Annotated in this window: 50 protein-coding genes and 1 pseudogene (2 of these 51 only partly in view); 21 read left to right on the top strand and 30 right to left on the bottom strand. The window is 67.2% G+C overall.

The window, feature by feature from the left end:
- Window positions 1-193, top strand: the 3' end of a protein-coding gene (locus U5N23_RS25675) for an enoyl-CoA hydratase (protein ID WP_322595514.1). The gene continues 584 nt to the left of window position 1, outside the view; 193 of the gene's 777 nt are visible here — the last part of the coding sequence; the start codon falls outside the window, past its left edge; its stop codon occupies window positions 191-193.
- A gap of 797 nt (window positions 194-990) precedes the next feature.
- Here the strand turns inward: U5N23_RS25675 and U5N23_RS25670 are convergent.
- From U5N23_RS25670 to U5N23_RS25660, 3 genes are all read right to left on the bottom strand, one after another.
- On the bottom strand, window positions 991-3,156 hold the full coding sequence (locus U5N23_RS25670) for a 3-hydroxyacyl-CoA dehydrogenase NAD-binding domain-containing protein (protein WP_322595576.1): 2,166 nt from the start codon (window positions 3,154-3,156) through the stop codon (window positions 991-993).
- 23 nt (window positions 3,157-3,179) lie between these two features.
- Window positions 3,180-4,385, bottom strand: coding sequence for an acetyl-CoA C-acetyltransferase (locus U5N23_RS25665; RefSeq protein WP_322595513.1), 1,206 nt, complete (start codon window positions 4,383-4,385; stop codon window positions 3,180-3,182).
- Window positions 4,386-4,532: 147 nt separating this feature from the next.
- The gene (locus U5N23_RS25660) at window positions 4,533-5,162 is read right to left on the bottom strand and encodes an outer membrane beta-barrel protein (RefSeq protein WP_322595512.1); all 630 of its coding nucleotides are present in this window, start codon (window positions 5,160-5,162) and stop codon (window positions 4,533-4,535) included.
- A gap of 246 nt (window positions 5,163-5,408) precedes the next feature.
- Here U5N23_RS25660 and U5N23_RS25655 point away from each other — a divergent pair, with 246 nt between their 5' ends.
- Entirely contained in the window at window positions 5,409-5,714 is a 306-nt protein-coding gene (locus tag U5N23_RS25655; protein WP_322595511.1) for a hypothetical protein, read from the top strand.
- A gap of 25 nt (window positions 5,715-5,739) precedes the next feature.
- Here U5N23_RS25655 and U5N23_RS25650 read toward each other — a convergent pair whose 3' ends face one another.
- From U5N23_RS25650 to U5N23_RS25620, 7 genes are all read right to left on the bottom strand, one after another.
- Entirely contained in the window at window positions 5,740-6,903 is a 1,164-nt protein-coding gene (locus U5N23_RS25650; protein WP_322595510.1) for an acyl-CoA dehydrogenase family protein, read from the bottom strand.
- 118 nt (window positions 6,904-7,021) lie between these two features.
- Window positions 7,022-8,185 (bottom strand): ABC transporter substrate-binding protein, encoded by a 1,164-nt coding sequence (locus U5N23_RS25645; RefSeq protein WP_322595509.1) that lies wholly within the window; start codon window positions 8,183-8,185, stop codon window positions 7,022-7,024.
- A gap of 96 nt (window positions 8,186-8,281) precedes the next feature.
- Window positions 8,282-10,138, bottom strand: coding sequence for a long-chain fatty acid--CoA ligase (locus U5N23_RS25640; protein ID WP_322595508.1), 1,857 nt, complete (start codon window positions 10,136-10,138; stop codon window positions 8,282-8,284).
- A 5-nt stretch (window positions 10,139-10,143) separates the two neighbouring features.
- Window positions 10,144-10,962, bottom strand: coding sequence for an ABC transporter ATP-binding protein (locus U5N23_RS25635; protein ID WP_322595507.1), 819 nt, complete (start codon window positions 10,960-10,962; stop codon window positions 10,144-10,146).
- A complete protein-coding gene (locus U5N23_RS25630) occupies window positions 10,959-11,798 on the bottom strand; it encodes an ABC transporter ATP-binding protein (protein ID WP_322595506.1) in 840 nt (279 codons plus the stop codon). The genes U5N23_RS25635 and U5N23_RS25630 overlap by 4 nt, the downstream gene beginning before the upstream one ends.
- 17 nt (window positions 11,799-11,815) lie before the next feature.
- Window positions 11,816-12,892, bottom strand: a complete 1,077-nt coding sequence (locus U5N23_RS25625) for a branched-chain amino acid ABC transporter permease (protein ID WP_322595505.1) — start codon at window positions 12,890-12,892, stop codon at window positions 11,816-11,818.
- Between the two features lie 4 nt (window positions 12,893-12,896).
- Entirely contained in the window at window positions 12,897-13,772 is an 876-nt protein-coding gene (locus U5N23_RS25620) for a branched-chain amino acid ABC transporter permease (protein ID WP_322595504.1), read from the bottom strand.
- 175 nt (window positions 13,773-13,947) lie between these two features.
- On the opposite strand from U5N23_RS25620, the gene U5N23_RS25615 reads away from it, so the two are divergent.
- From U5N23_RS25615 to U5N23_RS25605, 3 genes are all read left to right on the top strand, one after another.
- The gene (locus tag U5N23_RS25615) at window positions 13,948-14,745 is read left to right on the top strand and encodes a crotonase/enoyl-CoA hydratase family protein (RefSeq protein WP_322595503.1); all 798 of its coding nucleotides are present in this window, start codon (window positions 13,948-13,950) and stop codon (window positions 14,743-14,745) included.
- A gap of 82 nt (window positions 14,746-14,827) precedes the next feature.
- Window positions 14,828-15,313 carry a thioesterase family protein gene (locus U5N23_RS25610; protein ID WP_322595502.1) on the top strand — a complete coding sequence of 162 codons (486 nt, stop codon included), beginning with the start codon at window positions 14,828-14,830 and terminating at the stop codon, window positions 15,311-15,313.
- A gap of 157 nt (window positions 15,314-15,470) precedes the next feature.
- Window positions 15,471-16,055, top strand: a complete 585-nt coding sequence (locus tag U5N23_RS25605; RefSeq protein WP_322595501.1) for a polymer-forming cytoskeletal protein — start codon at window positions 15,471-15,473, stop codon at window positions 16,053-16,055.
- 32 nt (window positions 16,056-16,087) lie between these two features.
- Here the strand turns inward: U5N23_RS25605 and U5N23_RS25600 are convergent, their stop codons facing one another.
- On the bottom strand, window positions 16,088-16,513 hold the full coding sequence (locus U5N23_RS25600; protein ID WP_322595500.1) for an acyl-CoA thioesterase: 426 nt from the start codon (window positions 16,511-16,513) through the stop codon (window positions 16,088-16,090).
- 127 nt (window positions 16,514-16,640) lie between these two features.
- Here U5N23_RS25600 and U5N23_RS25595 point away from each other — a divergent pair, with 127 nt between their 5' ends.
- Both U5N23_RS25595 and U5N23_RS25590 read left to right on the top strand, forming a co-directional pair.
- On the top strand, window positions 16,641-18,482 hold the full coding sequence (locus tag U5N23_RS25595; protein ID WP_322595499.1) for an ABC transporter ATP-binding protein/permease: 1,842 nt from the start codon (window positions 16,641-16,643) through the stop codon (window positions 18,480-18,482).
- A gap of 53 nt (window positions 18,483-18,535) precedes the next feature.
- A complete protein-coding gene (locus tag U5N23_RS25590; protein WP_322595498.1) occupies window positions 18,536-19,468 on the top strand; it encodes a 2-hydroxyacid dehydrogenase in 933 nt (310 codons plus the stop codon).
- Between the two features lie 21 nt (window positions 19,469-19,489).
- Here the strand turns inward: U5N23_RS25590 and U5N23_RS25585 are convergent, their stop codons facing one another.
- The 6 genes from U5N23_RS25585 to U5N23_RS25560 form a co-directional block, all read right to left on the bottom strand.
- A complete protein-coding gene (locus U5N23_RS25585) occupies window positions 19,490-20,974 on the bottom strand; it encodes a TolC family protein (RefSeq protein ID WP_322595575.1) in 1,485 nt (494 codons plus the stop codon).
- Between the two features lie 47 nt (window positions 20,975-21,021).
- Window positions 21,022-24,195 carry an efflux RND transporter permease subunit gene (locus tag U5N23_RS25580; RefSeq protein ID WP_322595497.1) on the bottom strand — a complete coding sequence of 1,058 codons (3,174 nt, stop codon included), beginning with the start codon at window positions 24,193-24,195 and terminating at the stop codon, window positions 21,022-21,024.
- Window positions 24,196-24,255: 60 nt separating this feature from the next.
- On the bottom strand, window positions 24,256-25,554 hold the full coding sequence (locus U5N23_RS25575; protein ID WP_322595496.1) for an efflux RND transporter periplasmic adaptor subunit: 1,299 nt from the start codon (window positions 25,552-25,554) through the stop codon (window positions 24,256-24,258).
- Between the two features lie 241 nt (window positions 25,555-25,795).
- Entirely contained in the window at window positions 25,796-26,833 is a 1,038-nt protein-coding gene (locus tag U5N23_RS25570; protein ID WP_322595495.1) for a DctP family TRAP transporter solute-binding subunit, read from the bottom strand.
- A 66-nt stretch (window positions 26,834-26,899) separates the two neighbouring features.
- Window positions 26,900-28,198 carry a TRAP transporter large permease gene (locus U5N23_RS25565; protein ID WP_322595494.1) on the bottom strand — a complete coding sequence of 433 codons (1,299 nt, stop codon included), beginning with the start codon at window positions 28,196-28,198 and terminating at the stop codon, window positions 26,900-26,902.
- The gene (locus U5N23_RS25560; protein ID WP_322595493.1) at window positions 28,195-28,761 is read right to left on the bottom strand and encodes a TRAP transporter small permease; all 567 of its coding nucleotides are present in this window, start codon (window positions 28,759-28,761) and stop codon (window positions 28,195-28,197) included. Before U5N23_RS25560 ends, U5N23_RS25565 begins: the two co-directional genes overlap by 4 nt.
- 230 nt (window positions 28,762-28,991) lie before the next feature.
- On the opposite strand from U5N23_RS25560, the gene U5N23_RS25555 reads away from it, so the two are divergent.
- The 6 genes from U5N23_RS25555 to U5N23_RS25530 all read left to right on the top strand — a co-directional run bounded on the left by U5N23_RS25555 (window position 28,992) and on the right by U5N23_RS25530 (window position 34,335).
- A complete protein-coding gene (locus tag U5N23_RS25555; protein ID WP_322595492.1) occupies window positions 28,992-29,918 on the top strand; it encodes a LysR family transcriptional regulator in 927 nt (308 codons plus the stop codon).
- Between the two features lie 205 nt (window positions 29,919-30,123).
- The gene (locus U5N23_RS25550; RefSeq protein WP_322595491.1) at window positions 30,124-31,017 is read left to right on the top strand and encodes an amino acid ABC transporter substrate-binding protein; all 894 of its coding nucleotides are present in this window, start codon (window positions 30,124-30,126) and stop codon (window positions 31,015-31,017) included.
- A 113-nt stretch (window positions 31,018-31,130) separates the two neighbouring features.
- Window positions 31,131-32,030, top strand: a complete 900-nt coding sequence (locus U5N23_RS25545) for an amino acid ABC transporter substrate-binding protein (RefSeq protein WP_322595490.1) — start codon at window positions 31,131-31,133, stop codon at window positions 32,028-32,030.
- A gap of 109 nt (window positions 32,031-32,139) precedes the next feature.
- Window positions 32,140-32,898, top strand: coding sequence for an amino acid ABC transporter permease (locus U5N23_RS25540; RefSeq protein WP_322595489.1), 759 nt, complete (start codon window positions 32,140-32,142; stop codon window positions 32,896-32,898).
- A 3-nt stretch (window positions 32,899-32,901) separates the two neighbouring features.
- Window positions 32,902-33,567, top strand: a complete 666-nt coding sequence (locus U5N23_RS25535) for an amino acid ABC transporter permease (RefSeq protein WP_179682100.1) — start codon at window positions 32,902-32,904, stop codon at window positions 33,565-33,567.
- 30 nt (window positions 33,568-33,597) lie between these two features.
- Window positions 33,598-34,335, top strand: a complete 738-nt coding sequence (locus tag U5N23_RS25530) for an amino acid ABC transporter ATP-binding protein (protein ID WP_179682099.1) — start codon at window positions 33,598-33,600, stop codon at window positions 34,333-34,335.
- Window positions 34,336-34,442: 107 nt separating this feature from the next.
- Here U5N23_RS25530 and U5N23_RS25525 read toward each other — a convergent pair whose 3' ends face one another.
- On the bottom strand, window positions 34,443-35,363 hold the full coding sequence (locus U5N23_RS25525) for a MurR/RpiR family transcriptional regulator (protein WP_322595488.1): 921 nt from the start codon (window positions 35,361-35,363) through the stop codon (window positions 34,443-34,445).
- A 101-nt stretch (window positions 35,364-35,464) separates the two neighbouring features.
- Here U5N23_RS25525 and U5N23_RS25520 point away from each other — a divergent pair, with 101 nt between their 5' ends.
- The 5 genes from U5N23_RS25520 to htpX all read left to right on the top strand — a co-directional run bounded on the left by U5N23_RS25520 (window position 35,465) and on the right by htpX (window position 40,541).
- Window positions 35,465-36,634, top strand: coding sequence for a M20 family metallopeptidase (locus U5N23_RS25520; protein ID WP_322595487.1), 1,170 nt, complete (start codon window positions 35,465-35,467; stop codon window positions 36,632-36,634).
- 34 nt (window positions 36,635-36,668) lie between these two features.
- Window positions 36,669-37,670 carry a tripartite tricarboxylate transporter substrate binding protein gene (locus tag U5N23_RS25515; RefSeq protein WP_322595486.1) on the top strand — a complete coding sequence of 334 codons (1,002 nt, stop codon included), beginning with the start codon at window positions 36,669-36,671 and terminating at the stop codon, window positions 37,668-37,670.
- 46 nt (window positions 37,671-37,716) lie between these two features.
- Window positions 37,717-38,763, top strand: a complete 1,047-nt coding sequence (pyrC, locus tag U5N23_RS25510; protein WP_322595485.1) for a dihydroorotase — start codon at window positions 37,717-37,719, stop codon at window positions 38,761-38,763.
- Window positions 38,764-38,819: 56 nt separating this feature from the next.
- Window positions 38,820-39,509 carry a DUF3025 domain-containing protein gene (locus tag U5N23_RS25505; protein WP_322595574.1) on the top strand — a complete coding sequence of 230 codons (690 nt, stop codon included), beginning with the start codon at window positions 38,820-38,822 and terminating at the stop codon, window positions 39,507-39,509.
- Window positions 39,510-39,668: 159 nt separating this feature from the next.
- A complete protein-coding gene (htpX, locus tag U5N23_RS25500; RefSeq protein WP_322595484.1) occupies window positions 39,669-40,541 on the top strand; it encodes a protease HtpX in 873 nt (290 codons plus the stop codon).
- An 84-nt stretch (window positions 40,542-40,625) separates the two neighbouring features.
- On the opposite strand, the gene U5N23_RS25495 is transcribed toward htpX, so the two are convergent.
- Together U5N23_RS25495 and U5N23_RS25490 are read right to left on the bottom strand one after the other, a co-directional pair.
- A complete protein-coding gene (locus U5N23_RS25495; protein WP_322595483.1) occupies window positions 40,626-41,321 on the bottom strand; it encodes an SDR family oxidoreductase in 696 nt (231 codons plus the stop codon).
- Window positions 41,322-41,379: 58 nt separating this feature from the next.
- Window positions 41,380-42,513 carry a thiolase family protein gene (locus U5N23_RS25490; RefSeq protein WP_322595482.1) on the bottom strand — a complete coding sequence of 378 codons (1,134 nt, stop codon included), beginning with the start codon at window positions 42,511-42,513 and terminating at the stop codon, window positions 41,380-41,382.
- A gap of 91 nt (window positions 42,514-42,604) precedes the next feature.
- Between U5N23_RS25490 and U5N23_RS25485 the strand changes: the two genes are divergently transcribed.
- Both U5N23_RS25485 and U5N23_RS25480 read left to right on the top strand, forming a co-directional pair.
- Entirely contained in the window at window positions 42,605-43,186 is a 582-nt protein-coding gene (locus U5N23_RS25485) for a TetR/AcrR family transcriptional regulator (protein ID WP_322595481.1), read from the top strand.
- A gap of 73 nt (window positions 43,187-43,259) precedes the next feature.
- A pseudogene (locus tag U5N23_RS25480) lies at window positions 43,260-44,151 on the top strand (methyl-accepting chemotaxis protein); the annotation flags it as partial.
- Window positions 44,152-44,157: 6 nt separating this feature from the next.
- On the opposite strand, the gene U5N23_RS25475 reads toward U5N23_RS25480, so the two are convergent.
- Window positions 44,158-45,195 (bottom strand): GlxA family transcriptional regulator, encoded by a 1,038-nt coding sequence (locus U5N23_RS25475; RefSeq protein ID WP_322595480.1) that lies wholly within the window; start codon window positions 45,193-45,195, stop codon window positions 44,158-44,160.
- Between the two features lie 107 nt (window positions 45,196-45,302).
- Between U5N23_RS25475 and U5N23_RS25470 the strand changes: the two genes are divergently transcribed.
- Complete coding sequence (locus U5N23_RS25470; RefSeq protein WP_322595479.1) at window positions 45,303-46,646, top strand: amidohydrolase; 1,344 nt, start codon at window positions 45,303-45,305, stop codon at window positions 46,644-46,646.
- Window positions 46,647-46,655: 9 nt separating this feature from the next.
- On the opposite strand, the gene U5N23_RS25465 is transcribed toward U5N23_RS25470, so the two are convergent.
- The 9 genes from U5N23_RS25465 to U5N23_RS25425 all read right to left on the bottom strand — a co-directional run.
- A complete protein-coding gene (locus tag U5N23_RS25465; protein ID WP_322595478.1) occupies window positions 46,656-47,192 on the bottom strand; it encodes a VUT family protein in 537 nt (178 codons plus the stop codon).
- An 11-nt stretch (window positions 47,193-47,203) separates the two neighbouring features.
- Window positions 47,204-48,934 (bottom strand): NAD(P)/FAD-dependent oxidoreductase, encoded by a 1,731-nt coding sequence (locus U5N23_RS25460; protein WP_322595477.1) that lies wholly within the window; start codon window positions 48,932-48,934, stop codon window positions 47,204-47,206.
- 89 nt (window positions 48,935-49,023) lie between these two features.
- A complete protein-coding gene (locus U5N23_RS25455; RefSeq protein ID WP_322595476.1) occupies window positions 49,024-50,100 on the bottom strand; it encodes a J domain-containing protein in 1,077 nt (358 codons plus the stop codon).
- A gap of 57 nt (window positions 50,101-50,157) precedes the next feature.
- A complete protein-coding gene (locus U5N23_RS25450; RefSeq protein WP_322595475.1) occupies window positions 50,158-51,192 on the bottom strand; it encodes a YbhN family protein in 1,035 nt (344 codons plus the stop codon).
- Window positions 51,193-51,202: 10 nt separating this feature from the next.
- Window positions 51,203-52,432 (bottom strand): cardiolipin synthase ClsB, encoded by a 1,230-nt coding sequence (gene clsB, locus U5N23_RS25445; RefSeq protein ID WP_322595474.1) that lies wholly within the window; start codon window positions 52,430-52,432, stop codon window positions 51,203-51,205.
- Window positions 52,429-53,196 carry an endonuclease/exonuclease/phosphatase family protein gene (locus U5N23_RS25440; RefSeq protein WP_322595473.1) on the bottom strand — a complete coding sequence of 256 codons (768 nt, stop codon included), beginning with the start codon at window positions 53,194-53,196 and terminating at the stop codon, window positions 52,429-52,431. Before U5N23_RS25440 ends, clsB begins: the two co-directional genes overlap by 4 nt.
- Window positions 53,197-53,367: 171 nt before the next feature.
- On the bottom strand, window positions 53,368-54,285 hold the full coding sequence (cysK, locus tag U5N23_RS25435) for a cysteine synthase A (protein ID WP_322595472.1): 918 nt from the start codon (window positions 54,283-54,285) through the stop codon (window positions 53,368-53,370).
- A gap of 88 nt (window positions 54,286-54,373) precedes the next feature.
- Window positions 54,374-55,426 (bottom strand): RNA 3'-terminal phosphate cyclase, encoded by a 1,053-nt coding sequence (gene rtcA, locus U5N23_RS25430; protein ID WP_322595471.1) that lies wholly within the window; start codon window positions 55,424-55,426, stop codon window positions 54,374-54,376.
- Window positions 55,420-55,785: the 3' end of a nucleotidyltransferase domain-containing protein gene (locus U5N23_RS25425; protein WP_322595470.1), read on the bottom strand. 492 nt of this gene lie beyond the right edge of the window; only the last 366 of its 858 coding nucleotides appear in the window; its start codon lies beyond the right edge, outside the window — the gene reads right to left on this strand; it ends in the stop codon at window positions 55,420-55,422. The genes rtcA and U5N23_RS25425 overlap by 7 nt, the downstream gene beginning before the upstream one ends.

The raw sequence follows: 55,785 nt of genomic DNA, 5'->3' as shown, positions 1-55,785 counted from the left end.
GAAGCTGGCTGCCAAGCCTTTGTCTGCGTTGATCGAGACCAAGCGGTTGATGAAGAAGGGGCAGATTCAGCCGGTGCTGGAGCGCATGGCGGAAGAGGGCGCGAGCTTTGGGCGCATGCTGCGCGAGCCTGCTGCGCGGGAGGCGTTTTCGGCGTTCATGGAGAAGCGCAAGCCTGACTTCAGCAAGGTTTGATTTTTTTGATGGTAGGTGCTTCTGTGCTTTTCTGAGGGCGGAGGCCGGGTCTCGGCCCGGCGGCCGAGGTACCTTTCTTTGAGTCGCCAAAGAAAGGTACCCCAAAGAAAGGCGACCCCGCTGCCCGTGTCCCCCTCGCCCGGTGGGCGAGGGGGCAGCCTGCGATGCTCGGACCTGGGGTGACGCCGAAGAACTCCCTGAGCTGCCTCTGTGAGGCAGCTCCGGTCAAACAGCTTCGGCGAGCCAGATGACGAGGCGCGTGTCCTTCGGCACGCGCTCACCCCAGGCCCTGCGCTTCTCGGCACGGTCAGAAGGGGGTGGAAACGGGCTCCACTCGGGCCATTGCTTCGCTCGGCCCCAACTGCCTCGCTGCGCTTGGCCTGGGCAGGGCGGTCGCGCTCAGGCCGTCGGCAGCGCGCACCGCGCGCGTCCCCGACCCCAGGCGCAGCTGCGAAAGCAGCAGCCGTCCTTGACCCCGCTCCCACCCCTTCTGGCTGCGCCGAGAAGCGCAGGAGCTGGGGTGGGCGTGTGTGCCGAAGGACACACACGCTTCGTGATCTGACTTGCCGCAGCTGTTTGAGCGGAGTTCGAAGAACGCAGCGAGTTCTGCGGCACCACCCCAGATCCGAGCATCGCAGGTTGCCCGCAGCGAAGCGAAGGGACGCAGACTGCGGGGCGCTGTTTCTTTGCCTACTTTCTTTTTGCGCAAAAAGAAAGTAGGTGCGCCGCCGGGCGCACATCCCGGCCTCCGCCCTTTAGCCAGGCAAATCGTTCAGTAAAGCCTCCGGCATCAACACTCAGTACCGAGGCTGAAACCGCTCAATGGCCGAGCGCGCCGCCGCATCCAGCGCAAACCCAGTCCCGAACCGCTGCGCCAACTCATCCGCCCGCGCCAGGAACGCTTCCACCCCCGTTCCATAGATGAACTGCATCGCCCCCCCAGTCCACGCCGGAAACCCGATCCCGAAGATCGACCCGATGTTCGCATCGTGCACGCTGGTAAGCACCCCCTCCGCCAGGCACCGCGCTGTCTCCACCGCCTGCCGGTACAGCAACCGATCCTGGATCTCCTGCACGCCCAGAACCTCGGAACCTGCAGCAGGCGTCTTCTCGAACAGCGAACGCAGCTGAGGCCACAACTGCTTGCGACCGCCCGCAGGGTAGTCATAGAACCCGCCCCCACCCGCACGGCCAGGGCGTTTGAGCTCCTTGACCATGCGCTCCACCAGCAACTCCCCGGCCGTGGCCTGGTAGCTGCGGCCCTCTGCCGCGTAGTCCGCACGGGTCTGGTCCAGCACATGCACACTCAAGGTCAGCGCCGTCTCGTCCAGCACGGCCAACGGCCCCACGGGCATACCGGCCTGCATCGCCGCGTTCTCGATCAGCGCCGCGGGCACGCCCTCGCCGAGCAGGGCGGCGCCTTCCATCACATAGGTGCCGAAGGTGCGGCTGGTATAGAAGCCGCGCGAGTCGTTGACCACGATGGGCACCTTGCCCAGGGCCTGCACGTAGTCGAACGCACGCGCCACGGTCTCGTCGTCGGTTTGCTTGCCGCGGATGATCTCCACCAGCTTCATCTTGTCCACGGGGCTGAAGAAGTGGATGCCCACGAACTTTTCGGGCCGGCGGCTGGCCTGGGCCAGGCCGGTGATGGGCAGGGTCGAGGTGTTGCTGGCGAAGAAACCGCCTTCGGCGAGCTGGGGCTCCGCCTCGCGCGTCACGTTCGCCTTGAGTTCACGGCTCTCGAACACCGCCTCGATCACCAGGTCGCAGCCGGCCAGATCGGCAGCATCGGCGGTGGCCTTGATCTTGCCCAGCAGCGCCTGCTGGGCCGTGGCCTCCATGCGGCCCTTGTCCACGCGCGCCTGCGAGAGCTTGGCGCTGTAGGCCTTCCCCGCCTCGGCCTTCTCCAGCGTGACATCCTTGAGCACGGTGGCAATACCCCGGCTGGCCTGGGCCCAGGCGATGCCCGCGCCCATCATGCCGGCACCCAGGATGCCGACCTTCTGCGGCTTGTAGCGCGGGGAGGTGCCGGGGCGCGACTGGCCGCTCTTGATCGCGTTCATGTCGAAGAAGAACGTGTTGATCATGTTGCGCGCGACCGGCCCGGTCATCAGGCGCGCGAGGTAGCGGCTTTCGATGCGCAGTGCGGTGTCGTAGTCGACGATGGCGCCTTCGACCATGGTGGCCAGGATGGCCTCGGGCGCGGGGTAGCGGCCGCGCGTGGTCTTCTTGAGCATGGCGGGCGCCACGCTCAGTGCCGCAGCCACTTTGGGGTTGGCGGGCGTGCCGCCGGGCATCCTGTGGTTCTTGTCGTCCCAGGGCTGCACAGAATGCGGGTGCGTGGCGATGCGTGCCAGCGCGGCAGGCAGCAGTTGTTCGGGCGTGGCCACCAGCTCGTGCACCAGCTGCAGTTCCAGCGCCTCGCGCGGGTTGAACAGCTTGCCTTCGAGCAGGTAGGGCTGCGCACCCATCAGGCCGAGCAGGCGCGTCATCTTGGTGATGCCGGTGGCGCCGGGCATCAGGCCCAGGGTCACCTCGGGCAGGCCGAACTGGATGCGCGGGTTGTCCACGGCGATGCGGTAGTGGCCCACCAGCGCCACCTCCCAGCCGCCGCCCAGGGCCGCACCGTTGAGGCAGCTGACCACCGGGATGCCCAGGGTTTCCAGCGTGCGAAAGTGCTGCTTCATGCGCTCTATCTCGCCGAAGGCCGTGGGTGCATCGGCCGGCGTGAGGCGCATGGTGGCCTTGAGGTCGGCGCCGGCAAAGAAGCTGGTCTTGGCCGATGCCAGCACCACACCCTTGAGCTGGGCGCGGTCGGCCAGCACACGCGCAGTGGCCTCCCCCAGGTCGGCCTGCCATTGGCGGCACATGGTGTTGACGCTGGAATCGGGCTCGTCGAAGGTGATGAGCGCCACCTTGCCGTCGGCGGCGTCGAGGAGTTCGTAGCGGATGGTCTGCATGGTGTTCTCCGTCGTCATCGTCATCACACGCGCTCCACGATGGTGGCAATGCCCATGCCCCCGCCCACGCACAGGGTGGCCAGGCCGTAGCGCAGTTGACGGCGGTGCAGTTCGTCGATCAGCGTGCCCAGGATCATGGCGCCGGTGGCGCCCAGCGGGTGGCCCATGGCGATGGCGCCGCCGTTGACGTTGACCTTCTCGTGCGGCACGCCCAGTTCGCGCATGAAGCGCATGGGCACGGCGGCAAAGGCCTCGTTGACCTCGAACAGGTCGATCTGGCCGATGTCCAGACCCGCCTTGGCCAGCGCCTTGCGCGCGGCGGGCATGGGGCCGCTGAGCATGATGGTCGGGTCGGCACCGCTGAGCGCCGTGGCCACGATGCGCGCGCGCGGTGTGAGGCCGTGGGACGCGGCCGCAGCCTCGTTGCCGATCAGCACCGTCGCCGCGCCATCGACGATGCCCGATGCATTGCCCGCATGGTGCACATGGTGGATGCGCTCCACCTGCGGGTAGCGCTGCAGCGCCACGGCGTCGAAGCCCATGCCGCCCAACTGCTCGAACGAGGGCTTGAGCGCGGCCATGCCTTCGAGCGTGGTCAGCGGCTTGATGAACTCGTCCTCCTCCAGGATGGGCAGGCCCAGGAAGTCTTGCACCGGCACCACCGACTGTTTGAAATACCCTGCTGCACGTGCGGCAGCGGCGCGGCGCTGGGATTCGACGGCGTAGGCATCCACGTCGGAACGCGTGAAGCCGTCGAGCGTGGCGATCAGGTCCGCACCGATGCCCTGGGGCACGAACAGCGTGGCCGAGTTGGTGTCCGGGTCCTGCGCCCAGGCGCCGCCGTCGGATCCAATGGGCACGCGGCTCATGCTCTCCACGCCACCGGCCACCACCAGGTCCTCCCAGCCCGAGCGCACCTTCTGCGCGGCCAGATTCACGGCCTCCAGGCCCGAAGCGCAAAAGCGGTTGACCTGCAGGCCCGAGGCGCGAAAGTCCCAACCCGCCTTGAGCGCCGCTACCTTGGGCAGCACCGAACCCTGCTCACCCACGGGCGAGACGATGCCCATGACGATGTCGTCCACGGCAGCGGTATCGAAGCGGTGGCGGCGCTGCAGCTCGGTCAGCAGGCCGGTGAGCAGGCTGATGGGCTTGACCTCGTGCAGGCTGCCGTCCTTCTTGCCCTTGCCCCGCGGCGTGCGGATGGCATCGAACACATAGGCTTGTGTCATGGCGTGTCTCCAGTTGTCGCCGCAGTATAGGACGGTACGGCTTTATACAGATCATCTGCTTTGTATAAATGGCGACAGCTGAGGTACGGGCGGCCGACGGCTACCGCAAGGGCAGGTCGGCCGGTAGTGCCCGGGGAATGGGGGCGATCAGAACCTGTAGCGCACGCCCACGGTGGCCAGGTCGGCGGGCGCCGTATCGTCCGCGAAGTGCAGGCGGTGGCGCTCCCACTCCAGCACGGCGGCGATGTTGGGCGTGAAGCCCCAGCTGGCGCCGACGCCGAAGGACAGACCCATGCCGCTGTTCCTGCCAGTCTGCAGACCATAGACGGGCGGGGCGGACGTGAAGGTCCGGCTGTAGGTGGTGCCAGCCTTGGCAAACAGTTCCAGGCGGTCGCCGATGGGCGCGCGGCCCACCAGGCTCAGGTTCAGGCCCCGGGCCTTGGTCCTTCCGTCCAGCCGGTAGGCCCGGCCGAAATCGAGGTAGCCCACCTCGACGCCGAAATTGCGGTGAAAGTAGCCGCCGGTGCTGAGCTTCCAGGCAGTGTCGCTGTCGTCGTAGGCCAAACCGGACGGCCCGGCGTACAGGTCGTACCGGGAACGCCCGCCCGACAGGCCCACGTAGCCCGCCTGGGTGAAGGGCAGGATGGACCTGGAGGAGGGCATGGGCGCATCGGCAGGCGCCTGCGCGCGCGCCACGCCGCACACCACGCCGAAGAGGGCGCCGCCGATGGCGGCAATGAGCCAGGGGGAAGTGCTGCTGCGCCGTGCATGTCTCATGGAAGTCTCCCGGAGTTAGGACACCGTTCTTGGCGCCCGCAAGCGCGGTGCGCCCGACTTCCAATTTAGGCGGCCGCCCTGTAACAGCTCGTGGGATTTGGTAAGTGGCCTGTGTAGGAATCGGCCTGCACCGAGCTGCGCCAGCAACGCGCTATCCTGTCGCCTGCGAACAGACTCTTGTGGGCCGGCCCTTCATGGCCTTATCCTGCGCAAGCTGGGCCGCTTATTGACCGCCCCCTCAGAACAATGGCCAAAACCCTTTCCGAATCCCTCCAACGCCTGGCGCGCGACGCCATCGAGTACGACGACGCGCGCCCCGGCTTTTTCCTCGAACACCACCTGGCGCTGGCCGCTGGCGCGGGCCTGGCGGTATCCGCACTGATGGCACCCAGCCGCAGTGCGGCGGCCGTGCGCGGCATCGCCGCCGGGGTGCTGCTGGTGCGCGGCCTCAGCGGCCGTGACGGCGTGCGCGACTGGCTGCAGGTGCGCGGCGCTGCACCGGCCCCGCGCAAGCTCAGTCCCGAAGAGATCCGCGAGACCTGGCTGCTGTAAGCGCAGCCCCAGGCTGCGGCCCGGGCTACTTGCCCAGCCCCATCGCGCGGGTGATCACTTCCTTCATGATCTCGTTGGTGCCGCCGTAGATGCGCTGCACGCGGGCATCGGCGTAGGCGCGGGTGATGGGGTACTCCCACATGTAGCCATAGCCCCCGTGCAGCTGCAGGCATTCGTCCATCACCTTGCACTGCAGGTCGCTGGTCCAGTACTTGGCCATGCTGGCCGTGGCGGTGTCGAGCTGGCCGGCCACGATCAGCTCGCAGCACTTGTCCACGAACACCCGGGCCACCTGCACCTCGGTCTGCAGCTCGGCCAGCGTGTAGCGGGTGTTCTGGTAGCTGGCCACGGGCTGGCCGAAGACCTTGCGCTGCTTGACGTAGTCCACCGTCCAGTCGATGGCCGCCTGGGCCGCGGCCACGGCGGTGATGGCGATCTGCAGGCGCTCCCAGGGCAGTTGCTCCATCAGGCAGATGAAGCCGCGCCCTTCCATGGCCGGACCGCCCAGCAGGTTGTCTGCCGGCACCTTCACGTCGGTGAAGAACAGCTCGGACGTGTCCTGCGCCTTCATGCCCAGCTTTTTCAGGCGCTGGCCTTTCTCGAAGCCCGGCATGCCGCGCTCCACCAGGAGCAGGCTCGTGCCCTTGGCACCGGCTGCCGGGTCGGTCTTGGCGACCACGATCACCAGGTCGGCATGCCAGCCGTTGGTGATGAAGGTCTTGCTGCCGTTGAGCACATAGTGCGAGCCATCGGCGCTCTTCACGGCCGTGGCCTTGATGCCCTGCAGGTCACTGCCGGCGGCCGGCTCGCTCATGGCGATGGCGCCCACCATGGCACCGCTGGCCAGCTGCGGCAGGTAGCGGCGCTTCTGCTCCTCGGTGCCATAGTGCAGCAGGTAGGGTGCCACGATCTCGCTGTGCAGCCCGAAGCCGATGCCGGTGAACCCGGCACGCGCAATCGCCTCCATCTGCGCCACCGAGTAGAGCTTGTCGGCGCCCGCGCCGCCGTACTCCTCGGGAAGGGCCATGCACAGAAAGCCGTTCTCCCCCGCCTTGGTCCACACGGCACGGTCCACATAGCCCTGCTCCTCCCAGGCGGCGTGGTGCGGCGCGACCTCCTTGTCGAGAAAGCGCGCAAAGCTTTCGGCAAAAGCCTGGTGGTCTGCGGTGAAGAGGGTGCGTTCGATCATGGTGCCTGTCTCCGGTGTAATTTTGCAAAGCATTTGCTTTTCAAAATTCTGCCATGGTTCGGCCCCATGAAAAAGGCCGCCCATGCAGGGCGGCCCGGCAGACGAGCGTGGGCGGCGCCTATTTCACGTAGTCCGACACCACCTTCCACTTGCTGTCCTGGATCTGCGACAGGCGCGACAGGTCGCTGCCCAGGCGCTTCTGCGGTCCATAGGTCGCCTCGGCGCTGCCGAACATGTCGGGTGGGATGACCATGGTGTCCATGGCCTTGATGAAGCTGTCGGTGGTCAGCGAGGTACCTGCCTTTTGCGCCGCGCGGATGAAGGCGTCGATGGCGCCATAGCCGTAGACCGAGAACACCGTGGGGTCTTCATTGAACTTGGTCTTGTACTTGGTGGCCCAGAAGCGGATCGGCTGCGAGGCCTCGTCCAGGTAGGGGTGCTGCACCGTCATGGTGGCGTACAGGCCGTCCATGGGCTTGCCGCCGAGTTTGTGGATCAGGTCGGTGTAGGCCGCGCTCGAGCCGAGGAAGGTGGGGTTGAAGCCGGTCTTGCGTGCCTCGCCGATGGTGCCGATGGTCTCGCGGATGATGGTGCCCAGGACCACGAAGTCGCACTCCGCCGCCTTCATCTTTGCCACCTGGGACGAGAAGTCGGTGGCGCCACGCTTGTACGAGGTCTTCTCGGTGAAGTCCATGCCCATGGCCTTCAAGGCCGCCTCGCCACCGCGCATCACCTCCAGGCCGAACTCGTCGTCCTGGTAGATGGTGCAGATCTTCTTGGCGCCCTTTTCCTTGATGAGCTTGGGCGCGGCCAGGCGGATCTGGTCGTAGTAGGTGGCAGCGAACGAGTACTTGAGCTTGTGGAAGGGCTCGTACATCTCGCGCGCAGCCGTCACGGGGAAGAAGTTGATCACGTTCTTGCTGAACTGCACCGGCATGGCCGCCAGGTTCTGCGCCGTGCCGATGTGCGCCACCATCATGAAGATCTTGTCCTGGTTGACGAGCTTCTGCGCCGCCAGCACCGCCTTCTTGGGGTCATAGCCCGAGTCCTCCACCTTGAGGTCGAGCTTGCGGCCGTTCACGCCGCCCTGTTCGTTGGCCTCGTCCACGCGCAGCATCATCCCCAGGCGCACCTGCTTGCCGAAGCCCGCGAGCGGCCCCGAAAGATCCTGGATGGAGCCCAGCGTGATGCTGTCCTTGGTCACGCCCTGCGTGGCCTGGGCCTGGGCGGCACCGCTGGACATGGCCACGATGGCCAGCGCGGCAATGGGATGAAGTTTCATGGCACGTCTCCTTGGATGGATCGGATTCGTCGTTATAGAACGATGCCCGGCACCGGGCACCAGCACTTTCCCTATGGAACCGGGGCCCGGCACGGCTCAGCGGTACATGGCCTCAATGCGTTCCGCATACTTCTGTTGCACGAGCTTGCGCTTGAGCTTCATGGTGGGGGTCAGCTCCTCGTCCTCGGCCGAGAGCTGCGTGTCGAGCAGGAAGAACTTCTTGATCTGCTCCACGCGCGCGAAGCGGGTGTTCACCCGGTCCAGCTCGGCCTGTATCAGCGCCTGCACCTCGGGCGCGCGTGTCAGGCTGGCGTAGTTGGAGAACGGCACATCGTGGTCCTGCGCGTACTTTTCCACGTTCTCCTGGTCGATCATGATGATCACCGTGAGGTAGGGGCGTGCGTCGCCGATGACCACCGCGTCGGTCACGTAGGGGCTGAACTTGAGCTCGTTCTCCAGCTCGCTCGGCGTGATGTTCTTGCCGCCGGCGGTGATGATGATGTCCTTCATGCGGTCGGTGATGCGCAGGTAGCCGTCGGCGTCGATCACGCCCACGTCGCCGGTGTGCAGCCAGCCATCGGGGGAGATGGTCTCCGCCGTCTTCTCGGGCTGGTTCAGGTAGCCCTTGAAGACGTTCGGGCCGCGCACCTGGATCTCGCCCGTGGCCGGGTCCACGCGCACCTCGTTGTAGCTGGCGGCCGGGCCGATGGAGCCGGGCTTGATGCGGCTGGCCGGCACGCCGGTGGCAGCGCCGCAGGTCTCGGTCATGCCCCACACCTCCAGCATGGGCACCCCCAGGGCCAGGTACCATTTCACCAGTTCGGGCGATATCGGCGCCGCACCGGTGACCAGGAAGCGCGCCCGGTGAATGCCGATGAGCTTGCGCACGTTGTCCAGGGCCAGCCAGCGCGCCAGCTGGAACTGCAGCTTCTGCCCCGCGCCCACGGGCTTTCCGGCCAGCACCTGGTCGGCAATGCGCGTGCCCACACCGATGGACCAGGCATAGGCCGCCTGCTGCAGCGCCGTGGATTCCTTGAGCGCGATCATCACGCCGGAATAGAACTTCTCCCACACGCGCGGCACGGCGGTGAACACGGTGGGGGCGATCTCGCGCACGTTCTCGGGCACGGTGTCGGGGTTTTCCACGAAGTTCAGGCGCGAGCCGGTATACAGCGAGAAGTATTCGCCCCCCATGCGTTCGGCGATGTGGCACAGCGGCAGGAAGCACATGGCCTCGTCGTCCTCGGTGCGCGAGATCAGCGTGTTGTAGCCGCGCACGGTGTAGGCCAGCGCGGCATGGGTGTGCATGGCGCCCTTGGGTTTGCCGGTGGTGCCCGAGGTGTAGACCAGGATGGCCACGTCCTCGGGTTTGCAGCCCTGCACGCGGCGCTCCAGCTCGCCTGCATGCTGCTGGTTCCATGCCTGGCCCAGCGCGCGCAGGTCCTGCAGGCTGATGATGCCGGGGTCCGCCAGGCTGCGCAGGCCCTCCATGTCGAAGACCACGATCTTGCGCAGCAGCGGCAGTTGCGCGCGCACTTCCAGCGCCTTGTCCAGTTGTTCGTCGTCCTCGACGAAGAGCACGCTGGTGCGCGAGTCCTCGCAGAGGTAGTGCACCTGGCTGGCCGCGTCGGTGGGGTAGATGCCGTTGGAGACGCCGCCACAGCTGAGCACGGCCAGGTCGGCCAGCACCCATTCGATGTTGGTGCTCGACAGGACGGACGCGCATTCGCCCGGCGCAAACCCCAGCGCCATCAGGCCGCCCGCGATCTCGCGCACGGCATCGGCGGTCTGGTCCCAGGTCCAGCTCTTCCAGATGCCGAGCTGCTTTTGGCGCATCCACACGCGCGGGCCGCGCTCGGCCACGCCATTCCAGAACATGGCGGCCATGGTGTCGCCTGCGAGCACGTCGGTGCCGGCCGGCTGGATGTGGGAGAGGTCCCATAGGTTGGACATGCCGGTTACCTCCAGTTCTTCTTCTTTTTCCAGCGCCGTTCGCCGCGCACGCCGGCGTCCTTCATGCCCAGGTAGAACTCCTTGATGTCGTCCTTCTCGCGCAGGCGCTCGCAGCTGTCCTCCATCACGATGCGGCCGTTTTCCAGCACGTAGCCGTAGTCGGAGGCGTTGAGCGCCATGTTGGCGTTCTGCTCCACCAACAGGATGGTGGTGCCGCGCTCGCGGTTGATGCGCACCACGATCTCGAAGATCTCCTTGGTGAGCTTGGGCGACAGGCCCAGGCTGGGCTCGTCGAGCAGGATCAGCTCGGGGCTGGCCATCAGCGCGCGCGAGATCGCCAGCATCTGCTGCTGGCCACCCGAGAGCAGGCCTGCGTCCTGCCCGGCGCGCTCCTTGAGGATGGGAAAGTAGGCGTACACCAGCTCCAGGTCGCGCGCCACCGCGTCGGCGTCGCTGCGCGTGTAGGCGCCCATGAGCAGGTTGTCGCGCACCGACAGCAGGGCGAACACCTCGCGCCCTTCGGGCACATGCACCAGCCCGCGGCGCACGATGGCGGCCGGGTCGGCGGCCGTGATGTGGGCGCCCTGGAATTCGATGGACCCTCGGCGCGGATCGATGATGCCCGAGATGGTCTTGAGGATGGTGGTCTTGCCCGCGCCGTTGCTGCCCAGCACGGCGGCGATCTCGCCGCGCTGCACCTGCAGGCTCACGCCGCGGATGGCCTTGATGGGGCCGTAGGCGCTCTCCACGTTCTGCAGGCGCAGCAGCGGCGTACCCTCTGCGGTGCTGGCGACGGAGGGCCCGGGAAAGGGAATGACGGTCATCGTGCCATCCTTGCCGGTGCGCTGCCCGCCGGGCGGCGCAGGTTGCTCACGTCGTCGATGGTGCCCAGGTAGGCCTCGATCACGCCGGGGTGCGCCTGCACCTCACGCGGCGTGCCCATGGCCACTACCTCGCCCTGGTTCATGGCGAGCACGCGGTCCGAAACCTTGGAGACCAGCGACATGTCGTGCTCCACCATCAGCACGGTGATGCCCAGTTCGTGCTGGATGTCCTGGATCCAGAAGGCCATGTCATCGGTCTCCTCCACGTTCAGGCCCGAGGAGGGTTCGTCCAGCAGCAGCAGGCGCGGCTCGGTGCACAGCGCGCGGGCCAGCTCCACCACCTTGCGCACGCCGTAGGGCAGGCCGGCCACCAGGGTGTCGCGGTAGTGCTGCAGATCCAGGAAGTCGATGACCTCCTCGGCCTTCTCGCGCGCCCGCACCTCGGCGTCGCGCACGCGGCGGGTGAACAGAATGTCGGCCCACAGGCCCGTCTCGCGGCGCGTGTGGCGGCCGATCAAGAGGTTGTGCAGCACGCTGGCATGCTCGAACAGCTCGATGTTTTGAAAGGTGCGCGCAATCCCCAGGCCCGCCACCTTGTGCGGCGGCTGGTCGGTCAGCGGCAGCATGCCCGCCGGCCCCGCGTAGTGGATGGTGCCGGTAGTGGGCGTGTAGATGCGGCTGATGAGGTTGAACACCGTGGTCTTGCCCGCGCCGTTGGGGCCGATCAGGGTGAACACCTCGCCGCGGCGCACCTCGAAGCCCACGTTGTTCACGGCCAGCACGCCGCCAAAGCGCACGCTGAGGTTCTGCGCGCTGAGCAGGATGTCGTCGGTCATGGTGGAAACGGCGCCGGTCATTTCAAACGCTCCGATTTCTGGAAGGACTTCTGCCGCTTGAACAGGCCCTTGCGGTAGAACGGAAACAGCTGCAGCCAGGTGCGCACCTTGAGCCAGCGGCCGTACAGGCCCATGGGCTCGAACAGCACGAAGAGAATCAGCACCGCGCCATAGACCACCGCCTGCAGCCCCGGTGCCTGGCCGATGGCGGTGGGCAGCCAGTCCTTGCCCAGCGAGATCAGCTGCGGCATGGAGATCAGGAAGATGGCCCCGAGGAAGGCCCCATGCACCGAGCCCAGCCCGCCGATCACGATCATCAGCAGCAGGTCGATGGACTGCAAAATGTTGAACTGGTCGGGCGAGATGAACTGCAGCTTGTGCGCATACAGCGCGCCGCCGATGCCGGCGAGTGCTGCCGAGAGCGAGAACGACAGCGTCTTGTAGCGCGCCAGGTGGATGCCCATGCTCTGCGCCGAGATCTCCGAATCGCGGATGGCCACGAAGGCCCGGCCCGTGGGCGAGCGCAGCAGGTTCATGATCGCCAGGGTGCTGACCACGGCAATCACCAGACACAGGAAGTAGAACGATTCTGTGGATTCGAACTTGAAGCCCCAGATCTCGGGCGGCACCAGGTGCTTGCCCGAGTTGCCGCCCGTGACCGACTCCCAGCGCGCGAACACCTCCTCGACGATGAAGCCGAACGACAAGGTGGCCATGCCCAGGTAGATGCCCTTCACGCGCAGCGCCGGCAAACCCACCACCACGCCCACGGCGGCGGAGAGCCCGGCCGCGCAGGCCAGCGACAGCGCGAACGGCCAGCCCATGCCCGTGAGCACCGCCTGTGTGTACGCGCCCACCCCGAGGAAGGCCGCATGCCCGAGCGAGAACAGCCCCGTGAAGCCGGCCAGCAGCATCAGCCCCAGGCCGACGATGGCGTAGATGAGCACAAAGGTCAGTTGCGCCAGCCAGTACTCGGGCGCCACCCAGGGCGCAGCCACCAGGGCCAGGCCCAGCAGCCCGTACCAGAACACATGCCCGCCATGCTTGGCCAGGCGCAGGTCCTGCTCGTAGGAAGTCTTGAAAAGAAAGCGCATGGGGTCAGACTTTCTTTCTCAGCTTTTCGCCAAACAGTCCGTTGGGCCGCACCATCAGCATGACCAGCACCACGATGTAGGCGGCGGTGTCCTTGAAGCCGTCGGGCAGGTAAAAGCCCGAGAACGATTCCACGATGCCGATCACCAGGCCGCCGACGATGGCGCCCGGCAGGCTGCCGAAGCCACCGACCACGGCGGCCGGGAAGGCCTTGAGCCCGATCAGCCCCATGTTGGCGTGCACGAAGGTGATGGGCGCCAGCAGCAGCCCGGCCACGGCCGCCACGGCCGCCGCCAGGCCCCAGGCCAGGCCGTTGAGGCGCTGCACGGGGATGCCCATGTAGTAGGCCGCCAGCTGGTTCTGCGACGAGGCCTGCATGGCGATGCCGAGCTTGCTGTAGCGAAACAGCGCGAACAGCAGCAGGCACAGCACGCCGGTGGCGGCTATCACGGCCAACTGCTCGGCGTTGAGCACCAGCCCGCCGAGGCGGAACGACAGGTCCTTGTAGGGCACGGGCAGGGTGTGCGTCTCGGTGCCGATGGTGGGGATCATGGTCACCAGGCCACGCAGCACGTAGCCGATGCCGATGGTGAGCATGACGATGGAGAACGCGGGCTGACCCAGGATCGGGCGGATGACGGCACGTTCGAGCACCGTGCCGAACAAGCCCATGGCCGCGATGCTGGCGAGCACCGCCACCCAGAACGGGAAGCCGAGCACCGTCATCAGCGCCAGCCCGCAGAAGGCGCCCAGCATCATGAGCTCGCCCTGGGCGAAGCTCACGGTTTCGGTGGCCTTGTAGATGAGCACGAAGCCGAGCGCGATCAGGCCGTAGATGCACCCCTGGGCGACCCCGCTGATCAACAGTTGCACGAATTGCACACTGGCTCTCCAGAATATTTATACAAAGCATTTGCTTTGCATAAATAATGGTGCCTGTGCGCGGCCTGTATCGCACTCGGGGCTAACCCTGATGGGGGGAATCAAGGCGCATGTTGTCCCTTTGCCGGCGTGCGCGCAATAAGGGTTGCGTCCTATGCGGCGCGAGGAGTAACCGATGGCCATAGAGGTAGAGAAGCAAGGCCGTGTCACGCTGGTGACATTGCACCGCCCCGGCGTGCGCAACGCCGTGGACGCCGCCACCGCCCAGGCGCTGCATGCAGCCTTTCTGGATTTCGAACGCGACGATGGCGCCGACGTGGCCGTGTTCCATGGCGCGGGTGGGCATTTCTGCGCCGGCTGGGACCTGCAGGCAGGTGCCCGGCTGCAGGCCGAAGGCACATCACCCGAAGCCCTGGCCGAGGGGCTCGACTACGCGGCCGGTATGCACAATCCACCGGGGCCCATGGGCCCGAGCCGGCTGCAGCTGTCCAAGCCCGTGGTGGCGGCCATCAGCGGCGCCGCTGTGGCCGGCGGCATGGAGCTGGCCCTGTGGTGCGACCTGCGCGTGATGGAAGAGGACGCCTACTTCGGCGTGTACTGCCGCCGCTTCGGCGTACCGCTGATCGACGGCGGCACGGTGCGCCTGCCGCGCCTCATCGGCCTGTCGCAGGCGCTCGATCTGATCCTCACGGGCCGCAAGGTGGAGGCACAGGAAGCCCTGCGCATGGGCCTGTGCAACCGGGTGGTGCCGCCGGGCCAGGCGTTGGCAGCTGCCTTGCAACTGGCGCGCGAGATCGCCGCTTTTCCGCGGGCCACGCTGCGGGCCGACCGTGCCAGTGCGCTGGCGCAGGAGGGCCTGCCCTTGTGCGAAGCGCTGCTGCAGGAGTGGCAGGGAGGCCGTGCCTGCCTGGCCGAGGCCTTGCAGGGCGCGGCGCGCTTTGGCGCTGGCCAGGGGCGCCACGGCGAGTTTTGAGTGAAAATGGCCCGGTCGCTTGCCGCGCAAGCATCGATTGCTATCAGTTGGGGAGCGCGCTGGCATGCCGCACAGGAACACCATGAGCAAAACAATCACCGCACTGCCGCACGAGTTCGAGCCCGAATTCGTGGCCGGCCTGAAATCCATCTTCGAGGAAAAGATCGTCTTCAACCAGGTGCTGGGCCTGAAGATCACCGGCCTGCACCCCGACCGGGTGGAGGGGCGCATCGAGATGAAGCCCGAGCTGGTGGGCCACTATGCCTACAACCGCGTGCACGGCGGCGTGATCAGCGCCGGGCTCGATGCCATGGGCGGCCTGGCCGTCATGGCGGCCATTGGTGCGCGCCACATGGACGAGGCGCCCGACCAGCGCCTGCACCGCTTTGCCAAGCTCGGTACCATCGACCTGCGCATCGACTACCTGCGCCCGGGCATCGGCAGCCATTTCACGCTGCACGCCGAAGTGCTGCGCCTGGGCTCGCGCGTGGCCACCACGCGCATGGAATTCAAGGGGCCGAACGGCGAGACCATGTCGGCAGGAGCCGCAGCCTACATCGTCTCCTGAGCATCTTTCGGCCAAGGATGTAACAGGCGCATGTGTGATCCCGCAAGCCTTGCAAGTGCATGCTACGGGTGAACCGTTTGGTTACCGTTCTTGCGTAAAGCGCGCATCCATCGCGTAGGCCCCCTCCTACGATGAAGCCTCTTTTCAAGGAGTACCGATGGCCGTGCAAAACCCCTTCTTTGGCAAGCGTGAACCCGAGTCGTTTCAGCCCCGCCACAGTCCTTCCAACGCCACCGGCCTGGGTGGTTCGGTGGCCAGTTCCTCTGCTGCCGCCTCCAATGGCGTGCCGGCACCGGCCCCTGCCAGCCCAGCCCTGGCCAAGCCCTCTTCGGCCACGGATTCCACCGGCAGCAAGCTCACCGTGGGCCCCAACATCAAGCTCAAGGGCGTGGAGATCACCGACTGCGACACGCTCGTGGTCGAGGGCACGGTGGAAGCCACCATGGACTCGCGCGTGATCCAGATCTCCGAGCACGGCGCCTTCCGGGGTTCGGCCGAGATCGACATCGCCGAAATCCATGGCGAGTTCAACGGCACGCTCACCGTGCGCCAGAAGCTCGTGATCTACAGCACCGGCAAGGTCAACGGCAAAATCCGCTACGGCAAGCTGGTGGTGGAAGAGGGTGGCCAATTGGCGGGTGAGATCGAGTCCGGCATCGGCACGGGCAGTGCGTCGTCGGCATTGCGCAACGCGGCACAGCCGGTGCGTGCCGAGCCCACGGCCATGGCGGTGGCGGCCTGAACCCCCGCAGGCCCGCGACCCGTTGATCGGGCCTATGCGCCTTCGTTCCTGGGGCGCGGCACCGGGCGTGGGCGGCCTTCGTCATCGATGGCCACATAGGTCAGGCGCGCTTCCGTCACCTTGACGTAGCGCCCCTGGTCGGCAAAGCGCTCGGCATACACCTCCACCTGCACGGTGACCGAGGTGTTGCCCACGCGCGTGATCGACGAGAAGAACGACAGGATGTCGCCCACGCGCACGGGCTGCTTGAAGATGAATTCATTGACCGCCACGGTGGCCATGCGGCCCTGCATGTAGCGCGCCGGCAGCACCGAGCCGGCCAGGTCGACCTGCGCCATGACCCAGCCGCCGAAGATGTCGCCATTGCCGTTGGTGTCCGCCGGCATGGGGATCACCTTGAGCACCAGCTCCTTGTCTGTGGGCAATTGGGCGGCGGGTGGGCTGAAATTCTCGGACATGGGCACAATCTCGGTTGGGGCTGGCACGGATGCTGGGGGACACCACGGGTGGACTCCAGGGCGGGCCCCGGAAAAACCACCCAGGCGCCAGCCGGGTCGGTAAAAACAACAACCGGAATTGTCCCCCATGCGCCCTGTCGGCGAACCCCTCCCAACCCCGGCCCCGCTTTCCACCACTGCCGCCCCCTCCGACTGGGCCACCATCGGCCGCCTGCTGCCTTATCTGTGGCAGTACAAATGGCGCGTGGTCGCGGCCATCGTCTTCATGGTGGGCGCGAAGATGGCCAACGTGGGCGTGCCCTTGCTGCTCAAGACCCTGGTCGATGCCATGGACCTGAAGCTGGGCGACCCGGCCACCTTGCTGGTGGTGCCGGTAGGCCTGCTGCTGGCCTATGGGGCGCTGCGCCTGTCCACCTCGATCTTCAGCGAGCTGCGCGAGCTGGTGTTCGCCAAAGCCACGCAGGGTGCGGCGCGCTCCATTGCGCTGCAGACCTTCGAGCACCTGCACGCTCTGAGCCTGCGCTTTCACCTGGAGCGGCAGACCGGCGGCATGACACGCGACATCGAGCGCGGCGTGCGTGGCATCGAGTCGCTGATCTCCTTCACCCTGTTCAACGTCGTGGCCACCCTGGTCGAGGTGGTGCTGGTGCTCACGGTGCTGGCCGTCAAGTTCGACGCCTGGTTCGCCTGGATCACGCTGGCGGCGCTGGCGTTCTACATCACCTTCACGGTGCTGGTGACCGAGTGGCGCACGCAGTTCCGGCGCGAGGCCAACGAGTTCGATTCGGCCGCGCACACCAAGGCGGTGGACTCCCTGCTCAATTACGAGACCGTCAAGTACTTCAACAACGAAGGCTTCGAGGCGCGGCGCTACGACGAGAGCCTGGAGCGGCTGCGCCGCGCGCGCCTCAAGAGCCAGACCACGCTGTCCATGCTCAACGCTGGCCAGCAACTGATCATCGCCATCGGCCTGGTGGCCATGCTGTGGCGTGCCACACAGGGCGTGGTCGACGGGCGCATGACGCTCGGCGACCTGGTCATGGTCAACGCCTTCATGATCCAGCTGTACATTCCGCTGAACTTCCTGGGCGTGATCTACCGCGAGATCAAGCAGAGCCTGACCGACCTGGACAAGATGTTTGTGCTGATGGACAAGGAGCGCGAGGTGGCCGACGCCCCCGGGGCCCAGCCACTTTCGGGCCTGGACCAGGCCACGGTGCGTTTCGAGGATGTGCATTTCGCCTACGACACGCGCACCGGCGAGGGCGCTGCCAGAGGCCGGCCCATCCTGCAAGGCGTGAGCTTCGAGATCCCTGCGGGCAAGACGGTGGCGGTGGTCGGCCCCTCGGGCTCGGGCAAGTCCACGCTGGCGCGGCTGCTGTACCGCTTCTACGACATCCAGCAGGGCCGCATCACCATTGCCGGGCAGGAGATCCGCTCCGTGACGCAGGCCAGCGTGCGCCAGGCGATCGGCATCGTGCCGCAGGACACCGTGCTCTTCAACGACACCATCGCCTACAACATCGCCTACGGCCGCCCGGGCGCCAGCCAGGCCGAGGTGGAGGCAGCGGCGCGGTCGGCGCGCATCCACGACTTCATCGCCGGCACGCCGGCCGGCTATGCGGCCATGGTGGGCGAGCGCGGGCTCAAGCTCTCGGGCGGTGAGAAGCAGCGCGTGGCGATTGCCCGCACCCTGCTCAAGAACCCGCCGATCCTGATCTTCGACGAGGCCACTTCGGCGCTCGACTCGGCCAACGAGCGCGCCATCCAGTCCGAACTGCAGAGCGCCGCCCAGAACAAGACCACGCTCTTGATCGCGCACCGCCTGTCCACCGTAGTCGAAGCGCACGAGATCCTGGTCATGGACGCCGGCCGCATCATCGAGCGCGGCACCCATGCCGAACTGCTGTCCCAGCGCGGTCGCTACGCCAGCATGTGGGCCCTGCAGCAAAGCGATGGTGCGGCATGACGCTGGCCTCCATCCGCCGGAACCGCTTTTGAATTCCCTTTGATTCCACTGCCATGCAACCTGTCCTGCTCGCCCTGTCGTTCCTCTCGGAAGAACACTGCGCCCAATTGTCGGAAACCTTCGATCTGGTGTATGTGCCCGATGCCCCCCAGCACCAGGCCGCCATTGCCGAGTACGGCAGCCGCGTGCGTGTGGTGCTCACCATCGGCTCGGTGGGCCTCACCGCCGCGCAGATCGATGCGCTGCCGGCGCTCACCCTGGTCTGCGCGCTGGGCGCGGGCTACGAGAACATCGCCGTGGCGCATGCCAAGGCGCGCGGCATCGTCGTGGCCAATGGCGCCGGCACCAACGACGACTGCGTGGCCGACCATGCCTTCGGTCTGCTGATCGCCGCCGTGCGTGGCATTCCCAAGCTGGATGCCGCCACCCGCGCAGGCGTATGGCGCACGGCACTGCCGCTGCCACCGAATGTTTCGCACAAGCGCATCGGCATCATCGGCCTGGGCACCATCGGCAAGAAGATCGCCCAGCGCGCGCTGGGCTTCGACCTGCAGGTGGGCTACCACAACCGCAGCGAGCGCACGGACGTGCCCTACCGCTATTTCGGCGATGTGAAGTCGCTGGCCGAGTGGGCCGATTTTCTGGTCGTGGCCACGCCCGGTGGCCCGGGCACGCAGCACCTGGTCGATGCCCAGGTGCTCGATGCCCTGGGGCCGCGCGGCTATGTGGTCAACATCGCGCGCGGCAGCGTGATCGACACCGCCGCGCTGGCCAGCGCGCTGCGCGAAGGGCGCCTGGCGGGTGCGGGCCTGGATGTGTACGAGAGCGAGCCCGCGCCACCGGCCGAACTGCTGGACCTGGACAGCGTGGTGCTCACCCCGCATGTGGGCGGCTGGTCGCCCGAGGCGGTGCAGGCCTCGGTGGACCGTTTTGTCGAGAACGCGCGCCGCCACCTCGCGGGCGAGGCACCGGTTTCGCCCGTCTGATTGGCCGACAAGGGCCGTGGCTCAGCCCCCGCCAAGGACCTTGTAGAGCGTGATGCGGTTGGTCTGCTCGGCCAGTTGCAGGCTCAGCAGGGTCTGCTGGGCCGCGTACAGCGAGCGCTGCGCGTCGAGCACCGTGAGGTAGTTGTCGGCGCCGGCCTTGAAGCGGGCTTCGGACAGGGCGTAGACCCGCTCTGTCGCTGCGAGCAGCGAGGTCTGCGCGGTGATGCGGTCCGTCAGCGTGGCGCGCTCGGCCAGGGCATCGGCGGCTTCGCGGAAGGCGGTCTGGATGACCTTCTCGTACTGCGTGAGGGCGATGCGCTGATTGGCCTGGGCGACATCCAGATTGGCCTGGTTGCGGCCGCCGTCGAAGATCGGCAGGCGGATCTGCGGCACGAAGCTCCACAGCAGGTTGCCGCTGCCGAACAGGCCCGAAAGCTCCGTGCTCGCCGTGCCCACGTTGGCCGTGAGCGAGATGCTGGGGAAGAAGGCCGCGCGCGCGGCGCCGATGTTGGCGTAGGTGGCCTGCAGGCTGCGCTCGGCCGCCATCACATCGGGGCGCGAGAGTAGCACGCTCGAAGGGATTTGTGCGGGCACGGCCAGCAACTGCAAGGCGCTCTCGCGCAGCATGGGCACGGGCGCGGCCGCCTGTGTGACGCGCTCGCTGCGCCTGTCGTCGGACACCTTGGCAGCCGCCGGCACAGCGGGCGCGGGCTGTACCGCGGGCAGCAGGGTGGCGGGAACGGGCGAGCCCACCAGCAGCTGCAGCGCATTGCGGTCGCGCGCCACCTGGCTGGTGAAGGCCGCGACGTCGGCGCGCGCGCTGTCCACCGTGGTCTGGTTCTGCGCCAGCACCAGGCCCGAGGTGCCGCCCAGGCGGTGCGTGCGTTCGGTCAAGGAATAGGAGGCTTCGCGCGAGCGCAGGGTTTCCTTGGCCAGCTCCAGGCGCGCCTGGTCTGCGGCGAGGTTGAGCCAGGCGCTGGTGACTTCGGCCACCAGGCTCAACTGCACGCTGCGCTGGTTGTCGGTGACGCGCAGCACCTCCTGCAGCGCCGCCTCGTTGAGGTTGCGCACGCGGCCGAAGAAGTCGAGCTCGTAGCTGGTGATGCCCAGCTGTGCGCTGTACTGCTCGCCGATCTGCGAGCGCCCGGCCGTGGTCAGGTCGGCGGCGGTGCGGGCGCGGCTGCCCTGGGCCGTGCCGCTCACTGCAGGCAGGCGGTCGGCGCGGCTCACGCCGTACTGGGCCTGGGCGCGCTCGATGGCCAGGGCCGCAGCGCGCAGGTCGCGGTTGTTCTGCAGCGCGAGCGCGATGACATCACGCAACTGTGCGGACTGCACCACTGCGTCCCAGCCCAGCGGGGCATAGGCCTCGCTGGCGCCTGCCGTCGTGGCGGCGTTGTCCAGTGCCGCGGGAACCGGGGCTGCAGGGCGGTCGTAGCTGGGTGCCAGATTGGTGCACCCGGCCAGGACCAGCAGGGCGCACAGGGGAGTCAACAGGGTTTTGGACATGCCGATGGACACAGCAGGGCGGGTTGCAAGGGCGCTACGCAATGTCATCATGCCTGCGCCTCCTTCACATCGGTCGGGACATGCGGGGGCGCGGCCGGCTTGCGCGAAGCGAACCACGAGCGCACCAGCAGGAAGAACACGGGCACGAAGAACAGCCCCAGGACGGTGGAGGCCACCATGCCGCCGAGCACACCGGTGCCGATGGCCTGGCGGCCGCCCGCGCCGGCGCCCGTGCCGATGGCCAGGGGCAGCACGCCGAAGCCGAAGGCCAGCGAGGTCATGAGGATGGGGCGCAGGCGCATGCGCACGGCTTCCACCGTGGCGTCGTACAGGTTCTTGCCCTGGGTTTGCAATTGCACCGCGAACTCGACGATCAGGATGGCGTTCTTGGACGCCAGCCCCACGGTGGTCAGCAGCCCCACCTGGAAGTACACGTCGTTGCTCATGCCGCGCGTGTAGGTGGCCAGCAGCGCGCCGATCACGCCCAGCGGCACGGCCAGCATCACCGAGAACGGCACGCTCCAGCTTTCGTACAGGGCCGCCAGGCACAGGAACACGAAGAGGATGGAGACGGCATAAAGCAGGGGGGCTTGCGAGCCCGAGCGGCGCTCCTGCAGCGACGCGCCGGTCCACTCCATGCCGATGCCCACGGGCATCTGGGCCATGATCTGCTCGATGGCGGCCATCGCGTCACCGGAGCTGGCGCCCGGCGCGGTTTCGGCCTGCAGCTCCAGGGCCGGGCTGCCGTTGTAGCGCATGAGCTGCGGCGGGCCATTGGTCCACGACGTGGTGGCAAAGGTCGAGAAGGGCACCATTTCGCCATTGCGGTTGCGCACGCTCCAGTGGCCGATGTCCTGCGGCAGCATGCGGTAGGGTGCGTCGCCCTGCACGTACACGCGCTTGACCCGGCCCTGGTGCACGAAGTCGTTCACGTAGGTGCCGCCCATGGCGCTGGAGAGCACGCTGTTGATGTCGGCCGTGGTCAGCCCCTGGGCAGCGGCCTTGCGGTCGTCGATGGTGACCTTGAGCTCCGAGGTGTTGTCGAAGTTGGTGGTCCGCACGTTGGTGAGGATCGGGTTCTGGCGGGTCAGCTCGATCAACTGGTCCTTGGCAGCGACAAGGGCGTCCTGCCCCAGGCCGTTGAGGTCCTTGATGATGAAGTTGATGCCCGCACTTGAACCCAGCCCGCGCACGGCCGGAGGCAGCGAGACGAAGATGCGCGCGTCGCGGAGCTTGGCGAGGTCCTTGGTGGCCTGGCTGGCGATGACCTCGGCGGACTGGCTGCGCAGCGGGCGTTCCGACCAGGGCTTGAGCCGGATGAACATGCGGCCCGAGTTCTGGTTGCCGTTGTTGCCGGCAATCGAGTTCACACGCAGCACCTCGGGCTTGGCCAGAAAGTAGTCCTTGATTTCATCGAGCACCACACCCAGGCGCTCGTCGGTGGCGCCAGAGGGCAAGGTGATCGAGGCCGTCACGAAACCCTGGTCCTCATTGGGCAGAAAGGACGTGGGCAGTACCTTGAACAGCAGCCCCACGCCCACCAGGATCGCCAGGTAGATGACGACCATGCGCAGGCTGCGCTTGAGCAGGCCGCCCACGACGCGCTGGTAGCGGTTGGCCGTGCGGTCGAAGCTGCGGTTGAACCAGGCGAAGAAGCGGTCGCTCAGGCCGTACAGTCCACGCCTTGGCGGGCCGTCGTGCGCCGCGTGGTGGCCCTTCTCGATGGGTTTGAGCAGGGTGGCGCACAGTGCGGGCGTGAGTGTCAGCGCCACGAACACCGACAGGGCCATGGCCGAGACGATGGTGATCGAGAACTGTCGGTAGATCACGCCGGTGGAGCCTGTGAAGAAGGCCATGGGGATGAACACGGCCGACAGCGTGAGGCCGATGCCCACCAGCGCGGGCGTGATCTCCTTCATGGACTTGCGCGTGGCTTCCTTGGGCGAAAGTCCTTCCTCGCTCATCACGCGCTCCACGTTCTCTACGACCACGATGGCATCGTCCACCAGCAGGCCGATGGCCAGCACCATGGCGAACATGGTCAGCATGTTGATCGAATAGCCCAGCGCCGAGAGCACGCCGAAGGTGCCCAGCAGCACCACGGGCACGGCAATGGCCGGGATCATCGTGGCACGGAAGTTCTGCAGGAAGATGAACATCACGATCACCACCAGCAGCATCGCCTCGGCCAGGGTCTTGACGACCTCCTCGATGGAGGCGCGCACGAAGGGGGTGGAGTCCGAGCTGACCACGCCGGTGATGCCGTCCGGGAAGAAGGGTTCGAGCTCCTTCATCTTGCGCGCCACGGCGTCGGCCACATCCATGGCATTGGCGCCATCGGCCAGCACGATGCCGATGCCGGCACCCGGTTGCCCGTTCAGGCGCGACTTCACGGTGAGGTTGTCTGCTTCGAGCGCCACCCGTGCCACGTCGGCCATGGTGACCACCGAGCCATCGGTGCCGGACTTGAGGACAATGCGCTCGAATTCCTCCACCGTCTGCAGCTTGGTGCGCGCGGTGATGGTGGCGTTGAGCATCTGGCCCGGCGGCGCTGGCTGCTGGCCCAACTGGCCGGCCGAGACCTGTGCGTTCTGGGCGTTGAGGGCGTTGATCAGGTCCGACGGCATCAGCGCGAACTTCTCCATCTTGGCCGGGTCCAGCCAGATGCGCATGGCATAGGAGGTGCCGAACACGTTTACGTCGCCCACGCCGTCCAGGCGGGCGATCACGTCCACCACGTTGCTGGAGATGTAGTCGCCAATGGCCACCTGGGTCACGGTGGGGTCGGGCGAGGTGAACACGTAGGTCACCAGAAAATCCTGGCCGCCCTTGTTCACGAACACACCACGGCTCTTGACGGCCTCCGGCAGGCGGTTCATGGCCGCCTGCAGCTTGTTTTGCACCTGCACCTGGGCCACGTCGATGTCGGCGCCGGGGGCGAAGGTCAGGGTCGTGCGCGAGCGGCCTGCAGAATCGCTGGTCGAATCCATGTACAGCAGGCTGTCGATGCCCTTGAGCTGCTGCTCGATCACCTGGGTCACGGAATTGTCGACCGTGCCGGCCGAGGCACCGGTGTAGGTGGTGTTGATGGTCACGCGCGGCGGCGCGATGTCGGGGTACTGCTCCAGCGGCAGCGTGAAGATGGACATCGCCCCCGCCAGCATGATGACGATGGACAGCACCCAGGCGAAGACCGGGCGGTTGATGAAGAACTGGGCCATGGATCAGCGTGGGTGTGGTGGGGTCGCAGGTCGGTCGGGTGGGGCGGCGCGCAGCGCGCCTCAGGAACTGGCTGCGGCCGATGAGGCCGTGGCCGCCGCAGGCATGGCCCTGTCGCGTGGCTTGACCACCGTGGGCTTGACCGTCTGGCCCACGCGGGCCTTCTGGAAACCGTCCACCATCACCTTCTCCCCGGCCTTGACGCCCGAGATCACCAGCCAGCGGTTGCCCACGGCCTGGCCGAGCTCCACCGGGCGCTTGGTGAGCTTGTTGTCCTCGCCCACGACCTGCACGCTGGGCTCGCCGGCGGCGTTTCGGATCACGGCCTCCTGGGGCAGCAACAGGGCCTGGGGCGCCACGCTGGTGGCCAACTGGGAGCGCACGTACATGCCGGGCATGAGGAAGTGATCGGGGTTGGGGAAGGTCGCCCGCAGGGTGATCGCGCCCGAGGTCGGGTTCACGGCGGTGCCGGTGAACTGCAAGGTGCCTTCCTTTTCGTAGGTGGACCCGTCTTCCAGAATGAGCTTGACCTTGGCCTGGTTGGAATCCACGCGTGTGAACTGGCCTTCCTGCCATTGCTTGCGCAGTTGCAGCAGCTCCGCGCTGGACTGCGTGATGTCGACCTGGATCGGGTCGAGCTGCTGAATGGTGGTCAGCGCATTGGCCTGGTTCGCCGTCACCAGTGCGCCGGCCGTGACGGCCGACAGTCCGATGCGCCCGGAAATGGGCGCGACGATGCGCGTGTAGCGCACGTTGATGCGCGCGGCATCCAGGGCGGCCTGCGCCACACCGACGTCGGCCTGCGTCTGCTGCACTGCGGCCTGGCTTTCGTCGAAGACCTGGCGGCTGATGGCGTCGATCTCGACCAGTTCCGCGTTGCGCTTGGCATTGACCTGGGCCGTGCGCGCCGTGGCCTGCGCCTTGGCCAGGGCCGCCTGGGCGCTGGCCTGGGCCGCTTCGTAGGTGGCCGGGTCCACCTGGTACAGCGGCTGGCCGGCCTTGACCAGCGCGCCCTCGGTGAACAGGCGCTTCTGGATGATGCCGTTGACCTGCGGGCGGATGTCGGCGTTCTGGAACGCTGCCGTGCGGCCCGGCAACTCCGTGCTCAGCGTCTGGCTTTCGGGGGCCAGCACCACCACGCCCACCGCTGGCTCGCCGGCGGGCTTGCCCGCGCCGGCCTGGGCCGGCTGGTCCTTGCCGGAGCAGGCCACCAGGCCGCCGAGGCACAGGGCCGCGATGCAGGTTCGTGCCCAGGCCGGGCTCAGCCGCGACAAGGGGTGGGCAAAGGCGCGGACGGGGGAGGAGGCCAGCGTCAGCGAGCCCGTGGCCGCCGGGCGGCCAGCATTCAGAAGGAACGGCATGGGAGACGGGGAGTCAGAGTTGAAGGCATTGTGGGGGCCATATGTGTACGCACGATAAAGTTGGCAAAGCCGCAGCCGCTGGCGGGCTTTTCTACCGGCAGATGCGCTCCCTCCGCACCGAGGCGGCACTTGCAAGCATCGGGCCAAGCGGCGGCCGCCCACGAAAAAGGCACTCCCCTGTCACAGGGAGCGCCTTGGAGATGGTGCGGGCAGCACTTGTCGGCTGCCTGCCGGTATGGGCTTATCGCTTGCGCGCGGCAATCGCCTTTTCGGCCTGGGTCACCAGGTCGGCACCGATCTGGCCCTTCCACTTCTCGAACACGGGGCGCGTGGCCTTCACGAAGGCCTCGCGCTCGGCCGGGCTCAGTTGGGTCACGGTCACGCCATTGGCGGCGATGTCCTTGAGCAGGGGCTTGTCGGCCTCGACCATGCCCTTGCGGGCGATGGCGATCTCTTCCTTGCCGGCGTCGATGGCAGCCTGCTTGACGATCTCGCGGTCGGCCGGGGTCCAGGAATTCCAGATGTCCTTGTTCACCACGAAGATCAGCGGGTCGTTGATGTAGCCCCACATGGTCACGTGCTTTTGCGCCACGGTATGCAGCTTGGCAGCCATGTACACGGCGATCGGGTTCTCCTGGCCGTCCACGGCGCCGCTGGCCATGGCGGGCTGGGCGTCGGCCCAGCTCATCTGCGTGGGATTGGCGCCCAGCGCGGTGAAGGTGTCCAGGAACAGGGGCGAGCCCACCACGCGGATCTTCAGGCCCTTCAAGTCTTCAGGAGTCTTGATGGCCTTCTTGGAGTTGGAGATCTCGCGGTAACCGTTCTCGCCCCAGGCCAGGGGCACCACGCCGGCCTTGTCCAGCGTGGCGAATATGCTCTTGCCCACTTCGCCCTGGGTGAGTGCGTCCACGGCGGCGTAGTCGGGCATCAGAAAGGGCAGCGAGAACAGGTTCAGCTGCTTGACCTGGGGCGACCAGTTGATGGTGGAGCCCACGGCCATGTCGATCACGCCCTGGCGCAGCGCCGAGAACTCGCGCGTCTGGTCGCCCTGGATCAGCGAGACGCCGGGGTACAGCTTGATGTTGATGCGGCCCTGGGTGCGCTCGCGCACCTTGTTGGCCCACAATTCGCCGCCCTTGCCCCATGGGAAGGCGGTGCCCAGCACCAGGGACATGCGGTACTCGCTCTTGTAGGCCGTCTGCGCGATGGCAGCCGGAGCGGTGAAGGCCAGTGCGGCAGCGGCGGCCACGGCGGAAGTCAGAAAGGTGCGCAGTTTCATGTTGTCAGTCTCCTGGGGTCAATGTTGTAGGGTGGAAGGCAAATCGGTCTCGGGGTTTACCACGGGTCAGTAGCCCAGGCGCGCCGGCAGCCACAGCGCCAGCTGCGGGAAGGCGATCACCAGCACCATCACGAGGAACATGGCGAACAGCATCCAGCCGACCCAGCGCACGGTCGATTCCATGCGCACGCCCGCGATGCGGCACGAGACCATCAGGTTCACCGCCAGCGGCGGGGTGAACTGGCCCAGCGCCACCTTGAGCGTGAGGATCACGCCGAACCAGACGGGGTCCCACTGGTAGTGCTGCATGATGGGCAAGAGCAGCGGCACGAAGATCAGGAAGATGGAGATGCCATCGAGGAACATGCCCACGGTGATGAGCAGCACGATCAGCAGCGCCAGCACGCCGTACTCGCCCAGGCCCGAATTCACGATGGCCTTGGCCACCGGGTCGATCACCCCGAGGGTGGACAGCGAGTAGGCAAAGATGCCTGCCAGCGACACCACGAGCAGAATCACGGCCGACAGCTCGCCCGATTCGCGCAGGATGGGGAACAGATCGCGCACCTTGATCGTGCGGTGGATCACCATGCCCACGAAGAGGCCATAGAACACGGCCACCACGGCGGCTTCGGTCGGGGTGAACCAGCCGGCGCGCATGCCGCCCAGGATCAGCACCGGCGCGGCCAGGCCCCACAGGGCCTCGCGCAGGCTCTTCCAGAATGGCGGGCGGGGCATGGTGGCTTCAAGCGCACCCATCTTGTGCCGGCGCGCCATCCACACGGCTGGCACGATCAGCGCGATGCCCGCCAGGATGCCGGGGACCATGCCGGCCGCGAACAGCGCGGGCACCGAGGCCCCCGGCACCAGCACCGAGTAGATGATGAAGGCGACGGACGGCGGGATCAGGATGTCGGTGGCCGCAGCCGCCCCCACCACGCTGGCCGAGAACGAAGGCGGGTAGCCCGCGCGCGACATGGCGGCGATCATCACGCCGCCCACGGCGGCCGCATTGGCCGGGCCCGAGCCCGAGATGCCGCCCAGGAACATGGCCACGGCAATCGCCACCAGCGGCAGCATGCCCGGGCCGCGCCCGACGATGGCCACGGCGAAGTTCACCAGGCGCAGGGCCACGCCCGAGCGGTCGAAGATGGAGCCCACCAGCACGAACATCGGAATCGCCAGCAGCGGGTACTTGCCCAGGCCGGCGTAGAAGTTCTGCGGCACGGCCAGCAGGCCGAACCACTGGCTGTCGGCATTGGCCAGGGCGATGGCGGCGGCGCCGGCCAGACCCAGGGCGGCGCCGATCGGCACGCCCACGAACATCAGGCCCAGGAAGGCCACGAACAGCAGCGTGGCGATCATGGCTGCGCGTCCCTGGCGGGGGCGTCGTCGGCGCGCAGCGGTTCGCGGCTGCGGCGCAGCAGCAGGCCCACGGCGCGCGCGGCGATCAGCGCCGAGATGACGGGCAGCCAGATCGAGTACCACCACTGCGGCACGCCAATGCCCGGCGAGGTCTCGCCAAAGCGGTAATCGTCCCAGACCACGCGCATGCTGAGCACGGCGATGAGCCCGAACAGCAGGGCCACGGCCAAGGCGCCCAGCTGCGCCAGGCGCTTGCGGCGGGCGGCCGAGCCGCCTTCGGCAAAGTACTCGATGCGGATGTGGCGGTCGCGCGCCACGGCGGCGGAGCCGGCCACCAGGGCCAGCACGATCATCAGGAAGACGGAGATCTCCTCCGTCCAGGCGAAGGAGGAACTGGTGAAGTAGCGCACCAGCACGTTGGCAAAGGTGATCAGCGCGAGCGCCGCCATCACGATGACGGTGAGCCAGTCCTCGATGCGCAGGGAGCGGGGTTCTTCGGAGTCAGGGGCGGCGACGGGCACGGAGGCGTCGGTCACCGGCCCTTGGGGAGGGGTGGAGGACATCGGAGCGGCGGTACAGGAGAACAAACAGGACGGGGCCGGTCGCTCTGCCCGCCGGTGTTGTGCACCTGGGGCCGTGACGCGGGAGCGCGCTTTGGACGCAGCTTTCCCTATTATGCGGTGCGTTGCTATGTGTGCACACCAATGGTGCGCAATGGCGCTATGGATAAACCCTTGTACAGGCTTTCCATGACCGGCCGGCACGCCGCAGGGCTGGAAACGATAATGCAGCGATGGAAACCAAGTGGCTTGAAGATTTCGTCAGTCTTGCGGAAACGCGCAGCTTCAGCCGGTCCGCCCAGTTGCGGCACGTGACGCAGCCTGCCTTTTCACGGCGCATCCAGGCCCTGGAGGCCTGGGCCGGCACCGATCTGGTGGACCGCAGCTCCTACCCCACGCGCCTCACGCCGGCCGGCAAGACCCTGTACGACCAGGCGCTGGAGATGCTGCAGGCGCTGCAGAACACCCGGGCCATGCTGCGCGCGCACACCAGTGCGGGCAAGGACATGATCGAGTTTGCGGTGCCGCACACGCTGGCGTTCACGTTCTTTCCGGCCTGGGTGTCCAGCCTGCACGACAAGTTCGGCCCCTTCAAGAGCCGCTTGATCGCGCTGAACGTACACGACGCCGTGATGCGCCTGGTGGAGGGGGGCTGCGACCTGCTGATCGCCTACCACCACCCCTCGCAGCCCTTCCAGCTCGATGCCGACCGCTACGAGATGGTGAGCCTGGGCCAGGAGGTGCTGTCCCCGTACTCCAAGGCCGATGCCGATGGCCAGCCGCTGTTCCGGCTGCCGGGCCGTGTAGGCCAGCCGCTGCCTTACCTGGGCTATGCACCCGGCGCCTATCTGGGCCGGGTGACCGAGCTGATCCTCAAGGAGTCGGGCACCCCCATCCACCTGGACCGTGTCTACGAGACCGACATGGCCGAGGGGCTCAAGGCCATGGCGCTGGAGGGGCATGGTGTGGCCTTCCTGCCCCACAGTGCGGTCAAGAAAGAGCTGCGCACGCGCAAGCTGGTCAGTGCCGCCCCGCCGGACACCGAAGGCCTGCAGATGACCATGGACGTGCGGGCCTACCGCGAAAAGCCCTCGGGCAAGGAAGCGCCCAAGGGCACGGCCCAGGCCTTGTGGACCTACCTGCAGGCGCAGGCGGCATGAACCGCAGGCGTGCCTTCATGCTAAGGGTAAATACGGATATAAACAGTTTGCATAGTTGTCCGCGCAAACGGCATTGGAATTTCATGGTAACGACACGTACAGTCGGCGCCATCGATGGATCAGGCGCAGCAAGGGTTGCCACTGAGGGCCCCACGGTGGCACGAAGATTGCAGTTCTGATTCCACTTCCTTAACCGAGACACCGCATGAAAGTTCAGCATTGGGGATTGGCCTGGGGCATCGCTGCCTTGTGCTGCGCATCCGCAGCGTCTGCACAGGGGGTGCTCGAGCGCGTCAGCGGCGGCGGCAAGCTGGTGATTGCGCACCGGGAGTCGTCGGTGCCGTTCTCCTACATCGACAGCCAGAGCGGCAAGCCGGTCGGCTACGCCATGGACCTGTGCCTGCGCCTGGCCGACGTGGTTCGAAAGAAGACCGGCAAGAAGGACATGCAGGTCGAGTTCCTGGCCGTCACTCCGGCCAACCGCATTGCCATGGTCGAGCAGGGCAAGGCCGACATGGAGTGCGGCTCCACCACCAACAATGCCGAGCGGCGCCAGAAGGTGGCCTTCACGGTGCCGCATTTCATCACCGGCGCGCGCCTGCTGGTGAAATCGGCCAGCACCATCGACCGGGTGGAGGATCTCAATGGCAAGAAACTGGTGTCCACGAAGGGGACCACGCCGCTGAAGGCGGCCGACCAGGCCAACCGCGAACGGCTGATGGGCATCACCATCCTGGAAGCCCCCGACCACGCCAAGGCCGTGGAGATGGTGGAGAAGGGCGAGGCCGATGCCTTTGTGATGGACGACGTGCTGCTGTACGGCCTGGCCGCCGGCCGGCCGAACCCGGGCGCCCTGAAAGTGGTGGGCCGTTTCATGACCACCGAGCCGCTGGCGATCATGCTGCCCAAGAACGACCCCGAATTCAAGAAACTGGTGGACGACGAGATGCGCCGTCTCATCACCAGCCGCGATATCTACCCCATATATGAGAAGTGGTTCGCCAAGCCGATTCCCCCGAACAACACGACGCTGAACCTTCCAGTCAGTTATCTGTTGCGCGACTTCTGGAAATACCCTACCGACCAGGTCCCGTTCTGACTAATATCGCTGGTCGCGTGGTTCCTTTTTTGGTTTTTTGCCTGCCGGCTCCTGCGGCCCGGGCAAATCTCTAAAATCCCCCCCTTTTTTTCGTTTCACACAAGGAGATCCCAATGAAGAAGCATTTGCTCGCGGTTGCCGTGACCGCCCTGGCTGCAGGCAGCGCATTCGCCCAAGCCACCGATACCCTGGCCAAAATCAAGGCCTCGGGCAGCGTGACCCTGGGTGTGCGCGAGTCTTCGGGTCTTTCCTACACCCTGGGCAATGGCAAGTACGTGGGTTTCCACACCGAAATGGGTGAAATCATCCTGGCCGACATCCAGAAGCAACTGGGTCTGGCCAAGCTGGAAACCAAGTACCAGCCCGTGACCTCGCAAAACCGCATTCCGCTGGTGACCAATGGCACGGTGGATCTGGAGTGCGGCTCCACCACGAACAATGCCGCACGCCAGAAGGATGTGGCCTTTGCCGTGACCACTTATGTGGAAGAAGTGCGCACCGTCGTGAAGGCCAACTCCGGCATCACGTCCATCAAGGACCTGAAGGGAAAGACCGTGGCCACGACCACGGGCACCACCTCGGTGCAGACCCTGCGCAAGCATGAGCGCGCTGGTGGCATCGATTTCAAGGAAGTCTTCGGCAAGGACCACGCCGACAGCTTCCTGATGCTGGAAACCGGCCGTGCCGACGCCTTCGTGATGGATGGCTCGATCCTGGCCGCCAACATCTCCAAGTCCAAGGCACCTGCCGACTACAAGATCGTTGGCGAAGTGCTGTCGGTGGAGCCCATCGCTTGCATGCTGCGCAAGGACGATCCGGCCTTCAAGAAGGCTGTGGACGACAGCATCAAGCGCCAGATCGCCGACGGCTCGCTGGCCAAGCTGTACGACAAGTGGTTCATGCAGCCCGTGCCTCCGACCAACACCAAGATCGGCCTGCCTATGTCCGACGCCACCAAGGCGGCTTGGGCCACTCCGAACGACAAGCCCATGGAAGACTACGCCAAGAAGTAATCTTCGGGTTGCTTGCGCCCCTTCGGCCGCCATGGTTCGAAGGGGCTTTTTTGTTGGGTCCGCAAAGGATTGCGCCCAATTCAATACCAAACAATAAAGGGGTGATCCTATGAGTTGGGATTGGCAGGTGTTCTGCCAGGACACCATGGACAGGGAAGTCGTGCAAAGCTGCTTTGGCAAGGGCGGCGACATCACCTACCTGGACTGGATGCTGTCGGCCTGGGGCTGGACGGTGTCTGTTTCGTTGCTGGCCCTGGTGCTGGCACTCGTGTTGGGCTCCACCATCGGCACGCTGCGTACCTTGCAGGACCGGCCGATGATCGTGCGCCTGGGCAATGCCTGGGTCGAGCTGTTTCGCAACATTCCGCTGTTGGTACAGATTTTCCTGTGGTACCACGTCTTGCCCAGCCTCTTTCCGGTCCTGAAGGGCGTGCCCGGCTTCGCTCTGGTGGTGCTGGCGCTGGGCTTCTTCACGTCGGCGCGCATTGCCGAGCAGGTGCGCTCGGGCATCAATACCCTGCCGCGTGGCCAGCGCTACGCGGGCCTCGCGGTGGGCTTCACCACCTTCCAGACCTACCGCTACGTGCTGCTGCCCATGGCGTTTCGCATCATCATCCCGCCGCTGACCAGCGAGACGATGAACATCTTCAAGAACTCCTCCGTGGCGTTTGCCGTGTCGGTGGCCGAGCTCACGATGTTCGCCATGCAGGCGCAGGAGGAAACCTCGCGCGGCATCGAGGTCTACCTGGCCGTGACGGCGCTCTACATCATCTCCGCGTTTGCCATCAACCGCATCATGGCGTTCATCGAGAAGCGTGCGCGCATTCCCGGCGTGGTCGTGCCCAGCGGCGCAGGTGGAGGGCACTGACAAATGAATCTCGACTTTGGCTTTTACAACTGGGACCTGATCTCCAACTTCGTGCTCAAGGGGCTGTATTTCAGCCTGTTGCTCACGTTCGTGGCCACCATCGGTGGCGTGATCTTCGGGACCGTGCTGGCGCTCATGCGCCTGTCGGGCAAGAAGTGGCTGGACGTGCCGGCCACCATCTACGTCAACGGCATGCGCAGCATTCCGCTGGTGATGGTGATCCTGTGGTTCTTCCTGCTGGTGCCGGCCATCATCGGCCGCCCCATCGGTGCGGAAGTCTCGGCGGTGGTGACCTTCATCGCCTTCGAGGCCGCCTACTTCAGCGAGATCATGCGCGCCGGCATCCAGTCCATTGCGCGTGGGCAGGTCCACGCCGGCCAGGCCCTGGGGATGACCTATGGCCAGAACATGAAGCTGGTGGTGCTGCCCCAGGCGTTTCGCAACATGCTGCCGGTGCTGCTCACGCAGACCATCATCCTGTTCCAGGACACGTCGCTGGTCTACGCCATCGGTGCCTACGACATGCTCAAGGGCTTTGAAGTGGCGGGCAAGAACTTCGGCCGCCCCATCGAGGCCTACCTGGCCGCAGCGGTTCTGTACTTTGTGATGTGCTATGCGCTGTCCTGGATGGTCAAACGCCTGCACCAGAAGATCGCGATCATTCGCTGATGCAAAAGAGATTGGATTGAGGAACAAGAAATGATCGAACTCAAGAACGTATCCAAGTGGTATGGCCCCGTGCAGGTGCTCAACGAGTGCTCGGCCGTCATCAACAAGGGTGAAGTGGTCGTGGTGTGCGGGCCCTCCGGCTCGGGCAAGTCCACGCTGATCAAGACCATCAACGCGCTCGAGCCCTTCCAGAAGGGCGAGATCACGGTCGATGGCGTGAAGCTGCACGACCCCAGCACCAACCTGCCCAAGCTGCGCAGCCGCGTCGGCATGGTGTTCCAGCACTTCGAACTGTTCCCCCACCTGTCGGTGACGGAGAACCTGACGATTGCCCAGATCAAGGTGCTGGGCCGCAGCCCCGACGATGCCAAGAAGCGTGGCCTGAAGATGCTCGAGCGCGTGGGCCTGATGGCGCACAAGGACAAGTTCCCTGGCCAGCTCTCGGGCGGCCAGCAGCAGCGCGTGGCGATTGCCCGCGCCCTGAGCATGGACCCCATCGTGATGCTGTTCGACGAGCCCACGTCGGCGCTCGACCCCGAAATGGTCGGCGAAGTGCTCGACGTGATGGTGGGCCTGGCCAACGAAGGCATGACCATGATGTGCGTGACCCACGAAATGGGCTTCGCCCGCAAGGTGAGCAACCGCGTGATCTTCATGGACGTGGGCGGCAAGATCCTGGAGGACTGCTCCAAGGACGACTTCTTCAACCACCCCGAAGCCCGCCAGCCGCGCACCAAGGACTTCCTCAACAAGATCCTGGCGCACTGAGTTGCGCACGCATTGCGGCCCCTGCGGGCGCACTGCGGTGGACGGTACAAAAGGCGCCCTGGGCGCCTTTTGTCTTTTTTGCCTGCCGGCGCCTGCCGCTCTTGCCGCTACTTGCGCGAAGGCCTGCGCACGGGGGTTTCGCCCACGATGAGCTGCTGGTCCTCGACGTCCTTCCACAGCGTGTCCCGGCGCTTGAGCGCCTCGGACACCACTTCATGCCGCAGTTGCGCCACTGCGGAAACCAGGGCATTGCACAGGAAGAAAGCGGCGGTGTACGAGTCGAACGGCGAGGCGTTGGAGGTGCGCACCAGGATGCGTTCGTGGGCCAGCAAGGCCAGCGGGGCCGAAGCGCTGTCGGTCAGGGTCAGCACCTGGCCGCCGGCCTCGCGAAAGCGCTGTGCCACCTTCACCGGCCCGCTCGCATAGCGGCGGATGCTGAATGCCAGCAGCACGTCGTCGGGCTGCACCCAGAGCAACTGGTCGGTGGCGGCCACGGCGCCAGCGCCCAGCTCGTGCACGCCGGGGCGGCACATGTTCAGGTGCAGTGCCAGCCAGGCCGCCACGGGCGCGCTGTTGATCTGCGCCAGCACGAAGACCCGGCCTTTTTCCTGGGCCAAGCGGTTGGCGATGGCCTCGAAGGCCGCCATGTCCAGCCCGTCGCGCGTGGCGCTGATGTTGTGCTGGTCGTGCAGCAGGGCGTCGTCCACGCACTGCTGCAGGCTGCGCCGGGTGCCGATGGTCACGGGCGCGCGCTGGCCCGCCGTCTGCAGCAGGGCCGTGACCTCGGCGCGCGCCTCGCGCTGGGCCTCGGCGTAACTGCCATAGCCCAGCTTGGCGAACAGCCGCACCACGGTAGAGGCGCTGGTGCCCGTGCGGGCGGCCAGCGAGGTGGCCGATTCCAGCAGCGCATGGGGGTAGTCGCGTTCCAGTGCCTCGGCCAGGGCGCGTTCGCTGGCAGTCAGGCCGGCGCCCTGGCGGGCCAGGCGTTCGGGCAGCAGGCCCTCGGAGGTTTGCAATGATGATTTCATTTGTATCCGTTTTGTGAAAAATGTATTGCAAACAAGGCCGCTGCATGCAACACTTTCGCCCCATCACCATGCCCTCCCCGGGCGTGGATGGAAAGGAAAACATGCAGGATACCCTTGAAGAAAGCCGTGCACAGGTGCGCGAACGCATCCTGGCCTGGCTGGCCGGCCAGCAGCAGGCCATGCAAGACCTGTTGCAGAAGGTGGTAGACATTGACAGCGGCAGCCGCGACGAAGCAGGCGTGGCGGCGGTGGCTGCCGCGCTGCGCGAGCGGCTCGTGGCTGCCGGTGTGGCGGTCGAGTTCGTGCCCGTGCCGGGTTACGGCGTGCTGCTGCAGGCGCAGGTGCCTGGCCCCACCGAGGGCGCACCCATCCTGCTGATGGGCCACATGGACACCGTATACCCCGCTGGCACCGCGGCGCGCCGTCCCTTCCGCGTGGAGGAGGGGCGGGCCTATGGCCCCGGCGTGGCCGACATGAAGTCGGGCCTGGTGATGAACACTTTCGTGGCTGAGGCCTTTGCGCGCTGCGGCGGGCTCACGGCGCCGCTGCGGCTGTTCTTTTCGTGCGACGAGGAGATCGGCTCGCCCGCCACGCGCGAGCAGATCATGGCCGCAGCCCGTGGCGCACGCGCCGTGCTCAATGCCGAGCCGGGCCGTGTGAGCGGCAATCTGGTCACCAGCCGCAAGGGCTCCATGGCGGTCGAATTCGAGGTGCAGGGCGTGGCCGCCCATGCGGGCATCAACCATGCGGCCGGCGCCAGCGCCATCGGGGCGCTGGCCCACAAGATCCTGGCGCTGCATGCGCTGACCGACCTGGCTGCGGGCACCACCACCAACATCGGCGTGGTGCAGGGCGGCATTGTGCCGAACATGGTGGCGCCGCACGCCAAGGCCGAACTGGACGTGCGCTACACCGCCGAGACCGACCCCGACGAACTGTTCGAGCGTGTACGCGCCATCGTCGAGGCCGAGGCCGTGCCGCGCACCCAGGGCCGCGTGACCGCCGTGCGCCGCACCCTGCCCATGAAGCCCACGCCCGATGCGCTGCTCGCGCTGTACCAGCGCGGCGCGCAATCGCTGGGCTTTTCGGTGCAGGGCGAGTTCACCGGCGGCGCGGCCGACAGCGGCCTGACGGCTTCGGTGGGCGCGCCCACACTGTGCGGTACCGGGCCCGTGGGCGGCCACGCGCACACCGAGCGCGAGTACTGCGAGCTGTCCACCCTGGTGCCGCGCGCGCAGGCCATGGCGCTGCTCATCCTGGACCATCCCTGATTTCGTTTCCTACAAGACCTTGAGAGAAGAACCCATGACCTCCTTCATGCAGCCCAATCGCCGCCACATCCTCCACACCGGTCTGGGGCTGGGCCTCGCGGGCCTGGCGCCGCTGGCCGCACAGGCCCAGGACAAGTACCCCTCGCGTCCCATCACGCTCGTGGTGCCCTTTCCGCCCGGGGGCTCGGTGGACATCATGGCGCGCCAGTATTCGGAGCCGCTGTCGCGCATTCTGGGCGTTCCCATCGTGGTGGAAAACCGCGCAGGGGCGGGCGGCTCCGTCGCGTCGCTGGGCGTGGCCCGCGCCAAGCCCGATGGCTACACCCTGGTCGTGTCCTCGCAAAGCAGCCACCTGGCCAACCCGCTGACGCAGCCGAAAGTCGGCTACGACCCTATCAAGGATTTCGAGAACATCGCCATCCTGGGCCGCCAGCCCAACGCGCTGGTGGTGCATTCGAGCCTGCCCATCAAGTCGGTCAAGGAGTTCGTCGACTACGCCAAGAAGAACCCCGGCAAGCTCAACTACGGCAGCGGCGGCGTGGGCAGCATGGGCCAGCTCAACGTGGAGATGTTCAAGGCGGTCACCGGTACCCACACCACGCACATCCCCTACCGCGGCGGCACGCCGCTGATCACGGCCGTGCTGGCCAACGAGGTGCAGTTCATCCTCGACAACCTGGTCATCATGCTGCCGCACGTGCAGGCGGGCAAGGTGCGCACCCTGGCCGTGGCCTCCGACCAGCGCCTGCCGCAGTTGCCCGACGTGCCGACCATGGCCGAGGCCGGCTATCCCGAATTGAATCTCACCTCCTGGACCGGCCTGGCCGCGCCCGGCGGCACGCCCGATGCCATCGTGCAGACCTTGTACAAGGCCGTGCGCCAGGCCGCCACGGCGCCTGCCATGGTGGCCAACCTCAAGGAGCGCGGCGTGATCGTGCCCGAGGAAATGGCGCCGGCCGCCTTCGAGAAGATGATGGCCGAGCGCCTGGTGAAGTTCGGCGACGTGGTGCGCAAGGCCGGTATCACGGCCGAATGAGCGGTGCTGGACGGGGGATGATGCGGGGAATGGGAGAATATCGCCCATGACCGCAGCAGCCCCCACCAACACCCTCACCATCACCCGCCCCGACGACTGGCACCTGCATGTGCGCGACGGGGAGCCGTTGTTCACCGTGGTGCCGCACACGGCCGCCCAGTTCGGCCGTGCCATCATCATGCCCAACCTGCGCCCGCCCGTGACCACGGCCGAGCAGGCCCTGGCCTACAAGGAGCGCATCCTGGCCGCAGTGCCCGCGGGCGTGCAGTTCGAGCCGCTGATGACGCTGTACCTCACCGACAACCTGCCGCCCGAGGAAATCGTGCGCGCACGCGAAGCGGGTGTGGTCGCCGCCAAGCTCTACCCTGCCGGTGCCACCACCAACAGCGACGCCGGCGTGACCGACCTGCGCAAGACCTACAAGACCCTCGAAGCCATGCAAAAGAGCGGCATGCTGCTGCTGGTGCATGGCGAGGTGACCAGCAGCGACATCGACCTGTTCGACCGCGAGGCCGTGTTCATCGAGCAGCAACTGATCCCGCTGCGCCGCGATTTCCCCGAGCTCAAGATCGTCTTCGAGCACATCACCACCAAGGACGCGGCCGACTACGTCAACGCGTCCGACCGCTTCACGGCCGCCACCATCACGGCGCACCACCTGCTGTACAACCGCAACGCCATTTTCATCGGCGGCGTGCGCCCGCACTACTACTGCCTGCCCGTGCTCAAGCGCGAGACGCACCGCGTGGCCCTGGTGCAGGCCGCCACCAGCGGCAGTGCCAAATTCTTCCTCGGTACCGACAGCGCGCCGCACCCGGCCCACCTCAAGGAGCATGCCAGCGGCTGCGCCGGCTGCTACACCGCCCATGCGGCGATGGAGATGTACGCCGAGGCCTTCGACAATGCAGGCGCGCTCGACCAGCTCGAAGCCTTTGCCAGCTTCAATGGCGCCGACTTCTACGGCCTGCCGCGCAACACCGGCACCATCACGCTGCAACGCGAATCGTGGACGCCGCCCGACAGCTTCGCCTTTGGCGAAGCCGAGCTCAAGCCTTTGCGCGCGGGTGAAGCGCTGCCGTGGCGGCTGGTCTAGAGGCGATTGACTGGGCCGCCGCCTGGCTGGCCCCGTGGCGAGCCTCCGGTCAGCCGGTGGCGCAGCAGGTGCTGCAGCACGGCGCGCCCGTGCACCGTGCGCTGCAGGGCGCCATGGCTGCGCCCGTGCAGTTTGTCCCCCAGGACGACCTGCCCGAAGGCGCCGCCTATGAGCAGCATATCTTCGAGACGCGCCGCGTGCCCACGCGCGACAACCTGCACGATTTCTTCAACGGCCTGGTGTGGCTGCAGTTCCCGCAGGCCAAGCGGCGGCTCAACGAACTGCAGGCCGGTGCCATCGCGGCGCACGGCATTGGTGCGGTGCGCGGCCCGCTGCGCGATGCGCTCACGGTGTTCGATGAGAACGGCGCCTTGCTCGACGCCCCCGCACCGATCTGGCAAGCGCTGCAGGCGCGTGAATGGACGCGGCTGTTCGTGGACCTGCGCCCGCTGTGGCGCGAGGCACGGCTGCTGCTGTTCGGCCATGCGCTGCTCGAAAAGCTGGTGGCACCCCGCAAGCCCATCGTCGCGCATGTGTATCGGGCGCAGTGTGCTATGGATTCGGTAGCGAATGCCGACGCCTGGCTGGCCCAGCAGATGGAGCCAGGGCACTGGGCCGGCAAGCCATTCTCGCCGCTGCCGGTGTTGGGCGTGCCCGGCTGGTGGCTGGCCAACGAAGACCTGTGCTTCTACGACGATCCGCAGGTGTTCCGGCCTTCCCGCACCGCGTCGGGCAAGACGCTCTAATTCCCGTCAGCGACTGTGTGATAAGGCCCCTCCAGGCAATTCGCCCTACCATACCGCAAAGGGAAACTGCGGCTGCGGGCCCCGGGGTGGCGGTGCTTGAATCGCGCCGATCCACCCCCCATCTAGACCGCAGTGACCTGTCTACCCCACGGAGAGAACATGAAGCGGATATTTTTGTTTGTACTGACCAACCTGGCCGTCGTCGTCGTGCTGGGGGTGGTGGCGAGCCTGCTGGGCGTCAACCGCTTTCTCACGGCCAACGGCCTGAACCTGGGCGCGCTGCTGGGCTTTGCGCTCATCATGGGTTTTGGCGGCGCGATCATCTCGCTCTTGATCAGCAAGCCCATGGCCAAGTGGACCTCGGGTGTGCGCGTGATCGACGGCTCCGGCTCGGCCGATGAGCGCTGGATCGTCGAGACGGTGCGCAAGTTCGCCGACGCGGCCAAGATCGGCATGCCCGAAGTTGGCATCTTCGAAGGCGACCCGAACGCCTTCGCCACGGGCGCGTTCAAGAACTCGGCGCTGGTGGCGGTGTCCACCGGCCTGCTGCAGGGCATGACGCGTGAAGAGGTCGAGGCCGTGATCGGCCACGAGGTGGCCCACATCGCCAACGGCGACATGGTCACCATGACGCTGATCCAGGGCGTGATGAACACCTTCGTGGTGTTCCTGTCGCGCGTGGTCGGCTACGCGGTGGACAGCTTCCTGCGCAAGAACGACGAGAACAGCTCGGGCCCCGGCATCGGCTACTACGTGACCACCATCGTGCTGGACATCGTGCTGGGCTTTGCCGCCGCCATGGTCGTGGCCTGGTTCAGCCGCCAGCGGGAGTTCCGCGCCGATGCGGGTGCCGCTCAGCTGATGGGGCGCCGCCAGCCCATGATCAATGCCCTGGCCCGCCTGGGCGGCATGCACCCGGGCGAGCTGCCCAAGAGCGTGGCCGCCATGGGCATTGCCGGCGGCATCGGCAAGCTGTTCAGCACCCACCCGCCCATCGAAGAGCGCATTGCCGCGCTGCAGAACAAGGCGTGATGCGTTGAACGGCCCCGGGGCCGTATCGCTCCGTTAAAAAGCCGCCGGGTGTGAACCCGGCGGCTTTTGTTTTTCGGGCCTGCCTCAGCCTGCGTAGGCCGGCGTGGCGCTGGAGAGCGATTGCTTTACATGGCGCGTGGTGTCATCGGCCAGCACTTCGGCGAGGCCTGCCTCCACGCCCTGCAGCGCCAGGCGTGCGACATCGAGCGGCGCGGCCTTGGGGGCGTCCAGGCCGCGGGTCATGTCGGTGTCCATGTAGGCCACGTGGAGGCTGGTCACCTGCGTGCCCTGGGCGCGAAGTTCGTTGCGCAGGCCGTTGCTCAGCGACCAGGCCGCGGCTTTGGAGGCGCTGTAGGTGGCCACGCCGGGAATCGTGAGCCAGCTCAGCACCGACAGCACGTTGAGCACCGCGCCACCGCCGTTCGCCTGGAGCACCGGGGCAAAGGCCTGCGCCATGGCCCAGGGGCCGAAGAAGTTGGTTTCGAATTCGGCGCGTGCGGCTGCCATGGCATCGGCGCCTAGAAAGCCCGATCCGCGCGAGATGCCGCTGTTGTTCACCAGCAGCGTCACATCGGGGCAGGCGGCCACGGCGGCGGCGATCTGGGCGGGGTCGGTCACGTCCAGCTTCACGGGCACCACGCCCGGCAGCGTGACCGTGGACGGATCGCGCGCCGCAGCGTAGACCTTGCGGGCACCGGCGGCGAGGGCCGCCTGGGCAAAGGCCAGGCCCAGGCCCCGGTTGGCACCGGTGATGAAGACGACGGAGTTCTGGAGGTTCATGGAAGCAGTCCTTGGAGCAAGAGGGTGAGGTGGGGGTGAGGGAAATGGTTGGTGGCGCTCACAGCGCCTGCAGCACCGTGGCAATGCCCTGGCCGCCGCCGATGCACTGGGTGGCCAGCGCGTAGCGTCCGCTCTGGCGCTGCAGCAATGCCGCCGCCTTGCCGGTGATGCGCGCGCCGGTGGCGCCCAGCGGGTGGCCGATGGCCATGCCGCCGCCGTCGAGGTTGATGGCCTCGGGCCGCAGGCCCAGTTCGCGGATGCAGGCCAGGGCCTGGGAGGCAAAGGCCTCGTTGATCTCGACCACATCCATGTCGGCAGCGGCCAGGCCTGCGCGCGCCAGCGCCTTGCGCGATGCCGGGATGGGCCCCAGGCCCATGAAGGCCGGGTCCACGCCCGCGGTGGCCATGGCGACGATGCGCGCCAGCGGTTGCAGGCCATGGCGCGCGGCGTAGGCCTCGCTGGTCACCAGCACCGCGGCTGCGCCATCGGTCAGGGGCGACGAAGTGCCCGCCGTGACCGAGCCAGTCTCGCGGAAAGCGGGCTTGAGGCCGGCCAGCGCTTCGAGCGAGGTGGCGGGGCGGATGCAGCCGTCCTCGGCCACCACCTGTCCGCCGGGCAGGGCGATGGGCACGATCTCGCTGCGCAGCAGGCCGGCCTCGCGTGCGGCAGCCGCCTTGCGGTGCGATTCAAAAGCCAGTTGGTCCTGGTCGGTACGCGACACCGCGTAGCGCTCGGCCACGTTCTCGGCCGTCTCGCCCATGGAGATATAGGCATCGGTCTGCTTGAACAGTACGGGGTGGGGCGAGAAGGTGAGGCCGCCCTGCGGCACCATGGTCATGGACTCAACCCCGAGGCACAGGTAAGCATCGCCCAACCCGGCCTCGATCTGCGCGGCGGCGATGTGCACGGCCGACATGGACGAGCCGCAAAAGCGGTTCACCGTCATGCCGCTGACCCCGTGCGGCAGCCCCGCCAGCAGCGACGCGATGCGCGCGATGTTGTTGCCCTGCGCGCCCTCGGGGTAGGCGCATCCGGCGATCACGTCATCCAGCGTCGCAGGGTCGATGCCCGTGCGCTGCACCAGGTCCCTGATGAGCTCGGCGGCGAGGGTGTCGGGCCGCACCGTGGCCAGCGCGCCTTTGCGTGCGAAATGGAAGGGGGTGCGGGCATAGGCGGAAATCAGGGCTTGCATGGCGACCTCGGGTTGCGTTAAATGTCGTGTGACATGAATAAGCATAAATGTCGATCAACATGTAAAATAAGTCAAGCACAAGGAGAAAGCCATGAAGGTGACCAGGGCGCAGGCCGAGGCCAACCGCGAACGCATCGTGGATGTGGCAGGCGAGCTGTTCCGTGAAAAGGGGTTCGACGGCATCGGGCTGAACGATCTGATGCAGGCCGCCGGGCTGACGCGCGGGGGCTTCTATGGCCATTTCGAGTCCAAGGACGAGTTGGCCAGCCTGGCATGTGAGCGCGCACTACAGGCCAGCAACCACTACTGGGAGGAGCTGTCGGCCAAGCCACCAGCCGAGGCGCTGCGGGCGCTGGTGGGCTTCTATCTCTCGGACGCGCATTGCGAGCGCAGGGCCCAAGGCTGCGCGATGGCCGCGCTCGCCGCCGATGTGGCCCGTGCCGGGCCGGCAATGCAGGGCACCTTCGAGGCCGGGGTCGAAAATTTTCTGCGGGTGCTGGAGCCGCTGGTGGCCGGCGACGGGCCGGCGGGGCGCAGAGAGCAGGCCCTGGCCACGCTGTCGCAACTGGTGGGCGCGCTGGTGCTGGCGCGGGCAGTCAGAAGCCCGGAACTCTCCAGGGACCTGCGTGCAGCGGCAGGCGCGGCGGTGATGGAGGACAGGGCGGCCCGGTGATCCAGGCGGTCTCTGCACGAGAGCTACCTGGCTGGCTCGGAGCAGATGGGGCTCAAGTCTTCGTCTCCTGTGCGCCGAGGGCGACCTGACCCCGAACATCCCAGCCGTGGATGCTGCCAACCGCGATGAACTGCAGGCCCTGATGACCCGCCTGGGTGGCATGCAGTCGCGCCTGGCGGCCTTGGTCGTGGGCATGCGCGGGGCCAGCAGTTCCGTGGCCGATGCCAGCGGTCTGCTCGGTGCGGGCAACAGCGACCTGTCGGCCCGCACCGAGCAGACGGCGTCCAATCTCGAAGAGATCGCCGCCAGCATGGAGGAGTTGCTGGCCACCGTGCGCCACGGCGCCGATGCGGCTGCGCAGGCCAGCAGCCTGGCGACCGGCCAGCGGCGTGGCGCAGCGCGGACGCGAAGCGGTGGACCGCGTGGTGGGCACGATGGAGGGCATTGCCCAATCGTCGCGGCGCATTGCCGACATCACCAGCGAGATCGATGGCATCGCCTTCCAGACCAACATCCTGGCGCTCAATGCGGCGGTCGAAGCCGCGTGCGCCGGCGAGCAAGGCCGCAGCTTTGCCGTGGTGGCCAGCGAGGTGCGCAGCCTGGCCCAGCGCTCGGCCACGGCGGCCAAGGAGATCGGCGGCCTCATCAGCGACAGCGTGCGCCAGGTCGACGAAGGCTCGGCGCTGGTGCACGCGGCCGGCAGCACCATGGGCGAGATCGTCGACTCGGTCAAACAGGTGGCGACCATCATCGGCGAGATCAGCACCGCTGCGCGCGAGCAGACCACGGGCCTGAGCCAGGTGGGCGAGGCCGTGTCGCAGCTGGACCAGATGACGCAGCAGAACGCCGCTTTGGTGGAGGAGTCGTCTGCTGCCGCCCAGGGGCTGCGCATGCAGGCGCAACAACTGGCCGAACTGGTGGAGGCGTTTCGCCTGCCCCCGGGGGCTGCAGTTGCGCCGCGCTGAAGCGCACTACCCCGCAACGTCCACCCGCCAGCGCCGGCGCGGCGCGCGCAAGGCGTGGCGCTTGCGGTACTCGGCCGGCGGCATGCCCACATGCCGCACGAAGATGCGGCGAAAGGCCGCGGGGTCCGCATAACCGCAGGCCACGGCGATGCTGGGCACGCTCTCCAGCGTCACTTCGAGCATGACCTTTGCGCGTGCGCAGCGCAGGGCATGCAGGTAGTCGAGCGGCGACTGCGCCAGCTCGGCCTGGAAGTGCCGCAGCAAGGTGCGCGTGCTCACCGATGCGGCCTGCGCCAGGCGTTCCAATGAATACGGCTCTTCCAGGTGGGCCTCCATCCAGGCGATGGCGCGCGCAAGGGTGCTGTCGCGCGTGGCGGGTATGTGCTGCTGTGCATTGGCCTGCAGGGCGGCCTGCGCCCGCTGGTGGTCGGGTGCCATCACCGTGGCGCAGGCCCGGGCCAGTTCCTCGCCAAAGGCATGGCGCACCAGGGCGATGGCCAGGTCCACCAGGTTGTGGGGCAGGGCACCGCTGAGCCAGGGGCCATCGTCGCTCCAGTCCCGGCCCGGCACCAGCGTGATGCCAGGGAAGTCGCGCGCAAAACCGGCCATGTAGAACCAGGGCAGGCTGGCCGTGTGCCCGTGCAGGCGGCCGCTGGCCGCGGCCAGCCAGGCCCCGTCACCCATCGTCAGCAGCTTCTGGCCGGCATCCACCGCAATGCCGATCTGGCGCACCAGTGCGGGGTGGCGCGCCACCACCTGGCGAATGGCCGGGATGTCGGCCGCGAGGAACGAAGGAATGAACAGGGCCTGCGCCGGGCCGTCGGGCCCCCCAGCGGCCATGTAGTGGGCCCAGGGGTCGGGCAGGGCAGGCAGGGGGCGGCCATCGGCATCCAGGAGCCGCCAGTCCATGCGCGGCGCCTGGTTGCCCAAGCGCAGCCGGGCCAGCAGGTTGGCGCTGCGCAGCAGGTCGATGAAGTGCAGCGCGTTGCCCAGGGCGGATTCGGGCACGAGCGGAATGTCGATGCGAAAAGTCAGTGCGGGCATGGCGATATCGGCTTGTTAGATGGCGATTTTCGCTTGTCATGAAACATCTGGGTACCCGTAGCATGAACGCTCGTTCTTTTTTATCCCCCTTGCACGGACCCCGCCTCATGCACAAAACCCTCTCATCGATCGCCATCGCTGCCGGCCTCGTCGCCGGCAGCCTGGCGCTGGTTTCTTCCGCCCATGCCCAGGCCCTGGATGCCGCCGGCCTGCAGGCCATCGATGCCGCCGTGAACAGCGTGGCTGGCAAGATGGTCAGCTGGCGCCGCGATATCCATGCCCATCCCGAGCTGTCGGGCCAGGAAGTGCGCACCGCCAAGCTGGTGGCCGAGCACCTCAAGCGCTTGGGCATGGAAGTGCAGACCGGCGTGGGCGGCACCGGCGTGGTGGGCACGCTGCGCGGTGGCCTGCCAGGCAAGGTGGTGGCGCTGCGCGCCGACATGGATGCGCTGCCGGTCTCCGAGAACACCAAGCTGCCGTTCGCCTCCAAGGTCAAGGCGAACTACCTGGGCAAGGAAGTGCCGGTGATGCACGCCTGCGGGCACGATGCCCACGTGGCCATGCTGATGGGCGCGGCCGAGGCGCTGGCCAGCATGCGCGCCACGCTGCCGGGCACCATCAAGTTCATCTTCCAGCCGGCCGAGGAGGGCGCGCCCGTGGAACCCGATGCCAATGGCAAGGTGCCCAGTTTCGGCGCCAAGGCCATGGTGGAAGAGGGCGCGCTGAAAGACGTGCAGGCCATCTACGGCCTGCACGTCACGGCCAACCTGCCGTCGGGCGTGGTGGGCTACCGCAGCGGTCCGCTGATGGCGGGCTCGGACAACATCAGTATCCAGGTCGAAGGCCGGGGTGGCCATGGCTCCTCGCCCTGGAATGCGGTGGATCCGGTGATCGCCGCCAGCCAGGTGGTGCTGGGCCTGCAGACGGTGGTGAGCCGCCAGCTCAACATCAGCAAGGAGCCCGCCGTCATCACCATCGGCTCCATCCATGGCGGCACGCGCTACAACATCATTCCCGACAACGTGGAACTGCTGGGCACGCTGCGCACATTCGACGAAGAGATGCGCCAGGAGGCGCTCAAGCGCATCACCACGACGGCCGAGTCCATCGCGGCGTCCAGCGGTGCCAAGGCCAAGGTGCGCTTCGGCCCCGTGGCCTACCCCGTGACCTCCAACCCTGCGGCGCTGACCGAGGCCTCGCTGCCCGCGCTCAAGCTGGCCACCGGCGGCAAGGCCATGATCATTCCCAAGGTGAGCGGCTCGGAAGACTTCTCGGAGTTCCAGAAGGTGGCGCCGGGCTTCTTCTACTTCCTGGGTGCACCCCCCAAGGGCGTGGACTTCAACAAGGCCCCGTCCAACCATTCGCCGCTGTTCGACATCGATGAAGACCAGTTGCCCGTGGGCGCCCGCACCCTGGCTGCGCTGGCCGTCGACTTCCTGCAGCGCAAGTAAGCCAGCGCGTCAATGAAGAGCCGCTGCCCTGCTGCCGATGAGCAGGCGAAAGGGCAGCAGCAGCGCCACGCCCAACGTGAGCTTCACGGCCAGGTCGCCCAGGGCCCAGGTGACCCACGGGTCGCTGGTGCCTGCAAAGGCGATGCTCCAGAAAGCAGCCGTGTCGAGCATGGCCGCGAGCAGCGTGGCGACCAGCGGCGCGCGCCACCAGCTGCCGTGGCGCAGGCGGTCGAACACGCCGATATCGAGCCACTGCGACAGCAAGAAGGCCGTGCCCGAGGCCACGGCAATGCGCGCCGGCGCCAGCACCAGCGAGGCCGCCACGGCCACCGCGAACCCCACCCAGGCCACGCGCCGCGCCTGCTGCGGGCCATGGCGGCGGTTGACCAGTTCACTGACCAGGAAGGCCACCGGGTAGGTGATGGCGCCCCAGGTGAGCCAGTCGTTGATCGGAAACTGCACCAGGATGTTGGAGGCCAGCACGACCGCGGCCATGGCCAGCGCGGCGGCGGTGAGCTGTGTGCGCGTGGGGGCGGTGAACAGCATGGTCACCGGCCTCAGGCAATACCCAGCATGGCGCGGGCCACGGCCTCGCCGACCTTGATGCCATCGACCCCTGCGGACAGGATGCCGCCCGCATAGCTGGCGCCTTCGCCTGCCGGATAGAGCCCACCGGTGTTCAGGCTTTGCAGGTTCTCGCGGCGCCCGATCTTGAGCGGTGAAGAGGTGCGCGTCTCCACCCCGGTGAGCACTGCGTCGTGCATGTCGAAGCCCTTGATCTTGCGGCCAAAGGCCGGCAGTGCCTCGCGCAGCGCGGCGATGGCATAGCCCGGCAGGGCCGCGTGCAGGTCGCCCAGGGCCACGCCGGGTTTGTACGAAGGCTCCACGTCACCGAGCTGCTTCGAATCGCGACCGGCGATGAAGTCACCCGCCAGTTGGCCGGGAGCGCTGTAGTCGCTACCGCCCAGCACATAGGCATTGGATTCGAGCTGGCGCTGCAGCACGATGCCCGCCAGCGGGTGGTGCTGGCCGGCCGGCTGCGCCTCGACACCGTAGGTGGCGCCCAGGTGCAGCGCGAAGGCTTCGGCGCCCGTGGGGTAGTCCGTGGGGTCGATGCCCACCACCATGCCGGCGTTGGCATTGCGCTCGTTGCGCGAGTACTGGCTCATGCCGTTGGTGACCACCCGGCCCGGCTCGCTGGTGGCGGCCACCACCGTGCCGCCCGGGCACATGCAGAAGCTGTACACCGCACGCCCGTTGGCGGCATGGTGCACCAGCTTGTAGTCGGCCGCGCCCAGCAGCGGGTGGCCGGCATGGCGGCCCCAGCGCGCGCGGTCGATCACGCCCTGCGGGTGCTCCACGCGGAAACCGATGGAAAACGGCTTGGCCTCCATGGCCACGCCGCGCTGGTACAGCATGGCGAAGGTGTCGCGCGAGCTGTGGCCCAGGGCCATCACCACATGGTCTGCGCGCAAATCGGTGGTTTCGCCGGTGGCCTGGTTCAGCACCTTCAGGCCGCGCAGTTGGCGTTTGTCGCCCGAACCTTCGACGACCACGTCGGTCACGCGCTGCTCGAAGCGGATCTCGCCGCCCAGTGCGATGATCTGCTCGCGCAGGTTCTCCACCACCTTCACCAGCTTGAAGGTGCCGATGTGCGGGTGCGCCACGTACAGGATCTCTTCGGGCGCGCCGGCCTTGACGAACTCGCCCATGACCTTGCGGCCCAGGTGGCGCGGGTCCTTGATCTGGCTGTAGAGCTTGCCGTCGCTGAAGGTGCCGGCACCGCCTTCGCCGAACTGCACGTTGCTCTCGGCATGCAGCTCGCGCTTGCGCCACAGGCCCCAGGTGTCCTTGGTGCGCTCGCGCACCGGCTTGCCGCGTTCCAGCACGATGGGCTTGAAGCCCATCTGCGCCAGCACCAGCGCGGCAAAGATGCCGCAGGGCCCGAAACCCACCACCACGGGCCGCAGCGGCAGATCGGCGGGCGCTTGGCCAACCGGCTGCCAGGCCATGTCGGGCGTGGGCTGGATGTGCGGGCGGCCGGCATGCCGGGCCAGCAGCACGGCTTCGCCCGACGGGTCGGCCAGGGTCAGATCGATGATGTAGACCGCCAGCAGGTCGGCCTTGCGCGCATCGAAGCTGCGCTTGTGCACGTGCACGCCGGCAATGTCGGTCGGGGCGATGCCCAGGATCTGGACGGCCTGGGCGCGCAGCGCGTCCAGCGGGTGTTCGGCGGCGTCGGCCGGCACGGCGGCCAGCGGCAGCTTGATTTCGGAAAGGCGGATCATGGTCTTGCAGGCCCGTGTCGATCGGGCGGTGGCAATGTCGTGGGGCTGGTATTTTAAAGGAGGCGGCCCTGCCACGCCCGCCAGGGTGGTCAGTCCGCGTCCAGCAGGCCCTCGGCCTGCGCCTTGAGCCATTGCTTGAGGTAGTCGTTGTCGGCCACCGCCTGAACCTCCCGCTGCAGCAGCGGAATATCGTGCTCCAGCACCTTGATCTGGCTGCGCTGCTGGGCCATCAGCTGGCCGGGCTGCAGCTTGCGCTTGGATGCAAGGCCCAACTGCAGCCGCATCGTGTTCTCCAGCGTCACCACCTCCTGGCGCAACTCTGCCAGTTGGTCGGTGAGCACCTGGTTGTAGCGCTGCAGGTGTGCGTCGCCCACGGCGGCCATGTGCTGGGCGTCGATCTGCTCCACTTCGAGCTGCAGTTGCAGCAGATCGAGCAGGCTGTTGGCTGCGTAGGCCAGGTTCACGCGCTGCATGAGCGCGGTCTTGCGCTGGCGCTCCGCGTCATCGGGCTCGCGGTCGGGGTGCAGGGCACTGGCGAGCTTGCGGTACACCGAGCGCACCGACTGGCTGGCCTCCTGCGCGGCTTCCTGCTGCTGGCGCTGTTGCGCGCTGGGCTTGCGGGCCCGGCTGGCGTGGTGGCGTTCGCGCTCCTTCTGGGCGCGGGCCTGGCGCGCCTGCATCTCCTCCTCCACACGGCGCACGATGTCCTCTGGCGACTCGGGCCCGCCGGGGGCCGCAATCTGCAAGGCGTCCGGCGTGTCGGGCACATCTGGAGGCTTCTCCTGCGCATACTGGGCGTGCAGCGCCTGCATTGCCTCGCGGGTGGCCGGGTCGCGCAGGTTGTCGGCCAGATCCCGGGCCAGCCGGGCGATCACGGCATGCAGGTCGCGCAGCAGCGTGCGGCCCAGACCCTTGCGCGCCGAGGCCTCCACCAGGGCGTTGACCAGGTCGGCGTGCGCGGCGTAGTACCTGTCGAGCAGGGGCGCCACATCCTTGGCATGGCGCTGGTGGTAGGCGTCGATGGCCTGGTTCCAGGCGGCGAGGATCGCGCGCTGGTCGGCGATCTGGGCCAGCAGGTCGTTGAACGACTGCTGCGCGGGCGTGAGCGATGCTTCGCCAGCCTGCTTTGCGATGTGCAGCGGCGTAACGGCGGGAGAAAGGGGCATGGAGGTGCAAAAGGGGGGAGGCGAAGGCCCCCCGATTTTGCCTGCACGCCCGGCGGTTCAGGCCGTGGGACCGCCGCCCTGCTTGCGCCAGCGCAGCTCCACCAGGCCAAAGGCCAGGGCGGCGAGCACCAGCGGCGCAAAGAAGTACAGGCTGCGGTAGGCCAGGATGGCGGCCAGCGCCTGCGGCGCCGGCATATAGGCCGACAGCACGGCCGTGCCCACGGCCTCCAGCACGCCCAGGCCGGCGGGAATGCGCGAGATCAACCCCGCAACGGCCCCGAGCAGCACGGTGGCCAGGGCCGCCACATAGGGCACCTGCTGCTGCGTGAGCAGCCAGATGGCACCGGCCATCACCATCCAGTTCACGGCCGACAGCACCACCTGCAGCAGCCCGACGGACCCGTGCGGCACGGGAAAGGTGTACCCCCGCAGCGTGATCGGCGCCCCCCGGCGCAGCACGCAGGCCACGAGGTACAGCCCGGTCACCGCGGCCATGGCGCTGCCGATCCAGCGCAGCTGGTGGCCTGCCATGTCCCAGCCTTCGGGCAGTTGCGGCGTCCAGAGCCAGAACACCGCACCCGCCAGCGCGAAGTAGCCGAGCCAGTTGGTGATGATGCTGATGGCCACCACCTGGCCGATGTCGCCCACCGACAGGCCCTGGCGCGAATACAGCCGGTAGCGCACCGTGACCCCGCCGATGAGGGAGCCCAGGTTGAGGGTGAACGGGTAGGCGATCAGCGTGGTGCCGATGGTGCGTGCCACCGGCAGGCCATGCCGCGTGTAGTAGCGCCCGAACAGGTCGAAGCTGCTGTAGATGCCGTGGCTGGCGAGCGCCAGCGCGGCACCGCCCAGCAGCGCGGCCATGGGCAGATCGATCAGCGCATTCCACACGGCGCCCCAATCCACGCTGCGCGCCTGCCGGAACAGCAGGGCGCCGATCAGCAGCACGAATGCGCCGGTGACCAGCGTGATGGCCCAGGGCCACCAGCGGCTGTTGCGCACGGTGCTCCAGCGGCCAGTCTCCTTGTGCGGGGCTGCGGCGGAGGATGGCGTGGTGGTCCCGCGCAAAGGGTGGGTGGCGGGAGCGCTCATGGGCTGTATCCTAAGTGGCGGAAGCCGCCTGGGGATTGTCGGTCGCCAGCGCATCGGCCTTGACCAGCGAAATGGTCGGCTCGTGGCGCGGCAGCCAGCCGGCCCAGGCCGGGAACCAGCGCATCAGGTGGAACACGCAGTAGCTGCGCACCAGGCGCAGGCCTTCCCAGCGGCTTTTGGGCGTGGGCTCCACCTGCTTGCAGGAGTTCTCCATCAGGTGTGCAAGGCGCCCGTGCAGGGTGGAGTTGAAGGCCCGGTCCCGGATGATGACATTGGCTTCGAGATTGAGCGACAGGCTCAGCGGATCGAGGTTGCTCGATCCCACGGTGGACCATTCGTCGTCCACCAGGGCCACCTTGCCGTGCAGCGGCCGGTCGCAGTATTCGTAGATGCGCACCCCGGCGCGCAGCAGGTGGTCGTAGAGCAGGCCCGCCGCGGTCTTCACGATGGGCATGTCGGGCTGCCCCTGCAGGATCAGGCGCACGTCCACCCCACGGCGTGCAGCGCGCCGCATCTCGCGGATGAAGCGGTAGCCGGGGAAGAAATAGGCGTTGGCGATCACCACCCGCTTGCGCGCCGAGCGCAGCGCAATGCGGTAATGGCGCTCGATGTCGTTGGTATGGCGGTGGTTGTCGCGCGTGACGAAGATGGCGTGCGCCGTGCCCTCGTACGGCAAGCCGCGCGTGTTGGACGCCTTGTTGCGGCGGCGGTCATCGGGGTCGAGCACCGCTTCGCGCGTGAAGTGGTGCATCTGGGCGACGATGGGGCCGCGCACCTGCACCGCGTAGTCCTGCTTGGCTTCGGGGCCGAAATCGGCCACATGGTCGGCCGAGTAGTTGATGCCCCCGATGAAGCCGAGTTCGCCATCCACCACCACGATCTTGCGGTGCATGCGGCGCAGCACGTTCAGGCGCTGGCCCATGACGCGCTTGCCGGGGTCGAAAACGCGAAAATGCACGCCAGCTTCCACCAAGGCACCCAGGTACTGGTCCGGCAGGTCGGGCGAGCCAAAGCCATCCACCAGCACATGCACCTGCACGCCGCGCTGCGCTGCGGCGAGCAGAACGGCATGCAGTTCCTGGCCGATCTTGTCGTCGAACAGGATGAAGGTTTCGAGCATCACCTCGCGGCGTGCCTTGCGAATGGCATCGAACACCCGGGGAAAGAAGTCCTCCCCGTTCTCGAGCAGTTCGAACTGGTTTCCAGGAACCCAGCGAGAGGACTGTGATGCGCGCGTCATAGCGAAATCTCCGCAGCCAGGGGTGCGTGGTCCGAGAGCTTGTCCCAGGGCTTCTTCGGCAGGTTCAAGGGGGTGTGCACAGAGGCATTGCGCACGTAGATGCGGTCCAGCGCCAGCAAGGGCATCGATGCGGGGAAGGTGCGTACCGCACGGCCGGTGGACTGCACGAACACTTCGTGCAGGTTGGCTCGCTCGCGCAAGACTTCGTGGGCGCGGCCACGCCAGTCGTTGAAGTCGCCGGCCACCACCACCGCCTCGTCGGGATCGAAGCTGTTGACCAGGTCGCACACGCTGCGCAGCTGGCGCTGGCGGTGGGCCTCCTGCAGGCCCAGGTGCACGCAGATGGCATGCACGGGGCTGTGGTGCTTGGGCGGCTGCAAAACACAGTGCAGCATGCCGCGCCGCTCGGGGCCGCTCACCGAGATGTCGTGGTTCTCGTAGTGGGTGATGGGGAACTTGGACAGCAGTGCGTTGCCGTGGTGCCCGTTGTCGTACACCGCATTGCGGCCATAGGCGAACTGGGTCCAGATGGTGTCGGCCAGGAACTCGTAGTGGGGCTCCTGCGGAAAATTCTCTACCCGGCCCGCATGGCGGTGGTGCGTTCCCAGCACCTCCTGCAGGAACACGAGGTCCGCCGCCACGTTGCGCACGGCATCGCGCAGCTCGTGCAGCATGAAGCGCCGGTTGAAGGTGGTGAAGCCCTTGTGCACATTCACGGTCAATACCTTGAAGGCAATGGGCTGGGTGGTGGAAGCGTGGGCCATGCAAGCAATCGGAAAGAGGTGTCGCACCCTGGTGGTGCGGTGCACCACCCCGGATGCGCTGGGCACTGGGGTGGTGGCGTGTCACCTTGATTGTTCCGGCCGCAGGCCGGGCTCGCTGTAGGACGGTTGGCCGTCAGCGCGTGCAGCGCCTACCCGCCGAGCGGGGTGCGTTCAGGCGGGCAGGAAGCCTTCGACCGACAGGTAGCGCTCGCCTGTGTCGTAGTTGAAGCCCAGCACGCGCGCGCCCACTGGCAGCTCAGGCAGCTTCTGGGCAATGGCGGCCAGCGTGGCACCCGAGGAGATGCCCACCAGCATGCCTTCTTCGCGGGCGCAGCGGCGTGCGTATTCGCGCGCCGGTTCGGCATCGACCTGGATCACGCCGTCGAGCACGGTGGTGTCGAGGTTCTTGGGCACGAAGCCTGCACCGATGCCCTGGATCGGGTGGGGCGCGGGCGCGCCGCCCGAGATCACGGGCGAGGCCGAGGGCTCCACCGCGAACACCTTGAGTTGCGGGAACTTCGCCTTGAGCACGCGTGCCACGCCCGTGAGGTGGCCGCCGGTGCCCACGCCGGTGATGATGGCGTCGAGCCCGTCGGGAAAGTCCGCCAGGATCTCCTGCGCCGTGGTGCGCACGTGTACGTCGATGTTGGCGGGGTTCTCGAACTGCTGGGGGATCCAGGCGCCCGGCGTCTGGGCCAGCAACTCCTGCGCGCGGGCGATGGCGCCCTTCATGCCCTTTTCGCGCGGGGTCAGGTCGAACGTGGCGCCGTAGGCCAGCATCAGGCGGCGGCGCTCGATGCTCATGCTGTCGGGCATCACCAGCACCAGTTTGTAGCCCTTGACGGCGGCCACCAGCGCCAGGCCGATGCCGGTGTTGCCCGAGGTGGGCTCGATGATGGTGCCGCCCGGCTGCAGCGCGCCCGAGCGCTCGGCATCTTCGACCATGGACAAGGCGATACGGTCCTTGATCGAGCCCCCGGGGTTGGCGCGCTCGGCCTTGACCCACACATTGGCAGCACTGCCGAACAGGCGGTTGATGCGCACGTGGGGCGTGTTGCCGATGGTCTGCAGAATGGTGTCGACTTTCATGGCGTCTCCTGGTCAGGCAAGGGATGGAAGGGGGAATGCAAAACAGGCATTTTGTCCCAGTCGGGAGCCCATGGGCGCGGCCGGGCCTTCACGGTGCGGGCCAGGGCTCTATCCGCACCAGGGTGCTGCCGTTCAAATCCTCGGTCACCACCCGTACCGGCAGGCAGGCGTTGATCACCGCGGCGTTCGTGCGCGTGTGGTCCGTGAGCTGGCTGGCCGTGTAGCTGGCAGCCTGGCCGGTGCGCCACACGGCCAGTGCCAGCGGCAGCATCCACTGGTCAGCCAGGTGCGGGCCGGTGGCCGCCGTGCTGCGCTGGAAGGCCAGCACCTCGTCGGCCAGCCGGCGCGCCACGAGTTCGGAGGACACCCCGCGCTCGCCGAACTGGCAGAACACTTCGGTCACCTGCGCATATTCCAGCGTGGCCAAGAGCACGTTGCCAGGGCCTTCGTGCTGGCGCACGCCGGGCGCGCGCAACTGGTCAGCCTCGTGCGTCCAGCCCAGGCGCCGGCCCAGTTCCTCCAGTTCGCGCGCAGCCACGCTGCGCGCCAGCCCGGGGGCCAGCGCCTCGGCCCAGGCAGGCAGGGCCGCCCCGCGTTCGGTCAGGTCAAACGGCACGAGCGCCTGCGTGGCAGGGGTGATCACGGCCTGCAGCAGGCCGCCGCCCGCGGGGTAGAAGCCACGCCGCTCCAGTGTGAGCACCAGCCCCACGCCCAGGCGCGCGAGCAGCGGTGCATAGGCGCGCTGCAGAAAGTCGAATGGCGGCGCCATCGGGTTGTGCGTGCCACCCGCCAGCTGGATGCGGCTGGGCCCATCGGCCAGCATCAGCGCGGGCAGCACGGTCTGCAGTACCAGCAGGCAACTGCCGGCACCGGCGATGCGAAAGGTGTAGTCGCCCGCCCGCACCGTGCCGGGCGTGAACTGCAGCGACTGGGAGCCCAGCTCCGCCCCGTCAGCCTGCCCGCCGCTGACCTGCACCGCCGCCTGCACGCAGGCCAGGTGCTGGCGCATCAGCCCGGGCTTGGCGCGGCCGGCACGGATGCGCTCGATGCGCAGCGGCCGGCCGGTGACCATGGACAGGGCCAGGCCGGTGCGCAGGATCTGGCCACCGCCTTCGCCCTGGGAGCCGTCGAGCGTCAGCATGGCGCCTCCTTGGCTGGGGGCGCGTTGAAGCGCAGCACCGTGTCGTGCAGCAGATCATCGAGCGCCGCATGGCCGGGCACGGGCAAAGGCTGCACCGGCTCGGCCGCGTTGCGTGCCAGCTCCGCTTCGATGAAGGCGTGGATGCCGGGCCAGCGCGGGCTGGTCGCGGCTTCGCCCGCGCGCATCTTCACCTCCAGCAGCGCGTTGATTTCGGCGATCAGCCCGGCGTCGGCCACCGGGTCCAGCGTGTGCTGGGCCAGCTCGGCGAAGCGCATGGGCGGCACGCCCGGGCGCGCGCGTATCCAGCGCGCGGCCAGCAGGGGGCGCAGCACGTAAAGGTACTTCTTGTAGCGCACCTC

It is taken from the genome of Acidovorax sp., assembly GCF_034519795.1.
Classification (GTDB): Bacteria; Pseudomonadota; Gammaproteobacteria; order Burkholderiales; family Burkholderiaceae_C; genus Acidovorax.
Note: the sequence above shows the minus strand (reverse complement) of the source record. Positions and strands in the feature narration are given on the sequence as shown.

What these genes read in the sequence shown, in the direction of transcription:
- U5N23_RS25670 (WP_322595576.1), bottom strand. Translation starts at nt 3,156, where the DNA reads ATGCAGACCATCCGCTACGAACTCCTCGACGCCGCCGACGGCAAGGTG.
- U5N23_RS25665 (WP_322595513.1), bottom strand. Translation starts at nt 4,385, where the DNA reads ATGACACAAGCCTATGTGTTCGATGCCATCCGCACGCCGCGGGGCAAG.
- U5N23_RS25660 (WP_322595512.1), bottom strand. Translation starts at nt 5,162, where the DNA reads ATGAGACATGCACGGCGCAGCAGCACTTCCCCCTGGCTCATTGCCGCC.
- U5N23_RS25655 (WP_322595511.1), top strand. Translation starts at nt 5,409, where the DNA reads ATGGCCAAAACCCTTTCCGAATCCCTCCAACGCCTGGCGCGCGACGCC.
- U5N23_RS25650 (WP_322595510.1), bottom strand. Translation starts at nt 6,903, where the DNA reads ATGATCGAACGCACCCTCTTCACCGCAGACCACCAGGCTTTTGCCGAA.
- U5N23_RS25645 (WP_322595509.1), bottom strand. Translation starts at nt 8,185, where the DNA reads ATGAAACTTCATCCCATTGCCGCGCTGGCCATCGTGGCCATGTCCAGC.
- U5N23_RS25640 (WP_322595508.1), bottom strand. Translation starts at nt 10,138, where the DNA reads ATGTCCAACCTATGGGACCTCTCCCACATCCAGCCGGCCGGCACCGAC.
- U5N23_RS25635 (WP_322595507.1), bottom strand. Translation starts at nt 10,962, where the DNA reads ATGACCGTCATTCCCTTTCCCGGGCCCTCCGTCGCCAGCACCGCAGAG.
- U5N23_RS25630 (WP_322595506.1), bottom strand. Translation starts at nt 11,798, where the DNA reads ATGACCGACGACATCCTGCTCAGCGCGCAGAACCTCAGCGTGCGCTTT.
- U5N23_RS25625 (WP_322595505.1), bottom strand. Translation starts at nt 12,892, where the DNA reads ATGCGCTTTCTTTTCAAGACTTCCTACGAGCAGGACCTGCGCCTGGCC.
- U5N23_RS25615 (WP_322595503.1), top strand. Translation starts at nt 13,948, where the DNA reads ATGGCCATAGAGGTAGAGAAGCAAGGCCGTGTCACGCTGGTGACATTG.
- U5N23_RS25610 (WP_322595502.1), top strand. Translation starts at nt 14,828, where the DNA reads ATGAGCAAAACAATCACCGCACTGCCGCACGAGTTCGAGCCCGAATTC.
- U5N23_RS25605 (WP_322595501.1), top strand. Translation starts at nt 15,471, where the DNA reads ATGGCCGTGCAAAACCCCTTCTTTGGCAAGCGTGAACCCGAGTCGTTT.
- U5N23_RS25600 (WP_322595500.1), bottom strand. Translation starts at nt 16,513, where the DNA reads ATGTCCGAGAATTTCAGCCCACCCGCCGCCCAATTGCCCACAGACAAG.
- U5N23_RS25595 (WP_322595499.1), top strand. Translation starts at nt 16,641, where the DNA reads ATGCGCCCTGTCGGCGAACCCCTCCCAACCCCGGCCCCGCTTTCCACC.
- U5N23_RS25590 (WP_322595498.1), top strand. Translation starts at nt 18,536, where the DNA reads ATGCAACCTGTCCTGCTCGCCCTGTCGTTCCTCTCGGAAGAACACTGC.
- U5N23_RS25585 (WP_322595575.1), bottom strand. Translation starts at nt 20,974, where the DNA reads ATGTCCAAAACCCTGTTGACTCCCCTGTGCGCCCTGCTGGTCCTGGCC.
- U5N23_RS25580 (WP_322595497.1), bottom strand. Translation starts at nt 24,195, where the DNA reads ATGGCCCAGTTCTTCATCAACCGCCCGGTCTTCGCCTGGGTGCTGTCC.
- U5N23_RS25575 (WP_322595496.1), bottom strand. Translation starts at nt 25,554, where the DNA reads ATGCCGTTCCTTCTGAATGCTGGCCGCCCGGCGGCCACGGGCTCGCTG.
- U5N23_RS25570 (WP_322595495.1), bottom strand. Translation starts at nt 26,833, where the DNA reads ATGAAACTGCGCACCTTTCTGACTTCCGCCGTGGCCGCCGCTGCCGCA.
- U5N23_RS25565 (WP_322595494.1), bottom strand. Translation starts at nt 28,198, where the DNA reads ATGATCGCCACGCTGCTGTTCGTGGCCTTCCTGGGCCTGATGTTCGTG.
- U5N23_RS25560 (WP_322595493.1), bottom strand. Translation starts at nt 28,761, where the DNA reads ATGTCCTCCACCCCTCCCCAAGGGCCGGTGACCGACGCCTCCGTGCCC.
- U5N23_RS25555 (WP_322595492.1), top strand. Translation starts at nt 28,992, where the DNA reads ATGGAAACCAAGTGGCTTGAAGATTTCGTCAGTCTTGCGGAAACGCGC.
- U5N23_RS25550 (WP_322595491.1), top strand. Translation starts at nt 30,124, where the DNA reads ATGAAAGTTCAGCATTGGGGATTGGCCTGGGGCATCGCTGCCTTGTGC.
- U5N23_RS25545 (WP_322595490.1), top strand. Translation starts at nt 31,131, where the DNA reads ATGAAGAAGCATTTGCTCGCGGTTGCCGTGACCGCCCTGGCTGCAGGC.
- U5N23_RS25540 (WP_322595489.1), top strand. Translation starts at nt 32,140, where the DNA reads ATGAGTTGGGATTGGCAGGTGTTCTGCCAGGACACCATGGACAGGGAA.
- U5N23_RS25535 (WP_179682100.1), top strand. Translation starts at nt 32,902, where the DNA reads ATGAATCTCGACTTTGGCTTTTACAACTGGGACCTGATCTCCAACTTC.
- U5N23_RS25530 (WP_179682099.1), top strand. Translation starts at nt 33,598, where the DNA reads ATGATCGAACTCAAGAACGTATCCAAGTGGTATGGCCCCGTGCAGGTG.
- U5N23_RS25525 (WP_322595488.1), bottom strand. Translation starts at nt 35,363, where the DNA reads ATGAAATCATCATTGCAAACCTCCGAGGGCCTGCTGCCCGAACGCCTG.
- U5N23_RS25520 (WP_322595487.1), top strand. Translation starts at nt 35,465, where the DNA reads ATGCAGGATACCCTTGAAGAAAGCCGTGCACAGGTGCGCGAACGCATC.
- U5N23_RS25515 (WP_322595486.1), top strand. Translation starts at nt 36,669, where the DNA reads ATGACCTCCTTCATGCAGCCCAATCGCCGCCACATCCTCCACACCGGT.
- pyrC (WP_322595485.1), top strand. Translation starts at nt 37,717, where the DNA reads ATGACCGCAGCAGCCCCCACCAACACCCTCACCATCACCCGCCCCGAC.
- htpX (WP_322595484.1), top strand. Translation starts at nt 39,669, where the DNA reads ATGAAGCGGATATTTTTGTTTGTACTGACCAACCTGGCCGTCGTCGTC.
- U5N23_RS25495 (WP_322595483.1), bottom strand. Translation starts at nt 41,321, where the DNA reads ATGAACCTCCAGAACTCCGTCGTCTTCATCACCGGTGCCAACCGGGGC.
- U5N23_RS25490 (WP_322595482.1), bottom strand. Translation starts at nt 42,513, where the DNA reads ATGCAAGCCCTGATTTCCGCCTATGCCCGCACCCCCTTCCATTTCGCA.
- U5N23_RS25485 (WP_322595481.1), top strand. Translation starts at nt 42,605, where the DNA reads ATGAAGGTGACCAGGGCGCAGGCCGAGGCCAACCGCGAACGCATCGTG.
- U5N23_RS25475 (WP_322595480.1), bottom strand. Translation starts at nt 45,195, where the DNA reads ATGCCCGCACTGACTTTTCGCATCGACATTCCGCTCGTGCCCGAATCC.
- U5N23_RS25470 (WP_322595479.1), top strand. Translation starts at nt 45,303, where the DNA reads ATGCACAAAACCCTCTCATCGATCGCCATCGCTGCCGGCCTCGTCGCC.
- U5N23_RS25465 (WP_322595478.1), bottom strand. Translation starts at nt 47,192, where the DNA reads ATGCTGTTCACCGCCCCCACGCGCACACAGCTCACCGCCGCCGCGCTG.
- U5N23_RS25460 (WP_322595477.1), bottom strand. Translation starts at nt 48,934, where the DNA reads ATGATCCGCCTTTCCGAAATCAAGCTGCCGCTGGCCGCCGTGCCGGCC.
- U5N23_RS25455 (WP_322595476.1), bottom strand. Translation starts at nt 50,100, where the DNA reads ATGCCCCTTTCTCCCGCCGTTACGCCGCTGCACATCGCAAAGCAGGCT.
- U5N23_RS25450 (WP_322595475.1), bottom strand. Translation starts at nt 51,192, where the DNA reads ATGAGCGCTCCCGCCACCCACCCTTTGCGCGGGACCACCACGCCATCC.
- clsB (WP_322595474.1), bottom strand. Translation starts at nt 52,432, where the DNA reads ATGACGCGCGCATCACAGTCCTCTCGCTGGGTTCCTGGAAACCAGTTC.
- U5N23_RS25440 (WP_322595473.1), bottom strand. Translation starts at nt 53,196, where the DNA reads ATGGCCCACGCTTCCACCACCCAGCCCATTGCCTTCAAGGTATTGACC.
- cysK (WP_322595472.1), bottom strand. Translation starts at nt 54,285, where the DNA reads ATGAAAGTCGACACCATTCTGCAGACCATCGGCAACACGCCCCACGTG.
- rtcA (WP_322595471.1), bottom strand. Translation starts at nt 55,426, where the DNA reads ATGCTGACGCTCGACGGCTCCCAGGGCGAAGGCGGTGGCCAGATCCTG.